This is a genomic window from Streptomyces lavendulae subsp. lavendulae (genome assembly GCF_002803845.1).
Lineage (GTDB): Bacteria > Actinomycetota > Actinomycetes > Streptomycetales > Streptomycetaceae > Streptomyces > Streptomyces lavendulae.
Window position 1 is genome coordinate 1,771,136 of the sequence record NZ_CP024985.1, and the last position, 57,671, is coordinate 1,828,806.

The 57,671-nt window shown below is 72.9% G+C and carries 42 protein-coding genes (2 of these 42 running past the window's edge); 22 read left to right on the forward strand and 20 right to left on the reverse strand.

All coding sequences use genetic code 11. The annotated features are described in order from the left end of the window. The 11 genes from SLAV_RS08045 to SLAV_RS08095 form a co-directional block, all read left to right on the forward strand. A protein-coding gene (locus tag SLAV_RS08045) for a 3-hydroxyacyl-CoA dehydrogenase family protein (RefSeq protein ID WP_030235005.1) crosses the window boundary here: on the forward strand, nt 1-846 show its 3' portion. 969 nt of this gene lie to the left of the window's left edge; 846 of the gene's 1,815 nt are visible here — the last part of the coding sequence; the start codon falls outside the window, past its left edge; it ends in the stop codon at nt 844-846. Between the two features lie 178 nt (nt 847-1,024). Continuing rightward, nucleotides 1,025-1,846 carry a TetR family transcriptional regulator gene (locus SLAV_RS08050; protein ID WP_030235008.1) on the forward strand — a complete coding sequence of 274 codons (822 nt, stop codon included), beginning with the start codon at nt 1,025-1,027 and terminating at the stop codon, nt 1,844-1,846. Between the two features lie 387 nt (nt 1,847-2,233). Continuing rightward, nucleotides 2,234-3,571 (forward strand): crotonyl-CoA carboxylase/reductase, encoded by a 1,338-nt coding sequence (gene ccrA, locus SLAV_RS08055; protein WP_030235009.1) that lies wholly within the window; start codon nt 2,234-2,236, stop codon nt 3,569-3,571. Between the two features lie 31 nt (nt 3,572-3,602). Then, entirely contained in the window at nt 3,603-5,654 is a 2,052-nt protein-coding gene (locus SLAV_RS08060; protein WP_030235012.1) for a protein meaA, read from the forward strand. Further along, nucleotides 5,651-6,625, forward strand: a complete 975-nt coding sequence (locus SLAV_RS08065; RefSeq protein WP_030235014.1) for an HpcH/HpaI aldolase/citrate lyase family protein — start codon at nt 5,651-5,653, stop codon at nt 6,623-6,625. The genes SLAV_RS08060 and SLAV_RS08065 overlap by 4 nt, the downstream gene beginning before the upstream one ends. A gap of 4 nt (nt 6,626-6,629) precedes the next feature. Next, the gene (locus tag SLAV_RS08070; RefSeq protein ID WP_030155134.1) at nt 6,630-7,142 is read left to right on the forward strand and encodes a MaoC family dehydratase; all 513 of its coding nucleotides are present in this window, start codon (nt 6,630-6,632) and stop codon (nt 7,140-7,142) included. Between the two features lie 2 nt (nt 7,143-7,144). After that, nucleotides 7,145-8,350, forward strand: a complete 1,206-nt coding sequence (locus SLAV_RS08075) for an acyl-CoA dehydrogenase family protein (protein WP_030235019.1) — start codon at nt 7,145-7,147, stop codon at nt 8,348-8,350. A gap of 186 nt (nt 8,351-8,536) precedes the next feature. Beyond that, nucleotides 8,537-9,193: a phosphatidylserine decarboxylase gene (locus SLAV_RS08080; protein WP_030235022.1), complete on the forward strand. Its 657-nt coding sequence runs from the start codon at nt 8,537-8,539 to the stop codon at nt 9,191-9,193. Next, the gene (pssA, locus tag SLAV_RS08085; RefSeq protein ID WP_199922199.1) at nt 9,180-10,040 is read left to right on the forward strand and encodes a CDP-diacylglycerol--serine O-phosphatidyltransferase; all 861 of its coding nucleotides are present in this window, start codon (nt 9,180-9,182) and stop codon (nt 10,038-10,040) included. Before SLAV_RS08080 ends, pssA begins: the two co-directional genes overlap by 14 nt. A 143-nt stretch (nt 10,041-10,183) precedes the next feature. Further along, nucleotides 10,184-11,659, forward strand: a complete 1,476-nt coding sequence (locus SLAV_RS08090; RefSeq protein ID WP_030235027.1) for an AlkA N-terminal domain-containing protein — start codon at nt 10,184-10,186, stop codon at nt 11,657-11,659. 11 nt (nt 11,660-11,670) lie between these two features. Beyond that, nucleotides 11,671-12,183, forward strand: a complete 513-nt coding sequence (locus SLAV_RS08095; protein ID WP_030235029.1) for a methylated-DNA--[protein]-cysteine S-methyltransferase — start codon at nt 11,671-11,673, stop codon at nt 12,181-12,183. An 18-nt stretch (nt 12,184-12,201) separates the two neighbouring features. On the opposite strand, the gene SLAV_RS08100 is transcribed toward SLAV_RS08095, so the two are convergent. The 3 genes from SLAV_RS08100 to SLAV_RS08110 all read right to left on the reverse strand — a co-directional run bounded on the left by SLAV_RS08100 (nt 12,202) and on the right by SLAV_RS08110 (nt 14,958). Then, nucleotides 12,202-12,630 carry a hypothetical protein gene (locus tag SLAV_RS08100; RefSeq protein ID WP_030235031.1) on the reverse strand — a complete coding sequence of 143 codons (429 nt, stop codon included), beginning with the start codon at nt 12,628-12,630 and terminating at the stop codon, nt 12,202-12,204. Nucleotides 12,631-12,691: 61 nt separating this feature from the next. Next, nucleotides 12,692-13,192, reverse strand: coding sequence for an NUDIX domain-containing protein (locus SLAV_RS08105; protein WP_030235034.1), 501 nt, complete (start codon nt 13,190-13,192; stop codon nt 12,692-12,694). Between the two features lie 50 nt (nt 13,193-13,242). Further along, nucleotides 13,243-14,958, reverse strand: a complete 1,716-nt coding sequence (locus SLAV_RS08110) for a BCCT family transporter (protein WP_030235037.1) — start codon at nt 14,956-14,958, stop codon at nt 13,243-13,245. A gap of 143 nt (nt 14,959-15,101) precedes the next feature. On the opposite strand from SLAV_RS08110, the gene SLAV_RS08115 reads away from it, so the two are divergent. Next, nucleotides 15,102-16,250, forward strand: coding sequence for a glycerate kinase (locus SLAV_RS08115; protein ID WP_030235039.1), 1,149 nt, complete (start codon nt 15,102-15,104; stop codon nt 16,248-16,250). 75 nt (nt 16,251-16,325) lie between these two features. Here SLAV_RS08115 and SLAV_RS08120 read toward each other — a convergent pair whose 3' ends face one another. Next, complete coding sequence (locus SLAV_RS08120) at nt 16,326-16,928, reverse strand: cysteine hydrolase family protein (RefSeq protein WP_037687888.1); 603 nt, start codon at nt 16,926-16,928, stop codon at nt 16,326-16,328. Between the two features lie 113 nt (nt 16,929-17,041). On the opposite strand from SLAV_RS08120, the gene SLAV_RS08125 reads away from it, so the two are divergent. Then, entirely contained in the window at nt 17,042-18,049 is a 1,008-nt protein-coding gene (locus SLAV_RS08125; protein ID WP_030235046.1) for a GlxA family transcriptional regulator, read from the forward strand. Beyond that, entirely contained in the window at nt 18,046-20,853 is a 2,808-nt protein-coding gene (locus tag SLAV_RS08130) for a SpoIIE family protein phosphatase (RefSeq protein WP_030235048.1), read from the forward strand. Before SLAV_RS08125 ends, SLAV_RS08130 begins: the two co-directional genes overlap by 4 nt. 33 nt (nt 20,854-20,886) lie before the next feature. Here the strand turns inward: SLAV_RS08130 and SLAV_RS08135 are convergent, their stop codons facing one another. The 7 genes from SLAV_RS08135 to SLAV_RS08165 form a co-directional block, all read right to left on the reverse strand. Continuing rightward, a complete protein-coding gene (locus SLAV_RS08135; protein WP_100660812.1) occupies nt 20,887-22,944 on the reverse strand; it encodes a SpoIIE family protein phosphatase in 2,058 nt (685 codons plus the stop codon). A 679-nt stretch (nt 22,945-23,623) separates the two neighbouring features. Then, entirely contained in the window at nt 23,624-24,100 is a 477-nt protein-coding gene (locus SLAV_RS08140; protein ID WP_051841197.1) for a DUF3574 domain-containing protein, read from the reverse strand. Nucleotides 24,101-24,261: 161 nt separating this feature from the next. Then, nucleotides 24,262-25,233 (reverse strand): NsdA family TPR-like regulatory protein, encoded by a 972-nt coding sequence (locus SLAV_RS08145; RefSeq protein ID WP_483027320.1) that lies wholly within the window; start codon nt 25,231-25,233, stop codon nt 24,262-24,264. Beyond that, on the reverse strand, nt 25,152-26,372 hold the full coding sequence (locus tag SLAV_RS08150) for an MAB_1171c family putative transporter (protein ID WP_030235057.1): 1,221 nt from the start codon (nt 26,370-26,372) through the stop codon (nt 25,152-25,154). The genes SLAV_RS08145 and SLAV_RS08150 overlap by 82 nt, the downstream gene beginning before the upstream one ends. Continuing rightward, complete coding sequence (locus tag SLAV_RS08155) at nt 26,369-26,734, reverse strand: BTB/POZ domain-containing protein (RefSeq protein ID WP_051841198.1); 366 nt, start codon at nt 26,732-26,734, stop codon at nt 26,369-26,371. Before SLAV_RS08155 ends, SLAV_RS08150 begins: the two co-directional genes overlap by 4 nt. 392 nt (nt 26,735-27,126) lie before the next feature. After that, nucleotides 27,127-28,314: an aromatic amino acid transaminase gene (locus SLAV_RS08160; protein WP_030235063.1), complete on the reverse strand. Its 1,188-nt coding sequence runs from the start codon at nt 28,312-28,314 to the stop codon at nt 27,127-27,129. After that, nucleotides 28,307-29,320 (reverse strand): DMT family transporter, encoded by a 1,014-nt coding sequence (locus SLAV_RS08165; protein WP_234333752.1) that lies wholly within the window; start codon nt 29,318-29,320, stop codon nt 28,307-28,309. Before SLAV_RS08165 ends, SLAV_RS08160 begins: the two co-directional genes overlap by 8 nt. Nucleotides 29,321-29,488: 168 nt before the next feature. Here SLAV_RS08165 and SLAV_RS08170 point away from each other — a divergent pair, with 168 nt between their 5' ends. Further along, on the forward strand, nt 29,489-29,971 hold the full coding sequence (locus SLAV_RS08170; protein WP_037687891.1) for an Lrp/AsnC family transcriptional regulator: 483 nt from the start codon (nt 29,489-29,491) through the stop codon (nt 29,969-29,971). Between the two features lie 16 nt (nt 29,972-29,987). Here SLAV_RS08170 and SLAV_RS08175 read toward each other — a convergent pair whose 3' ends face one another. From SLAV_RS08175 to SLAV_RS08195, 5 genes are all read right to left on the reverse strand, one after another. Beyond that, nucleotides 29,988-30,506 carry an O-acetyl-ADP-ribose deacetylase gene (locus SLAV_RS08175; RefSeq protein ID WP_030235071.1) on the reverse strand — a complete coding sequence of 173 codons (519 nt, stop codon included), beginning with the start codon at nt 30,504-30,506 and terminating at the stop codon, nt 29,988-29,990. After that, nucleotides 30,506-31,924: a phytoene desaturase family protein gene (locus SLAV_RS08180; RefSeq protein WP_030235073.1), complete on the reverse strand. Its 1,419-nt coding sequence runs from the start codon at nt 31,922-31,924 to the stop codon at nt 30,506-30,508. Before SLAV_RS08180 ends, SLAV_RS08175 begins: the two co-directional genes overlap by 1 nt. Before the next feature lie 79 nt (nt 31,925-32,003). Beyond that, entirely contained in the window at nt 32,004-32,828 is an 825-nt protein-coding gene (locus SLAV_RS08185; protein WP_030235076.1) for an inositol monophosphatase family protein, read from the reverse strand. A gap of 367 nt (nt 32,829-33,195) precedes the next feature. Next, nucleotides 33,196-34,185 (reverse strand): agmatinase, encoded by a 990-nt coding sequence (gene speB, locus SLAV_RS08190; protein ID WP_030235078.1) that lies wholly within the window; start codon nt 34,183-34,185, stop codon nt 33,196-33,198. 106 nt (nt 34,186-34,291) lie between these two features. Then, nucleotides 34,292-35,848, reverse strand: coding sequence for an acyl-CoA carboxylase subunit beta (locus SLAV_RS08195; protein WP_100660813.1), 1,557 nt, complete (start codon nt 35,846-35,848; stop codon nt 34,292-34,294). 497 nt (nt 35,849-36,345) lie between these two features. Here SLAV_RS08195 and SLAV_RS08200 point away from each other — a divergent pair, with 497 nt between their 5' ends. The 4 genes from SLAV_RS08200 (at nt 36,346) to SLAV_RS08215 (ending at nt 42,808) form a co-directional block, all read left to right on the forward strand. After that, nucleotides 36,346-39,270, forward strand: coding sequence for a helix-turn-helix transcriptional regulator (locus SLAV_RS08200; RefSeq protein WP_051841538.1), 2,925 nt, complete (start codon nt 36,346-36,348; stop codon nt 39,268-39,270). Then, the gene (locus SLAV_RS08205; protein WP_051841539.1) at nt 39,251-40,162 is read left to right on the forward strand and encodes a metallophosphoesterase family protein; all 912 of its coding nucleotides are present in this window, start codon (nt 39,251-39,253) and stop codon (nt 40,160-40,162) included. The genes SLAV_RS08200 and SLAV_RS08205 overlap by 20 nt, the downstream gene beginning before the upstream one ends. Next, nucleotides 40,159-40,932, forward strand: a complete 774-nt coding sequence (locus SLAV_RS08210; protein ID WP_030241566.1) for a 4'-phosphopantetheinyl transferase family protein — start codon at nt 40,159-40,161, stop codon at nt 40,930-40,932. The genes SLAV_RS08205 and SLAV_RS08210 overlap by 4 nt, the downstream gene beginning before the upstream one ends. A 214-nt stretch (nt 40,933-41,146) precedes the next feature. Beyond that, entirely contained in the window at nt 41,147-42,808 is a 1,662-nt protein-coding gene (locus SLAV_RS08215; protein WP_030241567.1) for a flavin monoamine oxidase family protein, read from the forward strand. Between the two features lie 100 nt (nt 42,809-42,908). Here SLAV_RS08215 and SLAV_RS08220 read toward each other — a convergent pair whose 3' ends face one another. From SLAV_RS08220 to SLAV_RS08230, 3 genes are all read right to left on the reverse strand, one after another. Next, nucleotides 42,909-44,318: a class I adenylate-forming enzyme family protein gene (locus SLAV_RS08220; RefSeq protein WP_030241570.1), complete on the reverse strand. Its 1,410-nt coding sequence runs from the start codon at nt 44,316-44,318 to the stop codon at nt 42,909-42,911. Nucleotides 44,319-44,442: 124 nt separating this feature from the next. After that, the gene (locus SLAV_RS08225; RefSeq protein ID WP_051841540.1) at nt 44,443-45,087 is read right to left on the reverse strand and encodes a thioesterase II family protein; all 645 of its coding nucleotides are present in this window, start codon (nt 45,085-45,087) and stop codon (nt 44,443-44,445) included. Nucleotides 45,088-45,168: 81 nt separating this feature from the next. Next, on the reverse strand, nt 45,169-45,759 hold the full coding sequence (locus tag SLAV_RS08230) for a sugar phosphate nucleotidyltransferase (protein WP_051841541.1): 591 nt from the start codon (nt 45,757-45,759) through the stop codon (nt 45,169-45,171). A gap of 314 nt (nt 45,760-46,073) precedes the next feature. On the opposite strand from SLAV_RS08230, the gene SLAV_RS08235 reads away from it, so the two are divergent. The 3 genes from SLAV_RS08235 to SLAV_RS08245 all read left to right on the forward strand — a co-directional run bounded on the left by SLAV_RS08235 (nt 46,074) and on the right by SLAV_RS08245 (nt 49,178). Next, the gene (locus SLAV_RS08235) at nt 46,074-47,093 is read left to right on the forward strand and encodes an ABC transporter ATP-binding protein (RefSeq protein WP_030241577.1); all 1,020 of its coding nucleotides are present in this window, start codon (nt 46,074-46,076) and stop codon (nt 47,091-47,093) included. Then, entirely contained in the window at nt 47,090-47,959 is an 870-nt protein-coding gene (locus SLAV_RS08240; RefSeq protein ID WP_234333966.1) for an ABC transporter permease, read from the forward strand. Before SLAV_RS08235 ends, SLAV_RS08240 begins: the two co-directional genes overlap by 4 nt. Before the next feature lie 277 nt (nt 47,960-48,236). After that, nucleotides 48,237-49,178: an ACP S-malonyltransferase gene (locus SLAV_RS08245; protein WP_051841542.1), complete on the forward strand. Its 942-nt coding sequence runs from the start codon at nt 48,237-48,239 to the stop codon at nt 49,176-49,178. An 83-nt stretch (nt 49,179-49,261) separates the two neighbouring features. On the opposite strand, the gene SLAV_RS08250 is transcribed toward SLAV_RS08245, so the two are convergent. Continuing rightward, nucleotides 49,262-57,671 carry the 3' portion of an SDR family NAD(P)-dependent oxidoreductase gene (locus tag SLAV_RS08250; protein ID WP_425276238.1) on the reverse strand. Its footprint extends 8,405 nt past the window's final position, so the window shows 8,410 of its 16,815 coding nt (coding positions 8,406-16,815); its start codon lies off the right edge, out of view — the gene reads right to left on this strand; the stop codon is at nt 49,262-49,264.

A 57,671-nucleotide genomic window follows, 5' to 3' on the forward strand; every position in this document is an offset into this window, starting at 1 on the left:
TCGGTGGGCGTGGCCGGTTCGGGGACCATGGCGAGCGGCATCGCCCAGGTCTTCGCGCAGGCCGGTTACGACGTGGTGCTGGCGGCCCGCAGCCAGGAGAAGGCCGAGGCCGCGAAGGCCGCGATCGGGAAGTCCTTGGGCCGTGCGGTGTCCAAGGGCCGCCTGACCGAGGAGGCCGCCGCGCAGACCCTCGGCCGGATCGCCCCGGCCGGTTCGCTGGAGGCCTTCGCCGAGGTGGACCTGGCGGTGGAGGCCGTCGCCGAGGACCTGGCCGTCAAGCAGGAGCTCTTCGCGGGCCTGGACAAGGTGTGCAAGCCGGGCGCGGTCCTGGCCACCACCACCTCCTCGCTCCCGGTGATCGCCGTCGCCCGGGCCACGGCGCGTCCCCAGGACGTGATCGGCATGCACTTCTTCAACCCGGCCCCGGCCATGAAGCTGGTCGAGGTGGTCCGGACCGTCCTGACGGCCGACGACGTGCACGCCACCGTCCGCGAGGTCTGCGCGAAGGTGCGCAAGCACCCGGTGGACTGCGGGGACCGGGCCGGCTTCATCGTGAACGCGCTGCTGTTCCCGTACCTGAACAACGCGATCAAGATGGTCGAGCAGCACTACGCCGGCATCGACGACATCGACGCGGCGATGAAGCTCGGCGGCGGGTACCCGATGGGTCCCTTCGAGCTGCTCGACGTCGTCGGCCTGGACGTGTCGCTCGCCATCGAGAAGGTCCTCCACCAGGAGTTCCGCGACCCGGGCCTGGCCCCCTCCCCGCTGCTGGAGCACCTGGTCGCGGCAGGCTGCCTGGGCCGGAAGACCGGCCGCGGATTCCGTGAGTACGCCCGCCGGTAAGGGGACTCCCCCCGATCCGGCGGTTCCCCGACAGGATGCGTGGGGAGGGCTGCTCGGGTCCGCCGGACCCTCACGGCGGACGAACCCTCCCGGGCCCAGTGCGGGCCCTCCCCCGCATCCACCCCTGTCCGACCCCCCACAGGCGCGCTCCCCTGCGCGAATGAAGTACTTTCGCTCTATGTCCCAGCCCGCCAAGACCTCACCCCGCGCCTCCTCGGCCTCCGACGCCCCGGAGAGCGCGGCCGGCACGCGGGCCGCCGCCCAGCGGCTCAAGATGCGCCGCGAGCTCGCCACGGCGGCCATGGAGCTCTTCGCGACGAAGGGGTACGAGGCCACCACGGTCGACGAGATCGCCGCGACCGCCGGGGTGGCCCGGCGGACCTTCTTCCGGCACTTCCGCTCCAAGGAAGAGGCGATCTTCCCGGACCACGACGACACCCTGATCCGCGCCGAGGCGGTCCTGGACGTGGCCCCGGCGCACGAGCACCCGCTCGACACGGTGTGCCGGGGGATCAAGGAAGTCATGAAGATGTACGCCGCCTCGCCGGCGGTGTCGGTGGAGCGCTACCGGCTGACCCGCGAGGTGCCGGCGCTGCGGGAGCGGGAGATCGCCTCGGTGGCCCGGTACGAGCGGCTGTTCACGCGCTACCTGCTGGCCCACTTCGACGAGCAGGACCACCACGACGGCAACGACGATCCGCTGCTGGCCGAGGTGGCCGCCTCGGCGGTGGTCACCGCCCACAACCACGTGCTGCGGCGCTGGCTGCGGGCCGGCGGGCAGGGGGACGTGGAGGCACAGCTGGACCACGCCTTCTCGATCGTCCGCAAGACCTTCGGTTCCGGGATCGGCGCGGGGCGCACGGCCGTCGCGGACGCCCCGGCCCCTGCTCCCCAGGCGGCCGTGCGCACCGAGGGCGAGGTGCTGGTCGCGGTGGCCCGGACCGACGCTCCGCTCGACGAGGTCATGAGGACCATCGAAGAGGCACTCAGGAACAGGTAGTCACCCTCGTCACAGTGGCCGCTCCCGATTCGGGGGCGGCCACTTTCGTTTGTCCGGCTTGCCCCTACTCGCGGGTAACTCTGATCGATCATCGCTCATCTGCGCAGGTCAATAGGCAAATGAGAGAAAGTTTTGGCACGCGGTGCCTTGCTGAGTGACACGGGGTGCCATACGTTGAATCTCGTCCGGATGTCCCCGCGGCCCACGCCCACTCGGCACGGAACGCGCCCCGGATGCCTGCGTCACCAGGCCCCGCGCACCTCACCACGGGTGCGCCAGCACCACCGCTCCGCCGGACCGACGGCACTCGCAGCACCCACCCGCTCCCACGCACGCAACGCGTACCCCTCAGCGCACCCTCATCAGCGCTCAGCCGGAGGCAACACCGTGAAGGACATCCTGGACGCGATCCAGTCGCAGGCCGCCACGCCCGCCGACTTCGCGGCCCTGCCGCTCCCCGACTCGTACCGCGCGATCACCGTGCACAAGGACGAGACGGAGATGTTCGCCGGGCTCACCACCCGTGAGAAGGACCCCCGCAAGTCCCTGCACCTCGACCAGGTCCCGGTTCCCGAACTCGGTCCGGGCGAGGCCCTCGTGGCCGTCATGGCCTCCTCGGTCAACTACAACTCCGTGTGGACCTCGATCTTCGAGCCCGTCTCCACCTTCAGCTTCCTGGAGCGCTACGGGCGCCTCTCGGAGCTCACCAAGCGCCACGACCTCCCGTACCACATCATCGGCTCCGACCTCGCGGGCGTCGTGCTGCGCACCGGCCCCGGCGTCAACGCCTGGAAGCCGGGCGACGAGGTCGTCGCGCACTGCCTCTCGGTCGAACTGGAGTCCTCCGACGGCCACAACGACACGATGCTCGACCCCGAGCAGCGCATCTGGGGCTTCGAGACCAACTTCGGCGGCCTGGCGGAGATCGCACTCGTCAAGTCCAACCAGCTGATGCCCAAGCCGGACCACCTCAGCTGGGAGGAGGCCGCGTCCCCGGGCCTGGTCAACTCGACCGCCTACCGCCAGCTGGTCTCCCGCAACGGCGCCGGGATGAAGCAGGGCGACAACGTCCTGATCTGGGGCGCGAGCGGCGGCCTCGGCTCCTACGCCACCCAGTTCGCACTCGCCGGCGGCGCCAACCCCATCTGCGTGGTCTCCTCCCCCGAGAAGGCCGACATCTGCCGGGCCATGGGCGCGACCGCGGTCATCGACCGCAACGCCGAGGGCTACAAGTTCTGGAAGGACGAGCACACCCAGGACCCCAAGGAGTGGAAGCGCTTCGGCAAGCGCATCCGCGAGCTGACCGGCGGCGAGGACATCGACATCGTCTTCGAGCACCCCGGCCGCGAGACCTTCGGCGCGAGCGTCTACGTCACCCGCAAGGGCGGCACCATCACCACCTGCGCCTCCACCTCGGGCTACATGCACGAGTACGACAACCGCTACCTGTGGATGTCGCTGAAGCGGATCGTGGGCTCGCACTTCGCGAACTACCGCGAGGCCTGGGAGGCCAACCGCCTGGTCGCCAAGGGCAAGATCCACCCCACCCTCTCCAAGGTCTACTCCCTGGAGGACACCGGGCAGGCCGCCTACGACGTCCACCGCAACCTCCACCAGGGCAAGGTCGGCGTCCTCGCCCTCGCCCCCGAGGAGGGCCTGGGCATCCGCGACCACGAGCTGCGCGCGCAGCACCTCGACGCGATCAACCGCTTCCGCAACGTCTGAGTCCACTCAAAGGCCATAAGGATCGCCTGAGATGACAGAGCGCCAGAAAGACCGTCCGTGGCTCATGCGGACGTACGCCGGCCACTCCACGGCCGAGGCGTCCAACGAGCTGTACCGCCGCAACCTCGCCAAGGGACAGACCGGCCTGTCGGTCGCGTTCGACCTCCCGACGCAGACCGGCTACGACCCCGACCACATCCTCGCCCGCGGCGAGGTGGGCCGGGTCGGGGTCCCGGTCTCCCACCTGGGCGACATGCGGCGGCTGTTCCAGGACATCCCCCTGGAACAGATGAACACCTCGATGACGATCAACGCCACCGCCATGTGGCTGCTGGCGCTCTACCAGGTGGCCGCCGAGGAGCAGGGAGCGGACGTCTCCCTGCTCCAGGGCACCACGCAGAACGACATCGTCAAGGAGTACCTCTCGCGCGGGACGCACGTCTTCCCGCCCGGGCCGTCCCTCCGGCTGACGACGGACATGATCGCGTACACGGTCAACCACATCCCGAAGTGGAACCCGATCAACATCTGCTCGTACCACCTCCAGGAGGCCGGGGCCACCCCGGTCCAGGAGATCTCGTACGCGATGTCCACCGCGATCGCCGTCCTGGACTCGGTGCGCGACTCGGGCCAGGTGCCCGAGGAGCGCTTCGGCGAGGTGGTCGCCCGTATCTCCTTCTTCGTGAACGCGGGCGTCCGCTTCATCGAGGAGATGTGCAAGATGCGCGCCTTCGGCCGGATCTGGGACCAGGTCACCCGGGAGCGCTACGGCATCGAGAACGAGAAGCAGCGCCGCTTCCGCTACGGCGTCCAGGTCAACTCCCTGGGCCTGACGGAGGCGCAGCCCGAGAACAACGTCCAGCGGATCGTCCTGGAGATGCTGGCCGTCACCCTCTCCAAGGACGCCCGGGCCCGCGCCGTGCAGCTGCCCGCCTGGAACGAGGCGCTGGGTCTGCCCCGGCCCTGGGACCAGCAGTGGTCGCTGCGCATCCAGCAGGTCCTGGCGCACGAGAGCGACCTGCTGGAGTACGAGGACATCTTCGCGGGCTCGCACGTGATCGAGGCCAAGGTCGACTCCCTGGTCGCCGACTGCCTGGCCGAGATCGACCGGATCCAGGAGATGGGCGGTGCGATGGCCGCCGTCGAGTCCGGGTACCTGAAGGGCGAGCTGGTCGCCTCGCACGCCGAGCGGCGCGCCCGGATCGAGGGCGGCCAGGACAAGATCGTCGGCGTCAACTGCTTCGAGCAGACCGAGGAGAACCCGCTGACGGCCGACCTGGACGGCGCCATCATGACGGTCGACCCGGCCACCGAGGCCCAGACCGTGGAGCGGATCGTCCGCTGGCGCGCCGAGCGGCAGGAGTCCTCGGACCGGCAGGGCGGCGGCGACCCGTTCGTCTTCCCGACGGTGATGCAGGCCCTGGACCGGCTGAAGGAGGCCGCCGCCGGTACCGAGAACCTGATGGAGGCCACCCTCGAATGCGCCCGGGCCGGTGTCACCACCGGCGAGTGGGCGAACGCCCTGCGCGAGGTGTTCGGCGAGTTCCGCGCCCCGACCGGGGTCTCCTCGGCCCCGGTGGCCGTCACCGCCGAGGAGGGCACGCCGATGGCCCTCGTCCGCGAGAAGGTCGCCCGGACCGCCGAGGACCTCGGCTCCGGCCGACTGCGCCTGCTGGTCGGCAAGCCGGGCCTGGACGGGCACTCCAACGGCGCCGAGCAGATCGCCGTACGGGCCCGCGACGCCGGGTTCGAGGTGGTCTACCAGGGCATCCGGCTGACGCCCGAGGAGATCTCCTCGGCGGCGCTGGCCGAAGACGTGCACTGCGTGGGACTGTCCATCCTGTCCGGCTCGCACAGCGCGCTCGTGCCGGACGTGCTGGAACGCCTCCGTACGGCGGGGGCGGGTGACGTGCCCGTCGTCCTCGGCGGCATCATTCCGAACGCCGACGCCATCGCGCTCAAGGCGGCCGGAGTCGCCGCCGTCTTCACACCCAAGGACTTCGGTATCACGGAGATCATCGGCCGTATCGTCGACGAGATCCGGAAAGCGAACAAGCTCGACCCTCTGGAGGTCTCCGCATGACCACGCCCACGTCTCCCGTGAACCGGCTGCGGCCGCGCCGTTCCTGCCTCGCGGTGCCGGGCTCGAACCCGCGGTTCCTGGAGAAGGCCCAGGGCCTCCCCGCGGACCAGGTCTTCCTCGACCTGGAGGACGCCTGCGCCCCGCTCGCCAAGGAAGGCGCCCGCCACACGATCGTGGACGCGCTGAACAACGGCGACTGGACCGGCAAGACCCGTGTGGTGCGCGTCAACGACTGGACCACCCACTGGACGTACCGTGACGTCATCACCGTCGTCGAGGGCGCCGGCCAGAACCTCGACTGCATCATGCTGCCGAAGGTCCAGGACGCCCAGCAGGTCGTGGCGCTCGACCTGCTGCTGACGCAGATCGAGAAGACGATGGGCTTCGAGGTCGGCAAGATCGGCATCGAGGCGCAGATCGAGAACGCCAAGGGCCTGGTGAACGTCGACGCGATCGCCGGCGCCTCGCCGCGCCTGGAGACCATCATCTTCGGCCCGGCCGACTTCATGGCCTCGATCAACATGAAGTCCCTGGTCGTGGGCATGCAGCCGCCCGGCTACCCGGCGGACGCCTACCACTACATCCTGATGCGGATCCTGATGGCGGCCCGCATGCACGACCTCCAGGCGATCGACGGCCCCTTCCTGCAGATCCGCGACGTGGACGCCTACCGCGAGGTGGCCGGCCGCGCCGCCGCCCTGGGCTTCGACGGCAAGTGGGTCCTGCACCCCGGCCAGGTCGACGCCGCCAACGAGGTCTTCTCCCCCTCCCAGGAGGACTACGACCACTCCGAGATGATCCTCGACGCGTACGACTGGTGCACCTCCGAGGCGGGCGGCAAGAAGGGCTCCGCGATGCTCGGCGACGAGATGATCGACGAGGCCAGCCGCAAGATGGCCCTGGTCATCGCGGGCAAGGGCCGGGCCGCCGGCATGCAGCGCACCAGCAAGTTCGAGATCCCGGAGGCGTAGGGCCATGCAGTTCGGACGCACGTACGAAGAGTTCGAGGTCGGCGCGGTCTACAAGCACTGGCCCGGGAAGACGGTCACCGAGTACGACGACCACCTCTTCTGTCTGCTGACCATGAACCACCACCCGCTCCACATGGACAGCAACTACGCCGAGAACACCACGGACTTCGGCAAGAACGTGGTGGTCGGCAACTACATCTACTCGCTGCTGCTGGGCATGTCCGTGCCGGACGTCTCCGGGAAGGCCATCGCCAACCTGGAGATCGAGTCCCTGCGGCACGTGGCGCCGACCTTCCACGGCGACACGATCTACGGCGAGACCACGGTCCTGGACAAGACCCCGTCGAAGTCGAAGAACGACCGCGGGATCGTCTACGTCGAGACCAAGGGCTACAAGCAGGACGGCACCCTCGTCTGCGTCTTCCGGCGCAAGGTGATGGTCCCGACCGAGACGTACATCAAGGAGCGCGGCGGCGAGCAGCCCGGCCGCCCGCAGCTGAAGGAACAGGGGAAGTAGCCATGGCCCGACTCGCCCAGACCGCCGGGCTCACGGACGTCCAGCGGGAGATCCTCAAGACCGTCCGCGAGTTCGTCGACAAGGAGATCATCCCGGTCGCGACCGAGCTGGAGCACCGCGACGAGTACCCGCAGCAGATCGTCGACGGTCTCAAGGAGCTCGGCCTGTTCGGCCTGATGATCCCCGAGGAGTACGGCGGCCTGGGTGAGTCGCTGCTCACCTACGCGCTGTGCGTCGAGGAGATAGCGCGCGGCTGGATGTCCGTCTCGGGCATCATCAACACCCACTTCATCGTGGCGTACATGCTCAAGCAGCACGGCACGCAGGAGCAGAAGGACCACTTCCTGCCGCGGATGGCGCTGGGCGAGGTCCGGGGCGCGTTCTCGATGTCCGAGCCGGGTCTGGGCTCGGACGTGTCGGCCATCACGTCCAAGGCGGTGAAGGACGGCGACGAGTACGTCCTGAACGGCCAGAAGATGTGGCTCACGAACGGCGGCACGTCCACTCTGGTGGCCGTCCTGGTCCGGAGTGACGAAGGACACCCCGAGGGCACCGCGCCCCACAAGTCGATGACCACCTTCCTCGTGGAGAAGGAGCCGGGCTTCGGAGAGGTCCGTCCGGGCCTGACGATTCCGGGCAAGATCGACAAGATGGGCTACAAGGGCGTCGACACGACCGAGCTCATCATGGACGGACTGCGCATTCCGGCCAATCGTGTCCTCGGCGGCCAGACGGGCCGAGGGTTTTACCAAATGATGGACGGGGTCGAGGTCGGCCGCGTCAACGTGGCGGCCCGTGGCTGTGGCGTCGCTCAGCGTGCGTTCGAGCTGGGTGTCTCCTATGCCCAGCAACGTCACACTTTCGGCAAGGCGATCGCCGAGCACCAGGCCATCCAGTTCAAGCTGGCCGAGATGGCTACCAAGGTCGAAGCCGCCCATGCGATGATGGTCAATGCAGCACGCAAAAAGGACTCCGGGGAACGAAACGACCTCGAAGCCGGCATGGCGAAGTACCTCGCTTCCGAATACTGCAAGGAGGTCGTGGAGGATGCCTTCCGCATCCACGGCGGCTACGGATTCTCGAAGGAGTACGAGATCGAGCGCCTCTACCGCGAGGCGCCGATGCTGCTGATCGGCGAAGGTACCGCCGAGATCCAGAAAATGATCATCGGGCGACGCCTGCTTGAGGAGTACCGGACTCAGGGCTGAAAGTCCCTTTTGCGGTGGATCGCCCAGCGATTCACCGTGAAAGAGTCACTAGCAGTCACGGCTCTGGGGCCATCGACTCGGCTTCTGGCTTGCCCAGTTGTTGCGCGCAACCGATAGCATTCCAGTAAAGCCGCCGTCCCGTCCCCCCGTTTGCGGCGCGGCAATCACCCGCTACGAAGGTCATCCATGCCCCACAGCCAAACCTCTGCACCTCGCGTCGGCCTCCTCGGTGGACGTCTCGCACGCGGAGCATCGCCGTGGCTTCTGCCGACCGTCGCCACCGCGGCGCTCAGCCTCACCCGGGCTCGCAAGTCCGGGCGCTGGGCCGCGGCGGCCGTGCCCGCCACCGCGCTCGCGGCGGGCATGCTGTGGTTCTTCCGCGACCCCGAGCGTGAGATCACCGAGGGCCGCGTCATCTCGCCCGCCGACGGTGTGGTGCAGAGCATCATGCCGTGGAAGGACGGGCGCACCCGCGTCGCGATCTTCATGAGCCCGCTGAACGTCCACGTCAACCGTGCGCCCCTCGCGGGCACCGTGACGTCCGTGGAGCACATCCCCGGCGGGTTCGTCCCGGCGTTCAACAAGGAGAGCGAGAACAACGAGCGCGTCGTCTGGCACTTCGACACCGAGCTCGGCGACATCGAGATGGTGCAGATCGCCGGCGCCGTCGCGCGTCGCATCGTCCCGTACCTGCCGGCCGGCACCAAGGTGGAGCAGGGCGAACGCATCGGTCTGATCCGCTTCGGCTCCCGCGTCGACATCTACCTCCCCGAGGGCGTCGAGGTCGCGGTCGAGGTCGGTCAGGCCACCACCGCGGGGGTGACCCGAATTGACCGTGACTGACCCCGAGACCCCTGCCACCGGCTGGGTTCCCGAGCGAGCCGAGGAGGAGTCCGCCGAAGACGACATGCCGCTCTCGCTGCGGCTGTCGATAGCGGACACCCTCACCCTCGGTAACGCGACCTGCGGATTCATGGCGGTGTACTTCACCACCACCGGAATCCTCATCCCGCACCTCACCGGCAGCGGCGAGTCGGGCATGGCCCGGCACAGCGCGGCGACCGCGGTGATACTGATGCTGCTCGCGGCGGTCTTCGACCTCTTCGACGGCATCGTCGCCCGCAAGCTGCGCAGCTCGCCGATGGGCGCGGAGCTGGACAACCTGTCCGACCTGATCAGCTTCGGGCTGGCGCCGGCGTACTTCGTGCTCGTCTACGGCATGGTCGCCGACGACGCGCACCAGAAGATGTCGGCGCTGGCGGCGATCGTGGTGCTGCTCGCGGTGGTCCTGCGGCTGGCGAGATTCAGCTGCGTGACCATGAAGGACGGCATGTTCCAGGGCATGCCGAGCCCCTTCGGAGCGCTGACCGTCGTCTCGATCGTGCTGCTGGAGCTGCCGTTCGTGCCGACGCTGCTGGCGATCATCGGGGTGGCCTGGCTGATGGTGAGCCGGGTCGAGTACCCCAAGCCGCGGGGTGTCCTCGCGGCGGCGATGCTCAGCTGGATCGTCGGGGCCATGGGGCTGCTCGCGGCCTGGGCGTTCGACGCCCCGGGCGGACAGCTCCTGCTCCAGACGGGCTGCGCGCTGCAGATCGCCCTGGCGGCGACCATCCCGCTGTTCGCGACGACCCGTCGCGCGAACACGTTCCGCCACAACCGGCGGGAGGCGCGGGCGGCGCAGCTGCCGTAACGCTGCGCCGTGCCGCTCCACGAAGGCCCCGGGTGCCCCTGGCACCCGGGGCCTTCGCCTTGCCCGGGGCCGGCGGGTGGCCGCGTAGGCTTGATGTCGGAAAACTGCCAGCCCGGGGCCGGTCCGGACGGAAAGCTGGGGGCATGTACACCGATACCGACCGCTGCGTCAGGGCCGTGCAGTCGAAGGACGCCCGTTTCGACGGGTGGTTCTTCACCGCGGTCCGGACCACCGGGATCTACTGCCGGCCCAGCTGCCCGGCCGTGCCCCCCAAGGTCGAGAACATGAGCTTCCTGCCCAGCGCCGCGGCCTGCCAGCAGGCCGGGTACCGGGCCTGCAAGCGGTGCCGCCCGGACACGAGCCCCGGCTCGCCCGAGTGGAACGCCCGCGCCGACGCCGTGGCCCGGGCCATGCGGCTGATCCAGGACGGGGTGGTCGACCGCGAGGGGGTCACCGGCCTGGCGACCCGGCTCGGGTACTCCACCCGCCAGGTCGAGCGGCAGCTCGGCGCCGAGCTGGGGGCCGGCCCGCTCGCGCTCGCCCGCGCACAGCGTGCGCAGACCGCCCGGCTGCTGATCGAGACCTCCGAGCTGCCGATGGGCGACGTGGCCTTCGCCGCCGGGTTCGCCTCCATCCGCAACTTCAACGAGACGGTGCGCGAGGTCTTCGCCCTCACCCCCGGCGAACTGCGGGCGAGGGCCGCGAGGGCCGGGCGCAGTGAGCCCCGGGTGCCGGGGACGATCACTCTGCGGCTGCCGTACCGGGCCCCGCTGAACCCCGACAACCTCTTCGGGCACCTGGCCGCCACGGCCGTGCCCGGGGTGGAGGAGTGGCGGGACGGGGCCTACCGCCGGACGCTGCGGCTCCCGTACGGCACCGGGGTGGTCGCGCTCACCCCGGGGCCCGAGCACATCGGCTGCCGGCTGGCCCTGACCGACCTGCGGGACCTGACCATCGCCATCAGCCGCTGCCGCTGGATGCTGGACCTGGACGCCGACCCGGAGGCCGTGGACGGCCAGCTCCGCACCGATCCGCTGCTGGCCCCGCTGGTGGACAAGGCCCCGGGGCGGCGGGTGCCGCGCACCGTGGACGCCGCGGAGTTCGCCGTGCGGGCGGTGCTGGGCCAGCAGGTGTCGACGGCGGCCGCGCGCACGCACGCGGCCCGCCTGGTGACCGCGTACGGGGAGCCGGTGGAAGATCCCCAGGGCGGGCTGACGCACCTCTTCCCGGGCCCGGAGGCGCTGGCCGGCCTGGACCCGGAGACCCTGTCGATGCCGCGCAGCCGCCGCACGACGCTCACCACCCTGGTCGGGGCGCTGGCGGACGGCTCGCTGCCGCTGGGCATCGACAGCGACTGGGAGGCGGCCCGCGCCGCGCTGAACGCCCTGCCCGGTTTCGGGCCGTGGACCACGGAGATCATCGCGATGCGGGCGCTGGGCGACCCGGACGCGTTCCTGCCGTCCGACCTGGGGGTCCGGCGGGCGGCCCAGGGGCTGGGGCTGCCGTCCACCCCGGCCGCCCTGACCGCCCGGGCGGCCGGGTGGCGGCCCTGGCGGGCGTACGCCGTGCAGTACCTGTGGGCCACCGAGGACCACGCCATCAACCACCTCCCCGTATGAGGAGCGGAGCAATGAACCGGACGACGAGCAGTGCCGTGGACAGCGGGAAGACCTACACCGAGGTGGAGAGCCCGCTGGGGACCCTCACCCTGGTGGCGACCGACGGGGTGCTCAGTGCCCTGTACATGACCGGGCACCGGCACCGGCCAGGTGAGGAGACCTTCGGGGAGCGGGTGCCGGCCGGGGAGGCGCCCTTCCCCGAGGTGGTGCGGGAGCTGACGGCGTACTTCGCCGGGGAGCTGACGGAGTTCACCGTCCCGGTCCGCCTGGAGGGCACCCCGTTCCAGCGCAGCGTGTGGGAGCAGCTGCTGCGGATCCCGTACGGCGAGACCTGGTCCTACGGGAAGCTCGCGGCGGAGCTCGGCAAGCCGAACGCCTCGCGGGCGGTGGGTCTGGCCAACGGGAAGAACCCGGTCAGCATCATCGTGCCGTGCCACCGCGTCATCGGCGCCTCGGGCGCGATGACGGGCTACGGCGGCGGCTTGGACCGCAAGGTGCGGCTGCTGGAGCTGGAGGGGCGGTAGGGACGGCTACCGCCGGGGTCAGATCACGGCCAGGGGGACGAGGAGGGCGAAGCCGGCTCCGGCCTCCACCGCGTAGGCGTAGAGGGACGGGTGCTGGACGGGGGCGGCGAGCAGGACGATGCTCTGCTGGGTGGCGGCCGCCGTCACCCAGTCCCCGTCGGCGCCGAGGCGGCCCTGGTACCAGCCCTCACAGGCGCCGGGACCGGTGACGGCGAGCAGGTCGTCCTCGCGGCGGTAGAAGGCCTGCCAGCCCTCGGCGGGGGCCGACCAGCCCTCGAAGTCCTCGAAGGGGGCCCAGCCCCCCTCGCGTATCGCGGTATCGAACAGCCAGACCGGGGTGCCCTCTTCGGTGACCTCGCCCCCCGACTGCTCTTCGGTGGTGAAGTGGACCATGGGGAGGGCGTCGGGACCGTCGGCCGTGCTGGGCCAGGCGTACATCGTGATCATCTGCTGATTCTGTCCTGCTCGCAGTGGGCTCCGTGTTCAACACCCCGGCCGGGCCGGGGTCTTACGCGGATTCGGGCCGGCGGCCGTTCTCCAGTTCCACGGTGCCGCCGCCAGATTCCAGGACGCGGCAGGCCTCCTGGGCTCGCAGGCCGACCGCTCCGGGGAGGTACTCGGTGAGCCGCTCGGGCTCGACGAGCTTCCAGGAGAGGAGTTCCTCCTCCTGGAGCACGACGGCGTCGAGCCGGTCGGCGTCGAGCACCCCGCCGTCGTAGAGGTAGGCCACGAGGGGCGGGCGGCCGGGTCCCAGGCTCCAGTCGACGGCGAGGAGCCGCCCGAGCGGGACGTCGATGCCGATCTCCTCCGCGCTCTCGCGCCGGGCGGCGGTGCGGGGGGACTCGTTCCGGTCGGACTCGACGGTGCCGCCCGGCAGGGCCCAGCCCTCGCGGTAGTTGGGCTCGACCAGCAGGACCCGGCCCCGCGCGTCGCGGTAGAGGGCGGCGGCCCCGGCCAGCACCCTCGGCAGGCTCGCGATGTAGGCGGCGTAGTCATCGGTGGTGGTCACGCGGCCACCCTAACCGGCCCGCCCGGCACGGGTGCCGGGCGGCCCCGCGATCACCCCTGTGGGGGGCCGCCCTCGCGGTCGCGGGCCTTGGACCCGGCGGCGCGGCGCAGCCGGGGGTGGCCGGCCCGGCCCTGTTCGGTGAGGGCGTCGCCGACCATCGCCTTCACGGCGTCCCGCATCCCGTGGAGGGGGTGGTGGCGGGCGGGTCCCGCGCCGGGGTCGGTGCGGAGTTCCTTCACCAGCGCCCAGCACAGCAGCATCATGACGATCACGAAGGGCAGCGCGACCAGGATGGTCGCGGTCTGAAGGGACTTCAGACCGCCCGCGACGAGCAGGACGGCGGCCACGCCGGCCATCAGGACGCCCCAGGTGACGACGAGCCAGGTCGGCGGGTGCAGGGAGCCGCGGCTGGTGAGCGAGCCCATGACCAGGGAGGCGGAGTCGGCGCTGGTGACGAAGTACGTCATGACGAGGGCCATCGCCACCCACGAGGTGACCGTGCCGAGCGGGAGGGCGTCGAGCATGGCGAACAGCGAGGCCTCCGTACCGTCCTTGACCTTGGCGGCGAAGTCGACGACGCCGGTGGAGTCGAGGCGGATGGCGGTGCCGCCCATGACGCAGAACCAGACGACGGTGGCCCCGCTGGGCACCAGGAGCACGCCGATGAGGAACTCGCGGATGGTGCGGCCGCGGGAGATGCGGGCGATGAAGGTGCCGACGAACGGGGCCCAGGAGAGCCACCACGCCCAGTAGAAAATGGTCCAGGCGCCGAGCCACTGGGCGTCGGTGAAGGCGCCCGTGCGGGTGGCCATGGGCAGGAGCTGGTACAGGTAGCCGCCGATGCTGGCGGGGATCACGTCCAGGACGTAGACGGTGGGGCCGAGCACGAAGACGAAGAGCATCAGGACCGCGGCGAGCACGATGTTGATCGTGCTCAGCCACTTCACGCCCTTGTGCAGGCCGGAGAAGGCGGAGAGCACGAAGGCCGCCGACAGCGAACCGATGATGATCAGTTCGACGCCGGTGGAGTCCTCGATCCCCGTGGTGATGCTGAGCCCCTTGGAGACCTGGAGCGCGCCGAGGCCGAGGCTGGTCGCGGTGCCGAAGACGGTGGCGAAGACGGCCAGGAGGTCGACGGCCTTACCGGCCCACCCGTTGGCCCGCTCCTCGCCCATCAGCGGCACGAAGGCGGAGCTGAGCCGGTTGCCGCGGCCCTTGCGGAAGGTCGCGTAGGCCAGGGCGAGGCCGGCGATGCCGTAGATCGCCCAGGGGGTGAGGGTCCAGTGGAAGAAGCTGTACTCCATGGCCGCCAGCGCCGAGGCTCCGCTCCTCGGGGCGGCTCCGGAGGCCGGGGGCGGGATCAGGTAGTGGGTGAGCGGCTCGCCCACCCCGTAGAACATCAGGCCGATGCCCATGCCCGCGCTGAACATCATCGCGATCCACGCGAGGTTGGTGAACTCGGGCTCGGAGTCGTCGGCGCCGAGCCGGATCCGGCCGAAGCGGCTGATGGCGAGGACCACGCACATGACGAGGAACACATCGGCGGCGACCACGAAGAGCCAGGCGAAGTTGTTCAGCACCCAGGCCAGGGCCGTGCCGGAGGCCGTGTCGAAGGAGCTCCCGCCCAGGGCCGCCCAGGCGACGACGGCCAGCACGGCAACCACCCCGACGATCACGACGGTGCGGTCGGGTGCTCCGTCCGCCGGGGCCCCGACCCCCTCCCCCCGGGGATCCGGAGGTTGCTGTTCCATCGATTCCGTGCTCATGCGGCCACACTATGCAGGCGTATATCCGTATTTACGCGCATGGCGCGCCGCATGTGGCCCAGGCCACTCATGGGCATAGGAGGATCCTCCGGATAAGCTCGGGGTGGCGCGACTGCACTGTTCGATAGCAAGGGATTAGCAAGGTGACGGACGGAGCAGTAACTGAGGCCGCGCGCGTGCTCATCGCCGCGGACAAATTCAAGGGTTCGCTCACGGCCGTTCAGGTCGCGGAGCGGGTGACGGCGGGGCTCCGCAGGGCCGTACCGGACGTGGAGATCGAGACCCTCCCCGTCGCGGACGGCGGCGACGGCACCGTCGCGGCCGCTGTCGCGGCCGGGTTCGAACGCCGGGAGGTACGGGTCACCGGCCCCCTCGGCGACCAGGTCACGGCCGCGTTCGCGTTGCGCGGGGACACGGCGGTGGTCGAGATGGCGGAGGCCTCCGGCCTCCAGCTGCTGCCCGCGGGCACCTTCGCGGCGCTGACGGCGACCACGTACGGTTCCGGCGAGCTGCTCAAGGCCGCGCTGGACGCGGGCGCGCGCTCGATCGTCTTCGGTGTGGGCGGCAGTGCCACCACCGACGGCGGCGCGGGCATGCTGGCCGCGCTGGGCGCGGTGTTCCTGGACGCGAACGGCGAACCGGTCGGTCCGGGCGGCGGCGCGCTGGCCGGCCTGGCCTCCGCGGACCTGTCCGGGATCGACCCCCGCTTCGCGGAGGTGGACTTCGTCCTGGCCAGCGACGTGGACAACCCGCTGACCGGCCCGAAGGGCTGCGCGGCGGTCTACGGCCCGCAGAAGGGCGCCTCGCCCGAGGACGTGGCGACGCTCGACGCGGCGCTGGCGCACTTCGCGCTGGTACTGGAGAAGGCGATCGGCCCGAAGGCCGCCGAGTGCGCGGTGCTGCCGGGCGCGGGCGGGGCCGGCGGCATCGGCTACGGCGCGCTGCTGCTCGGCGCCACGTTCCGCCCCGGCATCGAGCTGATGCTGGAGGTGCTGGGCTTCGCCCCGGCGCTGGAGCGCGCCACACTGGTGATCACCGGTGAGGGCTCGCTGGACGAGCAGACCCTGCACGGCAAGGCCCCGGCGGGCGTCGCCGCCGCGGCGCGGGCCGCCGGCAAGCCGGTCGTGGCCGTCTGCGGGCGCCTGCTGCTGACCCAGGCAGCCCTGGAGGGCGCCGGCATCCGCCGGGCCTACCCGCTGACGGACCTGGAGCCCGACCCGGCCAAGTCCATCCCGAACGCCGGTCCCCTGCTGGAGCGGGTCGCGGAGAACATCGCCGCCGACGTGCTCTGAGTTCCTCCCGGAGCACGGCCCGGCCCCGAGGCCCGGCATCCCCTCAACGGGGGGGTGCCGGGCCTCGGGCGTGCCCTACGCGCCGACCGCGGTGCCGGCCGCGGAGAGCAGCCCGGCCGTGGTCACGACCCGGGCGAAGCCGCCGCCCTGGAGGTTGACGGCGGTGGCGGTGGCCAGCTCGTCGGCGGTCAGGGACAGGCCGGCCGGGCCCGCGAGGTCGAAGGTGTGGGTGGCGTCGAGCGGCACGAGCACGTCGTAGCCGAGGTTCCCGGCCATGCGGGCGGTGGTCTCGACGCACATGTTGGTCTGGATGCCGACGACGACCAGCTGGCCGATGCCCCGGGCGGTCAGCCAGGCCGCCAGGTCGGGGGTCCCGTAGAAGGCCGAGTTGACGGTCTTGGTGATCAGCGGGGCGTCGTGGCGGCGCTCCTCGACGAAGTCCTTGAGGGCGTACCCGGGCCGGTCCGGGGCCAGGACGGAGCCGGTGCGCAGCGAGGCGTGCTGCACGAGGACGACGGGGCGGCCCGACTCCCGCCAGGCGTCCATCAGCGCGGCGATGTTCTCCTCGGCGGCCGGGTTGTTGCGCGGGCCCCAGAAGGAGGCGTCGTCGAAGCCCTTCTGGACGTCGATGACGATCAGGGCACTGTCGGGGGCGATCTCGATCGCGGTCTCGGTCATGGCTCCATCGTGGCCGCCGGGCGGGGCCCGCCCCAGCGGCTCCGGGGACCGTGAACGATGGGATCCTGCCAGACTGGCAGTTCTGTCGGGCCCGGCTCTGGCAGAGTTGCCGCATGCACCGCGTCGCGATCGTCGCCCAGCCCGGGATCCGCAGCTTCGACCTCGCCGTCATCACCGAGGTCTGGGGCCCGGACCGGGCCCGGGTCGGGGTGCCGCCCTTCGAGCTGCGCCGCTGCGCGCTGCGGACCGGTCCGATCGAGCTGCCCGGCGGGCTCACCCTCACCCCCGACCGGGGCCTCGACTGGCTCAGCGCCGCCGACCTGGTCGTCGTACCGGCGCTGGCCGAGCCCGCCGACCCGACGCCCGAGCCGGTGCTGGCGGCCCTGCGGGCGGCGCACGCCCGGGGCGTCCCGGTGGCCGCCCTGTGCGCGGGGGCCTTCGTCCTGGCCGAGGCCGGGCTGCTCGACGGGCGCCGCGCGGTGACCCACTGGTGGCTCGCCCCGCAGCTCGCCGCCCGCTACCCCGCGGTGCTGGTCGAGGAGGCACCGCTGTTCGTGGAGGACGACGGGCTGTGGACCTCCGCCGGGGTGGCATCCGGGATCGACCTCTGCCTGCACCTGGTGCGCGAGGCCCACGGGTCCGAGGCCGCCGCCGCGATCGCCCGCTCGATGGTGACCGGCCCCTTCCGCACCGGGGACCACGCCCAGTACCTGGACCGGCCCACCCCGTCGGCCGACCGGACGGCCGAGGCGCTGGCCGCCGTACGGGAACGGGCCCTGCGCCGGCTGCACGAGCCGCTGGACGTGGCCACCCTGGCCCGGTGGGCCGGGATGTCGCCCCGCTCCTTCGCCCGGCACTTCGCCGCCGCCACCGGCACCACGCCCCACAAGTGGCTGCTGCGGCACCGCCTGGACGAGGCCCGCAAGCTGCTGGAACGCACCGACCACCCGGTCCCCGAGGTGGCCCGGCGGGCCGGGTTCGCCAGCGAGGTCACCTTCCGCCAGCACTTCGGCGCCCACGTCGGTCTGAGCCCGCGGGCCTACCGTGCGGCGGCGGCCGCCACCTCCGCCGCGTCCGCCGCCGCACCCCCGGGCGGCGACAGTGTTAGAAATGGCTCATGACCGGACGTTCGGGTCGGGACGGTGAAGCGCGGCCGGAGAGCCTGCCCGCGCGCCGTTCCCTGGGCCGCCGCAGCCTCTCCGGTGAGGTCTTCGCGCTCCAGGCGGTCATCGTGCTGGTGCTGATCACCGCGGCCACGCTCGCCCTGGTCTTCCAGGCCCGCTACGACAGCCGGCAGGACGCCCGCAACCGCTCCCTGGCCGCCGCCGAGGCCTTCGCCCACGCCCCCGGCCTGCCCGCCGCCCTCGCCTCCGCCGACCCGACGACCTCGCTGGAGCCCCTGGCGGAGGGCGCCCGCCGGGGCTCCGGCCTCGACTTCGTCGCCGTCATGACCAAGGACGGCGTCCGCTACACCGACTCCCGGCCCGAGCTGATCGGCAAGCGCGCCACGGGCGACCTCTCCCGCGCGGCGGCCGGACAGTCGTTCACGGAGGTGTTCTCGGGCCAGCCCAGCGACGCCGTCCGCGCCGTGGTCCCCGTACGCGACGCGCAGGGGAAGGTCGTCGGACTGGTCGCCACCGGCATCGAGGTGCGCAACGTCGGCCAGGCCCTGAGCGGGCAGCTGCCGCTGCTGCTCGGCTCGGCCGCCGGGGCCCTGCTCCTGGGGACCGCGGGCGCCGCGCTGGTCAGCCGGCGGCTGCGGCGCCAGACCCGGGGCCTGGGCGCGGCCGACATGGCCCGGATGAACGAGCACCACGAGGCGGTGCTGCACGCGGTGCGCGAGGGCGTGCTCATCGTCGACGCCGACCACCGGCTGCTGCTGGCCAACGACGAGGCCCGGCGGCTGCTGGACCTGCCCCCCGACGCCGAACGGCGGCACGTGGCCGACCTCGGCCTCGATCCGCGCACCACCGAACTGCTGGTCTCCGGCCGGGTCGCCACCGACGAGGTCCACCTGGCGGGCGACCGGCTCCTGGCCGTCAACGTACGGCCCACCCAGCCCTCCGGCGGGCGCCCCTCCGGCAGCGTCATGACCCTGCGCGACACCACCGAGCTCTCGGCGCTCTCCGGGCGCGCCGAGGTGGCCCGGCAGCGGCTCCAGCTGCTCTACGACGCCGGGGTGCGCATCGGGACCACCCTGGACGTGGTGCGCACGGCCGAGGAGCTGTCGGAGGTGGCCGTGCCGCGCTTCGCCGACTTCGTCACCGTCGAGCTGCTGGAGCCGGTGCTGCGCGGGGACGAGCCCTCCGCGGCCTCCGGGGTGCACACCGAGATGCGGCGCGCGGCCATGAGCGGCGTCCGCACCGACCAGCCGCTCCAGCCGGTCGGGGACGTCATCCGCTTCGTGGTGCCGACCGCCCCGATGGCGGCGGCCCTGGACGCCGGGCACGCGGTGCTCGCCGCCGATCTGCACGCCGCCATGGGCTGGCGGGCGCAGGATGCCGCCGGGACCCGGATCGCCCTCGACTACGGACTCCACTCGCTGATCTCCGTACCGCTCCAGGCCCGGGGTGTGGTCCTCGGCATGGCCAACTTCTGGCGGGCCGCCGACACGCCCGAGGCCTTCGACGAGGAGGACCTGTCCTTCGCCGAGGAGCTGGGGGCGCGGGCCGCCGTGTCCATCGACAACGCCCGCCGCTTCACCCGCGAGCACGCCACCGCGGTGACCCTCCAGCGCAGTCTGCTGCCCCGGGTGCTGCCGGACCTGAGCGCGGTGGACGTGGCCTTCCGGTACCTGCCCGCGAAGGCGGGGGTGGGCGGGGACTGGTTCGACGTGATCCCGCTGCCGGGGGCCCGGGTGGCGCTGGTGGTGGGCGACGTGGTGGGGCACGGGGTGCACGCCGCGGCCACGATGGGCCGGCTGCGGACCGCCGTGCACAACTTCTCCACCCTCGACATCCCGCCCGACGAGCTGCTGGGCCACCTGGACGAGCTGATCGACCGGATCGACCAGCTGGAGAACGGCAAGCCGGCCGCGGGCGACGGCGTGGACCGGGGCGCGGACGACGGCCCGGAGGTGGAGGAGACCGCCGGGATCACCGGCGCCACCTGCCTCTACGCGGTCTACGACCCGGTCTCCGGGCGGTGCACCATCGCCAGCGCCGGCCACCCCGGGCCCGCCCTGGTGCACGCGGACGGGCGGGTGGAGTTCCCCGAGCTGCCGGCCGGGCTGCCCCTCGGGGTGGGCGGCATGCCCTTCGAGACGACGGAGCTGGTGCTGCCCGAGGGGAGCCGGCTGGTGCTGTTCACCGACGGGCTGCTGGAGGACCGCGACCGGGACTTCGACACCGGTCTGGCCGTGCTCCGGGAGACCCTGGCGCAGCCGGGCCGCAGCCCCGAGCAGGCCTGCGCGGACGTCCTGGCGGCGCTGCTGTTCCCGGCGCCGAGCGACGACATCGCGCTGCTGATCGCCGACACCCGGCGGCTGGATCACGGCCGGATCGCGGAGTGGGAGGTACCCGGCGACCCGGTGGCCGTCTCGCGGGTGCGCCGGGAGGCCTCGGAGCAGCTGGCGGCGTGGGGGATGGAGGAGGTCTCCTTCCCGGCCGAGCTGGTGCTCAGCGAGCTGATCACCAATGCCATCCGGTACGGGAACGAGCCGATCCGGGTCCGGCTGCTGCGGGACCGCAACCTGATCTGCGAGGTGTCCGACGGCAGCAGCACCTCCCCGCACCTGCGGTACGCGGCCACCACCGACGAGGGCGGGCGCGGGCTGTTCCTGGTCGCCCAGTACGCCGACCGGTGGGGCACCCGGTACGCGGAGCGCGGCAAGGTCATCTGGGCGGAGCTGTCCCCGTCGGACGGCGGCGGGGCGGCGCTGCCGGGGGCGCTGGACCTGGACGCGCTGGAGGACCTGGCCTGGTGACGGGGGGCGGGGGCCGGGGGCGGGCGGGTCGCCTCAGAGCGGGCGGGGGCGGGCCAGCAGCACCGCCACGTCGTCCTGGGGCGCCGCGGGCAGCAGCCCGGCCAGAATGCCCTCGCACAGCGCCTCCAGGGGCTGTGCGGCCCCCCGCAGCGCCCGCGCGAGCCGTTCCATGCCCTCGTCGAGGTCCCGGTCGCGGGCTTCGATCAGCCCGTCGGTGTAGAGGGCGAGCAGCGTCCCCGGGGGCAGCGGGACCTCCTGGAGGGGAAAGTTGCGGCCGCCGGTGCCCAGCGGGGTCCCGGGCGGGCCCTGGAGGAAGGAGACGGTGCCGTCGGCGGCCGCCACGGCGGGCGGCGGGTGGCCGGCGCGGGCCATGACGCAGCCGCCTGCCGCCGGGTCGTGGACGGCGTACACGCAGGTGGCCATCTCGTCCTCGCCGAGGTCCGCGACGGCGGCGTCCAGGGAGCGGAGCATCCGGTCGGGCGGCACGTCGTGGCGGGCGAGGGTGCGCACGGCGGTGCGCAGCTGGCCCATGACGGCGGCTGCGTGGATGCCGTGGCCCATCACGTCGCCGATGACCAGGCCGGTGCGGCCGCCGGGCAGCTGGATGACGTCGAACCAGTCCCCGCCCACGTCGTGGTCGCTGGCGGGCAGGTAGCGGCCGGTGAGTTCCAGGCCGGGGACCTCGGGCAGGGCGCTGTTGGTGAGGCTGCGCTGGAGGGTCAGGGCGGCCCTGCGCTGGGTGGTGTACATGCGGGCGTTGTCGATGTTGAGGGCGGCGCGGGCGACGAGTTCGTCGACGAGGACGCAGTCCTGTTCGTCGAAGGGCTCGCGTCCGCGCAGCCGGGTCACGGCGACGGCGCCGAGGACCTTGCCGCGGGCGACCAGGGGGACCATGCGGGCGCAGCCCAGGGAGGCGAGGTAGGAGCGCAGCTCGCCGGCCCGGGGGTCGGTGATCAGGGCGGGGACGTCGGCGCTGTAGAGGTTCATCGGGATGCCGTCCTCGATGACCCGTTCGTACGCCGTGCCAGCCGGGATCCGGAAGGTCTGGCCGGGCTTGAGCCGGGCGGTCGGCGCGAAGGGGTCGGGGAAGACCGCCGCGAGCCTGCGCAGGAGCCCCTGGGTGGAGGCGCCGGCCTCGTCCGGTTCGAGCACCGATTCGAGGAGCTGTACGTCGGCCGAGTCGGCGAGCTCCGGCACCAGCAGGTCGACGATCTCCTGGGCGGTCTGGCGCAGGTCCAGGGTGGTGCCGATGCGGGTGCCGGCCTCGGCGAGGCGGGCGAAGCGGGAGCGGGCGCGTTCGGCCTCCAGCTGGGCCCGCTGGCCCTCGGTGATGTCGATGAGGGAGGCGATCACGCCGAGGGGGCGGCCGGAGCCGTCGAGCAGCGGGGCGTAGGAGCAGGACCAGGTGTGGTCGTGGTCGGGGTCGGCGGGGGTGCGGCCGGTGCGGCGGACGTCGACGACGGCGGTGCCGGACTCCAGCACCCGGCGCATGGTGGCCTCCAGGGCGACGGCGTTGACCCCGGGCACGACCTCGGTGAGGCGTCTGCCGAGGTGCTCGGCGGCGGAGGCGCCGTTCATCCGGGCGAGGGCGTCGTTGACGCGCAGGAAGCGCAGGTCGGTGCCGAGGGTGGCGAGGCCGATCGGCGACTGGGTGAACAGGCTCTGCAGGGCGGCGAGGGAGTCCCGCATGTGCAGGACCTCGGAGGTCTCGACGGCGATGAGCATGGCACCCGTACGGCCCTGCGGGTCGGCTGCGGGCACGATCCACATCTCCATCGTCACCCGGTGGCCGTCACGGTGGCGCACGGGCAGGGTGCCGACGACGGTCTCCCCGGCCTGGACCCGGCGGGTCAGTTCCCGGGCGAGTTCGCGGTTGGCCTCCGGTACGAGGACGGCGTTGCCGGGCCGGCCGAGGATGTCCTCGGGGCGGTGGCCGAGCAGGTCCTGGGCGGCCAGCGACCACTCGACGACGCGGCCGTCCGCGTCCTCCCGCCACAGGGCGATCGGCAGCAGCTCGCGCAGTACGCCCGCGTACCCGACGGCCGCCGTCGGCGGATCGGGCACCTCGCTCGTCGACTGGTACGTGTCCAATGCACCGACCTCACCCCGGGGGGTCCGATTCCTACCGATTCACCCTATCCGAGGGTTCTGCCCGGGGCGCTGCGTCCGGAGAGAGCCAGGGCAGGACGAAGGTGATCCACAGGAGGACGGGGTACAGGGCCGGCGCGGCCCAGGGCCAGGACCAGGGGCGGCAGGGCCAGGGCCACCGCCCCGGCGGCGAGCACGGCGGGCAGCGGCCACCGGGGCCGCAGCCGCGCGACGGCCGCCCCGAGGGCGGTCATGGCGAAGGCGCAGAGCGGGACGTGGGCCGGGAGCGACGTCGATGTCCACGTCCCGGTAGCCGCAGCGTTCGAGCACGCCCCGGTAGACGGCCGTGCCGGGGCTCCCGGGGCACGGTGGCCCCTCGGCGGGGCCGGGCGCCGCCGCACGCAGCCGGGCCATCTCACAGCAGGCCCCGCCCATCCAGACGGCGAGGCCGCCCCGCCCCGCATGGCGACGGCCAGCCGGAGCTCGGCGCTGCGCGGGGAGCCCGCGGCCGTCCTCACGCCTCCACGCCGACCCCGATCAGACCCCGCGCATGCCGGGGCGTGCGGGGCGGGATCCGGGGGACGGAGGGAACCGCCGGGGCCGGCCCGCCGGTTCCGCGCCGCCCGTACCGGGCCGTCCCGCCACGCTCCGCGCGGCTCCGGTCAGCCGGCCGGCCGGCCGGTCAGAAGTCCACCTGCGCGCGCACGTCGGCGCGGCCGACCGACTCCAGCTCCCAGGTCTTGCAGTACAGGCCCCGGATGTACTCGATGTCGGCGTTGCGGGCGTGGGCCTCGCGCACCGGGTACATCACGGTCAGCTCGTACGATCTCTCGCGGTTGATGTCGCCCTCCTTGTCCCGCCACTGTCCCCGGGCCTCCTGGAGGGTGAGCCCGGAGGGGAAGCGCGGGGTGATCACGTCGGCGACGAACTTCATGAACTCCTCTTCGGTGATGGGCGGGTTGCCGTTGTGGCGGCCGGTGCCGAAGTAGAGGTGCGTCGAGATGTACGGGCTGCCCTCCTCGGCGACGTTCTGCTCGCTCGCCGCCGAGGCCTCGTGCGTACCGAAGGCGGCCTCCGAGGCGGGGCCGCCCAGTGCGAAGAGGAGGGCCGCCGCCGCCAGGAAGGCGGCCGCGGGCGTCGAGATCCGGATGGATCGCATGTCGTCGTCCTGTCTGTCGTGTCGGATCGGGTCGTGCCCGGTCGTGTCGGATCGGATCGGGTCAGGTGGGATCGGGTCGGGGCAGGTGGGATCGGGTCGCGTCGGGGCCGGTCCGGCCGGGCCGGGTCCGGCCGGGGTGCTCCCCCGGCCCGGCCGGGGGCTCAGGCCGGCAGCGACTCCAGCAGGAAGTCCGCCGCGTCCCGTACGCCGCCCGGCGCGCCCGCGCACCCGCGCAGGCCCGCCGCCGTCCGGCCGAGGGTCTCGGTCGTGCGGACCGACCCGATGCCCGCCGCGCGCGGGGCCACCTGCGCGATCAGGTCCTCGGCCTCCCGCCAGGCCCCGGCCCCCGCCAGGGCGGAGAGCAGCTCCGCCGTGAACAGGTGCCGGTACGCGGGTCCGGGGGCGGTGGCCGCCTGGTGCAGCAGGGGGATGGCCCGGTCCCAGCGCCGCAGTCTGGCCTGGACCCAGCCGTGGTGACCGAGCAGCTCTGCCTCGTCGATCCACCAGGCCCAGTGCGGGTCGCGGCGCGAGACGCCGTCCAGGAACCGGCTCCGGGCGCGTGCGATCAGCTCCAGCGCCTCGGTGCGCGCGCCGAGCAGGGCCGTCGCGTGCGCCCGGCGGACCAGGACCAGGGCGGCGACGCGGGCGGGCAGCGGGCGGGGCCCGCACACCCGGTCCGCGCTCAGCAGTGCGGCGCGCGGGTGGCCCGTGTGGGTCGTGAGCATGCTGTCGTTGAGCAGGACCAGCCGCGCCGTCCAGCGGTCGCCGCACAGCCGGGCGAGGGCGAGCGCCCGCGCGTTCATCCGGTGGGCCGGGCGGTAGCGGCCGGCGTCGAAGAGGATCCAGCCGATCACCCCGGACAGTTCGGCGAGGGCCGCGAGCCGGTCGGCGTCCCCGTCGCGCAGGGCGCCGGGGGCGGCCGACAGCTCCGGGACGCGCCGCACGGTCTCCCGTACGGCGGGCAGGGCGGCGCTCGCCCCCCGCTCGGTGTCGAGGGCCACGAGGCGCCGGACGGCCGCCAGGGCCACGGCCGCGGACACGGCGGGCGGCGTCATGACAGCAGGCCGGCGCCGACCGGACCGGGACGGCTCTGGCCGAGGGCGTTGAAGGAGTCGGCGACCCTGGTCAGCCATTCCACCTCGTCGCGGAAGTCCTCGTAGGGCGGCCGTGCCGGGATGTCGGACTCGGCGTCGGCCCGCTCCGCCCGCTCGGCGCGTTCCTCGGCGGGACGGCTCAGGACGGCGCGCACCTGGAGGGCCTCACCCAGCGGGGAGGTGGGGTCCTCGGGGAGGTCCAGTGAGCGCGCGACGCGGGAGAACTCGGCCATCGAGAGCGCGGTGCGCAGGATCAGCTGACCGTCCCGTATCTCGATCACCCGCCGGTAGAGGCTGTACTGGGGGTCGCGGGGCGGGACCAGGTCGCCCAGCCAGGACCGCGGCGGGTCGAGGGCGATGTCGGGCGACGCCTGGTACAGCGCCCACCACAGGGGCCGCAGCCGCAGGTACGAGCGGTAGCTGCGGATCCAGCCGCGGGCGCGCGTGATGCGGATGCCCCAGGAGGGAATGGTCCAGCCGGCGATCTGCAGCAGGGCGCCGACGCTGCCGCTGGTCCACTGGATGGGGTCGAGGGCGGCCGCGTCGAAGCCCAGGCGCGTGCCCGCGATCTGGATGCCCCGGGTGACGCAGTAGACCAGGATCAGGCTGGCGCCGACGGTGACCGTGCGCATGCCGACCTTGAGCCACTGGCGGTTGACCATCCCGGTGAAGCGCAGCGACAGCCGTACCGTCTCGAACTGCCCGACGGCGCACACCAGCAGGTAGAACGACATGTAGAGGGCGTATCCGCCGTGCTGGATGCTGAGCAGGATCGTGGAGGTGGCGGTCTCCGAGTGGGCCACGGGGCCGACGACGAAGGAGGAGACCACCAGCACGGTGAGGGCCGCGCCGAAGACGAGTACGCGGCGGCGCGCCATGCGCGGGGCCTCGGCGGGCGGCGCCGACCAGTAGACGAGGACGACCTGTTGGGCCGCGGTGAGCACGACCACCGCCGCCTGGGTGATCAGGGAGGTGATGTTCGGCAGTCCGAAGAAGCCGGAGATGTGCAGCCGCAGCTGGTCCAGGTCGACGAGGAAGCTGATCCCGGAGCAGAGGAAGTAGGTGCACAGGGCCCACAGGGCGACGTCGCGCCGGCGGCGCAGCAGGTCGGGGAGGCGGTAGCCGAAGGCCGCGAGGCCCACGAAGGCGCAGACCCACGCGAGGATCGTGTAGATCACGCGGGCCCCTGGTCGGGTCGGCCGAGTCCGCTCTCGATGCGGGCCACGATCTCCGCGGCCTCGTCCGGGACACCCCAGGCCGGTTCCGTCCAGCGCTTGGCGGCGCGGGCCAGGATCAGGGAGGCCATGGTCTCGGCCTCCTGCTCCTCGTCGTCGCTGTAGCGGGAGCGCATGAGCATGCTCCGCACGGCTTCGGGCTCGACGTCGGGCAGGAGCAGGCTCGGATCGGCCGGGTCGTCGCGGTCGAGTCGCACCGAGCCGCTGTGGTCGAAGGCGATGTGGGCGAGTTCGTGCGCGATGATGTGTTCTTTGTGCGAAGGCGTTGCCGCCTGCTCGAACACGATGACGTCGAAGTCATCCATTTTCAGCCAGATTCCGAACAAGTGCCGTTCGGGGAAGGGCGTGGCCAGCAAATGGATGGGGCGTTGGCGGCGCTCGCTGAGACGGTGCAGGAGTTCGTCGATTCCGCAGCCGTGTTCCATGCCCCACTCCGCGAGCAGGGCTTCACACGTATGACGGACCTTCTTGAGGCGGCGCCTGAGCCGCCTGTCCTCCGACGCCGGTAAGCCGGTGCCAGGTAACTTCATCCCTCAGTCCTCCGGCGAACCCAGCGGTCGGACAACGCGGCCATGATGCCACACGCCCAACTCCCGGCTGTTCGACGTACGTTCTATCCGGCCATTCCCCCCGGCAATCCGGCCGCAGCCCCTGTGAACTGCGGCCGGATCGCGGTGGTGGCGCGGTGCGGAGACCCTCAGCGCGTGCCGAGGACCGCCGCTATGCCGCGCGCGAGACACGGGATCCGGTCGGCCGGAATGCCCGCGATGTTGATCCGGCCGGCGGTGGTTCCGTAGATCGCGTGCTCCCTGCGCAGCCGGAGCATCTCCTGCGAGGTGAGCGGCAGCATCGAGAACATGCCCCGCTGGCGCGCGAGCGACCGGGCCGGCCCCTCGTGGCCGTGGGCGCCCAGCAGGGCGGTCAGCTCGGACCGGTTGGCCTCGATCCGGCCCCGCATGGCGTCCAGTTCGGCCCGCCACAGCGCCGTCAGGCCCTCGTCCTCCAGGACGGTCGTCACGACGGCGGCCCCGTGCTCGGGCGGCATCGAGTACAGGGTGCGGGCGGCGTTCTGCAGGGCCGTCTCGGCGTGCCGCACCGAACGGTCCGACGCGCCGAGGACGATGGCGCAGCCGGTGCGGTCGCTGTAGAGGCCGAAATTCTTCGAGCAGCTCACGGCGATCAGCATCTCCGGGACCCGCGCGGCCAGGTGGCGCGTGGCCCACAGGTCGGCCTCCAGGCCGTCGCCGAGCCCGTGGTAGGCGAGGTCGACGAACGGCACCCAGCCGTGGCGCACCGCCAGTTCGGCCAGCGCCGCCCAGTCCTCGCGGGAGGGGTCGGCCCCGGTGGGGTTGTGGCAGCACCCCTGGAGCAGGACCACGTCGTCGCGCCCCGCCCGCGCCAGATCCGCGAGGACGCCCGCGGAGTCGAAGCCGCCCTCGTCGTCGCACCAGCCGTACGTGCGCACCCGGAGCCCGGCGGCCTCCAGGATCGGCCGGTGGTTCACGTACGCCGGGTCGCTGATCCACACCGTGGTCCCCGGGCGGGTCCGGCAGATCAGGTCGGCCAGCAGCCGCAGCGCGCCGGAGCCGGCGACGGTCTGGACGGCCGCGGCCCGGTCGGCTTCCGCGCCGGGCCCCAGCACCATGGCGAGCAGGGCGCGGTTGAAGGCGGCGTTGCCGGAGAGCCCCCGGTACTCCTTGGACTCCGAGCGCTCCGCGAGGCGGATCTCGGCCTCCCGCACGGCGGCCATGACGGGGGTGCGGCCGGAGGGGTCGCGGTAGACGCCGAGGACCAGGTTGAGCCGCTCGGCGCGCTCGTCGGAGCCGAACTCGTACGTCAGGTCCCACAGCGGGTCGGTGGGCGGCGGCGGGAGGAGCTCAAGCATCTGCGGGGACCTCGGGGCGGGGGCGGGGGCGGGCGGTGGCGGAACGGGCACCGGCGGAACGGCGGTTGGCGAGCACGACGCCGACGGTGATCAGGGGGACGCCGATCAGCACGGCGGTGGTCGGGGACTCGCCGAGCAGCGGGATGGCGAGGAGGACGACGGCCACGGGGCTGAGGCTGCCGACGACGGAGCTGCGCTCCGCGCCGAGCCGGCGGATGGCGAAGGCGTAGAGCAGGCCGGCGCACAGTCCGACGCCGATCCCCTGCACCACGAGGAACAGCGCGATGTCGCCGCGTGCCGCGTGGGCGAGGCCGGTCGGGAGCACCCCGGTCAGCACCAGCAGCCCGATCACCGCGAAGGAGGGCAGGCACAGGAGCCCGATCGAGCCGACGGGATCGAGGTCCACGTCGCGCAGGCCCACCGTGTACAGGGCCCACAGGCCGCTGGCCACCAGCAGGGTGCCGGCGCCCTCCAGGACGTCGGCGTCGACCGGGACCACGTAGCGCCAGACGAGGGCGGCCACACCGAGCGCGATCAGCGCGAGCCCGGCGATCTGGGTCCCCCGGGGCAGGCCGCGGCCGCGGGCGGCCATCAGGGCGGCGACGAAGAGCGGGACCATCCCGGGGACGATCGAGCCGACGAAGGCCGCGGAGGTGAGGGCACCGCCGTGCATGGCGGCCAGGAAGAAGGGCACCCCGGCCCCGCAGATGATCTTGGCGGCCGCGCCCGGCCGCACGGCGGCGATGCGCCGGCGCCGACGCCACAGGGCGGGCGCCAGGACGAGCAGCGGGACCCCGAAGCGCAGCAGCGCCGCGTCGGCGGGGCGCAGTGTGGAGGCGCTCAGGGCGCGGGCGCTGAGGGCGAAGGCGGCCCAGATGGCCACCGTGACCAGCAGCGCCGCCATGCCCCGGGCCTGGGGGGAGAGACCGAGCCGGCCGGGGTGTCCGGCCGGCGCGCTCACCGTGTGGGGAGGCTCGGCCGCTCGGGTGGTGTTCGTCGCGACCAAGGGAAGTGACTCCAGCCTCTGCTACACGGACCGGTCCGGTCCGCTCCCTGGCAACGCTAGGGCCTGGGGCGGGGCAGCCGATTGCCAGTTCTGCCGCTCGGACATACGTTTGGGGCAGAATCTGCCAAGGAGTGGCGAAGAACAGCCGAGGAGCGCCGGAAAGTGGCCATGGACGCGGTCGATCTGCAGATCATCCGGGAATTGCAGGCCGACGGCCGGCTGTCGAACCAGGACCTCGCCGACCGGGTGCGGCTCTCCCCCTCGCCCTGTCTGCGCCGCGTCCGGCGGCTGGAGGAGGCGGGCCTGATCCGCGGCTACACGGCCATGGTCGACCAGGTCGCCTTCGGGCTGCCGATCACCGTCTTCGTCCGCATCCGCCTGGAGCGGCACACCGCGGATGCGGTCCGCCTCTTCGAGGAGCACGTCGCCGTCATCGAGCACATCCAGGACTGCTACCTGATGGCGGGCAGCAGCGACTACCTGTTGCGGGTGGTCATCGAGGACCTGGAGGCGTACGAGTCCCTGGTGCGCCACCGGATCCACGCCATCCCGGGGATCGCCTCGATCGAGTCGAGCTTCGCGTACGGCAGCGTGAAGCAGTCCCGCACCTACCCCCGTCCCACCCCGGGCAGCTCGGCGCGCCGCCTCTGACGGGCGGCGGCCGGGCCTACGGCGCCGCCGCGACCGCCGCCGCGAAGGCGGCGTGGGCCTTCGCGTCGAAGAGCACGAAGCGGACCTCCTCCACCCGGGTCCGGGCCGCCCGGACGGTCTCCACCGCGATCCGGGCCCCGTCGTCCATCGGCCAGCCGTAGATCCCGGTGGAGATCGCGGGGAACGCGACCGTACGCGCGCCCAGCTCGTCGGCGACCCGCAGCGACTCCCGGTAGCAGGAGGCCAGCAGTTCCGAGCGGTCCTCGTCCCGCGACCAGACCGGGCCGACGGTGTGGATGACGTGCTCCGCCGGGAGGCGGCCCGCCGTGGTGGCGACCGCGCGGCCGGTCGGCAGGCCCTTGCCGTAGTGGGAGCGCCGCAGGTCCTCGCAGGCGGCGAGGATCTCCGGGCCGCCGCGCCGGTGGATGGCGCCGTCGACTCCCCCGCCGCCGAGCAGCGAGGAGTTCGCGGCGTTGACGACCGCGTCCGCCTCCTCGGCGGTGATGTCCCCCTGGACGAGGGTGATGCGCACCATCACGAGGCCTTTCGCAGGTGCCGCCAGACCGCTTTGGCGGCGTTGTGGCCGGACATCCCGTGGACGCCCGGGCCCGGCGGGGTCGCCGAGGAACAGAGGAAGACGGCCGGGTGGGCCGTGGCGTACGGGAACAGGGTGGGCTTCGGCCGGAGCAGGAGCTGGAGGCCGGAGGCGGCGCCGCAGGCGATGTCCCCGCCGACGTAGTTGGGGTTGCGGGCGGCGAGCTGCGGCGGTCCGGCCGTGGCGCGGGCCAGCACCAGGTCGCGGAAGCCCGGGGCGAAACGCTCCAGCTGCCGCTCGACGGCGTCGGTGAGGTCGCCGTCCCAGCCCGCGGGGACGTGCCCGTAGGCCCAGAAGACGTGCTTGCCGCTCGGGGCCCGGCCGGGGTCGACCAGGCTGGGCTGGGCGGTGATGAGGAAGGGGCTGCGGGGTGCCCGGCCCCCCGCGACCAGCTGGAGGGCGGCGTCGATGTCCCGGCTGCCGGGGCCGACCTGTACGGTGCCGGCCCGGCGGGGGGCCTCGGCGGTCCAGGGCACCGGGCCGTCGAGGGCGTAGTCGATCTTGAACGCGGAGGCGCCGTAGCGGTAGCCGTCGTACGCGCGGCCCAGGCGGGCGATCCGGGCCAGGGCGGTCGGCGAGGTGTCGAAGACGTACGCGCGGGCCGGCGGCAGGTCGTCGAGCCGCTTGACCTCGAAGCCGGTGTGCACGCTGCCGCCGAGGTCCGCCAGGTACCCGGCGAGCGCGTCGGAGATCGACTGCGAGCCGCCGCGCGCCATCGGCCAGCCGCCCGCGTGCGCGGCCAGCGCGAAGACCAGGGCGACCGCGCCGGTCCCGATCCCGTTCAGCGGGGCGATGACGTGCGCCACGAGCCCGGCGAACAGGGCCCGCCCACGGTCGTCGCGGAAGCGGCGCAGCAGCCAGGTGGAGGGCGGCAGGCCGGCCAGGCCGAAGCGGGCCAGGGTCAGCGGGTCCCGGGGCAGGGCGGTGCTGGGCAGGGACATGAAGTCCCGGGCGAGGGTGTCCCATTTGCCGAGGTAGGGCTGGACGAGACGGCGGTACGCGCCCGCGTCGCGGGGCCCCAGGGAGGCCGCGGTCTCGGCGACGGAGCGGGAGAGCACGGCGGCCGTTCCGTCGTCGAAGGGGTGCGCCATGGGCAGCGGGGGGTGCAGCCACTCCAGCCCGTAGCGCCCCAGCGGCATCGTCGCGAAGACGGGGGAACCGGCGCCCAGCGCGTGCACCGCCGAACAGGGGTCGTGACGGAAGCCGGGGAGGGTGAGCTCCTCGGTGCGGGCACCGCCCCCGATGCCGTCCGCCGCCTCGAACACGGCAACGGAGCAGCCCCGGCGGGCCAGTTCGACCGCGGCCGTCAGGCCGTTGGGCCCCGCCCCCACCACGACTGCGTCGAGAATCGACGGCACTGACAGCTCCTTCGTCCGGCGGCGGCCTGCGCTGCCAGGATATTCCGCCCGTCCATACGGGTTCTGCCCGGCCGGGTGGCTACGCGCCCCGCAGCAGCTCGCGGATCCGTACGGCGGTGGCCTCGTCGCGCCCCACCGCGAAGGGCAGGGCGTTGTCCCGGTCCACCCGGAAGGGGACGCCGTCGACGGTGGACTGGGCGCCGCCCGCCTCGGCGACCAGCAGCAGCCCGGCCGCGTGGTCCCAGGCCGAGGGCCAGGTGAACGCCAGGCCGTCCATCTCGCCCCGGGCCACCTTCAGGTACTCCAGGCCGGCCGAGCCGCAGGGCCGGGCGGCGACGCCGGGCACGTCGAGCCGGGCCAGGGTCCACTTGTCCTCCTCGGAGGTGTAGAGGGGGTGGGCCATCGCCACCCGCAGCGCCTCCCCGGGTCGCGGCGAACCGGCGTGGATCCGCTCGCCGTTGACGTACGCACCTTCCCCGCGGACGGCGGTGGCCAGCTCGTCGAGCGCCGGGGCGAAGGTCCAGGAGGCGAGTATCTCGCCGTGGTGGGCCAGCGCGACCAGGGTGCAGAAGGCGGGATCACCGTTCACGAACTGCCGCGTCCCGTCGACGGGATCGACGATCCAGACGGGCGCGTCGCCGCGCAGGGCGCCGTACACGTGGGGGTCGGCGTGCACTGCTTCCTCGCCGACCACGGCCGAGCCGGGCAGCAGCTTCGTCAGCGAGGCAGTCAGGTGTTCCTCGGCGAGCCGGTCGGCGATGGTCACCAGGTCGTGCGGGCCGCTCTTCTGGTCGACCTCGTGCGCGGCGAGCTGCCGGAACCTCGGCATGATCTCCACCGCCACCGCCTCGCGGACGGCCTCCTCGACTGCGGACAGGTCCTGGGCCGAAAAATCATCGATCATGGCCCCAGCAAAGCACGGCGGGGGGACGAACCCCACCCCCGGCCCCGTCCGTCCGTCATCCACGAGATGACGGACGGGTGAACAGGCCTCCGGTCCGGCACGCACCCGCTTGACTCTGTAAGTAAAGTTTCCTAACTTGATGCCGCGCCGCCCCGGCGCCCGCGCACGCCTCCCGTGAACTCTATGAACACAATGATGTGGCGCGCCCCGGAGTGGGATATTTCTGGGACTCCCACACCCTCCGGGGTGCGATGCCGTATGCGCTTCAACAATTCCGGCACCCTCGGATATCCCGCTTTTGTCCAGGCGAAAGCGAAGAACACAAGGCAGCGGCCGGCGCATGATGCACCGGCCGCTCTTCCCGCCTTTACTTCGACATTCCCCAGCGGACCGGAGCTATCTGCTTCGACATGATCGTGATGAGCTCGTACGCGGCGTGCGACGCGGCGACCGAGGTAATCCCGGCGTGGTCGTACGCCGGCGCGACCTCCACGATGTCGGCGGAGACCAGGTGGCAGTCGGCGAGGCCGCGCAGGATCTCCAGCAGCTCGCGGGAGGTCATACCGCCGGCCTCCGGGGTCCCGGTGCCGGGGGCGTGCGCGGGGTCCAGGACGTCGATGTCGATGGAGATGTACAGCGGACGGTCGCCGACCCGCTCGCGCAGCTGCTGGGCGATCTCGTCCACCCCGCGCCGCATGACGTCCGCCGAGGTCACGATGCCGAAGCCGAGCTTGGCGTCGTCGTCGAGGTCCTTCTTGCCGTAGATCGGGCCACGCGTGCCCACGTGGCAGAGGGCGGAGGTGTCGATGACGCCCTCCTCCACGGCCCGGCGGAAGGGCATCCCGTGGGTGTACTGCTGGCCGAAGTACTCGTCCCAGGTGTCCAGGTGGGCGTCGAAGTGCAGGACGGCGACCGGCCCGTGCTTCTTGGCCACCGAACGCAGCAGCGGCAGCGCGATGGTGTGGTCGCCGCCGAGCGTCATCAGCCGGGAACCGCCGGCCAGCAGCTCGTCGGCGGCGGCCTCGATCGTCTCCACCGCCTCGTTCGCGTCGAACGGGTTGGCGCTGATGTCACCGGCGTCGGCGACCTGGCTGTAGTGGAAGGGGTAGACGTCCTGTGCCGGGTTGTAGGGGCGCAGGGTGCGGGAGGCCTCGCGGATGGCGTTGCCGCCGAACCGGGCTCCGGGCCGGTAGCTGACACCGCCGTCGAACGGGACGCCGACCACGGCGATGTCCGCCTTCTCCACCTGGTCGATGCGGGGGATGCGGCCGAACGTGGCCTGACCGGCGAAGTGCAGCGTCCGGTCGGTCTCGGTCGGCGGCAGCGGCGGGGTCGGTCCGTTGGGCTGGGCGGTCATGGTGCGGTCTGTGCCTTTCCGGGTACGGCGGCCTGGCGCCCGGTCACCGGGCCAGGTGGGGGGAGGGAGGAGCGGGGGCGCCGGGCGCGCGCCCGGTCCGCGCTCGTTACTGCGGCGGGTTGCCGTGCTTGCGGGACGGCAGATCGGCGTGCTTCGTGCGGAGCATCGCGAGGGCGCTCACGAGCACCTCGCGGGTCTCGGCGGGGTCGATGACGTCGTCCACGAGGCCGCGCTCGGCCGCGTAGTACGGGTGCATCAGCTCGGCCTTGTATTCCTTGACCATCCGGGCGCGCATCGCCTCGGGGTCCTCGGCGTCCGCGATCTGCTTGCGGAAGATGACGTTGGCCGCGCCCTCGGCGCCCATGACGGCGATCTCGTTGGTCGGCCAGGCGTAGGTGAGGTCGGCGCCGATGGACTGGGAGTCCATGACGATGTACGCGCCGCCGTAGGCCTTGCGCAGGATCAGCGAGATCCGCGGCACGGTGGCGTTGCAGTACGCGTACAGCAGCTTGGCGCCGTGGCGGATGATGCCGCCGTGCTCCTGGTCGACGCCCGGCAGGAAGCCGGGGACGTCCAGCAGTGTGACGATCGGGATGTTGAAGGCGTCGCAGAGCTGGACGAACCGCGCGGCCTTCTCGGAGGCGTGGATGTCCAGGACGCCGGCGAGGTGGCCGGGCTGGTTGGCGACGATGCCGACGACCTGGCCGTCCAGCCGCGCGAGGGCGCAGATGATGTTGCGGGCCCAGCGCTCGTGGATCTCCAGGACGTCGCCGTCGTCGACGAGCTCCTCGATCACCTTGAGCATGTCGTACGGGCGGTTGCCGTCCACGGGCACGAGCGTGAGGAGGGCCTCCGACCTGCGGTCGGCCGGGTCGGTGGCCGCGAAGTGCGGCGGGTTCTCGCGGTTGTTGGAGGGGAGCATCGTGATGAGGTAGCGGACCTCGGAGATGCAGGTCTCCTCGTCGTCGTACGCGAAGTGCGCAACGCCCGAGGTCTCGGCGTGCACGTCCGCGCCGCCGAGGCCGTTCTGGGTGATCTCCTCGCCGGTCACCGCGCGGACCACGTCCGGGCCGGTGATGAACATCTGCGAGGTGTCGCGGACCATGAAGACGAAGTCCGTGAGCGCCGGGGAGTACGCGGCGCCGCCGGCGCAGGGGCCGAGCATGACCGAGATCTGCGGGATGACGCCCGAGGCCTTGGTGTTGCGCTGGAAGATGCCGCCGTACCCGGCGAGCGCCGAGACGCCCTCCTGGATGCGGGCGCCCGCGCCGTCGTTGAGGGAGACCAGCGGGGCACCGGCCGCGATGGCCATGTCCATGATCTTGTGGATCTTCGTGGCGTGGGCCTCGCCCAGCGCGCCGCCGAAGATCCGGAAGTCGTGCGCGTAGACGAAGACCGTACGGCCCTCGACGGTGCCCCAGCCGGTGATGACACCGTCGGTGTAGGGCTTCTTGGCCTCCAGGCCGAAGCCGGTGGCCCGGTGCCTGCGGAGCTGCTCGACCTCCTTGAAGGAACCCTCGTCGAGCAGGAGCGCGATGCGCTCACGCGCGGTCAGCTTGCCCTTGGCGTGCTGCGCTTCGGTCGCCCGGTCACTCGGCCCGCGCCGCGCCCGCTCGCGCAGATCGTGCAGCTCGGTCACTTTCCCGGTGAGGTTCGTCGTCATGTGCCCTCTCCACCCCGGCCCCGCGAGGCGGGCGGCTCATCGCTTCCCGCGGACCGCAGAAGGCCCGCGCCCCGCCATTAAACGAGTCACCGTCACAGGACCTCCACCTCCTCCGACCCCTAATCTGCGTGCGGCCACCCCTAGAGCAGAAGAGGCCGAATAGGCACCATTTGAGGTTCCCTTGAGGTTTCCGGAAGGTTATCGAACGTGCCCCCGAGAAGAACATGTCGATTCCGCGAACCAACCGGGCCCAGACTGCGTTTCATTGAAAGTGGAAGCCCGATCGGCGGTCGCTCAAGAAGCCATCGAAAGTTGCTAGAGTTCGATCGGGACCTGCCGAACGGGAAGAACCGGCCTGCCGTTTGACCAACGGTGAGCGCAGAATTCCATGCGCTCCTCGGGCACCGTCCTCCTCGTGCGGCCTCCACGGAATAGCCATGCCATGCGACAGGACCGAGATGTGTCGCTCCGAATCCCAGGGGGAGGCTTCCACAGCCATGTTGGTCGAGCGGGATGAACAGATCGCCAAGCTGACCGCCTGGGTGACCGGCGTCGCCCGGACCCACACCGCCACGTACTCCGCCGGACACGCAGCCGCGCGCCGCAACGCTCCCGACGACCCCGTCAGACCGGGCCGGACGGCCGTGGTCAGCGGGCCCGTCGCGGCGGGCAAGACCGCCCTGCTGCACCGGGTCCTGGAACTGACCGCCGACAGCGGTGTCCGGATCCTGAGCGCCGTGACCTCCGCCTCCGAACAGCACATCCCCTTCGGCGTGGTGGAGGAACTGCTGCGGGACACCGCCGACACAGCCGGGCCCCTCCCGCTCCACGGGTCCGCGGGCAACGGCGAACTCGTCCCCGCGCAGACCCTCATGGCCTTCCACGCCCGGCTCGCCGGCCTCGTGGCGCGCGGGCCGGTACTGATCGCCATCGACGACGTGCAGTACGCCGACCCCCAGTCCCTGCACTGCCTGCTCTACACCCTGGGGCGGGCCCGCTCGACGGCGGGCGGCCCCGCACTGGTCGTCACGCGCGGCCCCGACGCGGGCTCCCCGGCCCCGCGCGTCCTCGACGAGCTGCTCCGCCAGGCGGAAGGGCCGCACCTGCGGCTGGGCCCGCTGAGCGCGCGGGGAGTGGAGGAACTCCTCGCCCACCGGACCGGGGAGAGCCCGCTGCCGGCGGGCGCCGCGCCCGGCTCCTCGCGCACCGCCCGGGCCGCCGCGTCCCTGCACACGGCCACCGGCGGCAACCCGCTGCTGGTCCACAGCCTGCTGGACGACCGCGTACCCCGCCTGCGTGCCGGGGAGGCGGTCGACGGATCGTTCCCCGCGGGCGAACAGTTCGTGCAGAACGCGCTGATCTGCGTGCACCGGACCGGGTCCGAGGGCCTGCGGGTCGCCCAGGGCGTCGCGCTGCTCGGCGGCGCGACGCCGCGCCCGCTGCTGGCCCGCCTCGTGGAGACCGACGAGCGGACGGTGGCGGAGGTGGTGGACGCCCTCGACGGCACGGGCATCCTCCAGGGCGAGCGCTTCCGGCACGGCGCGGTACGGAGGGCGGTGCTGGAGAGCCTCGCCGACGACGCCGTGGCCGTACTGCGCCGGCGGGCGGCGAGGCTGTCGTACGAGGCCGGAGCGGCGCCGATGGTGGTCGCCGCGCACCTGCTGGGCCAGGAGCCGGGCCTGCCCGACGAGGACTGGGTGCCGGGCGTCCTCGCGGCCGCCGCGCACACGGCGCTGGCCTCCCAGCGGGTCGAGTTCGCGGTGCGCTGCCTGCGGCTGGCCGAGGAGTGCTCCCACGACGAAAGAGAGCGCTTTCAGCTCCGGGCCGACATGGCCAAATTCATCTGGCGGACGAAGCCGTCCGCCTGGGCACAGGAACTTCAGCCGCTCAACGCCGCACTGCGCCAGGGGACGCTGCCGGTCGGCGACTCGCTGCGGCTGGTCGGCGGTCTGCTGTGGAACGGCTGGATCGACGATGCGGCGAGCGCGATCCAGCACGCCCTCGACGGCATGCCGCAGCCGCCGGACCCCACGACGACCGCGCAACTGTCGCACGTACGAATACTGTTGGCCTCGACGTACCCCACGCTGCTCGGCCTGCTGGACGGCGCGCTGGGCCCGGACGGCGGCGCGGCCGCACGGCACACCGCGGAGGACGGGGCCATGGCCGGCATCCGGGTGCTGCACGGGGTGCTGAGCGCGGGCACCGCGGCCCCGGGCCACCGGGAGCGGGCCGCCCTGGACGAGGAGTCCGCCCTCGCCGCCGAGCGGATCCTGGCCGGGATCCGGCTCACGGACGAGACCCACTTCACGATCCGGGCCTGCCTGCTGGCCCTGTTGTATACGGAACGGCTGGGCGAGGCGGCGCTGTGGACGGACCGGCTGCTGGACGAGGCCGCCGCGCACGACGCCCCCGGCTGGACCGCCGTCATGCAGGCGATGCGCGCGCACATGGCGCTGCGCCGCGGCGAGCCGGCCCAGGCGCGGCTGCTGGCCGAGCAGGCGCTGGAACAACTCACCCCGCACGCCTGGGGCGTGGGCATCGGCATGCCGCTGTCCGCCCTCATCGAGGCGCGGACCGCAATGGGCGACCACGAGGCGGCGGCGGCCCTGCTGGACCATCCGGTACCCGAGAAGATGCTGCTGACGCGCTACGGACTCCACTACCTCTACGCGCGTGGAGGGCACCGGCTCGCCACCGGGCGACACCACGCGGCGCTGACGGACTTCATGGCCTGCGGACGGCTGATGCGCGAGTGGAACATGGACCGCGAGGGGCTGGTGCCCTGGCGCATCGGGGTCGCGGAGGCCTCGCTCGCCCTCGGCGCCCGCGACCAGGCGGAACGCTTCGCCCGGGAGCAGCTCGCCCGGGGGGCCGGACCCCGCGTGCGCGGCCTGGCCCTGCGCGTCCTGGCGGCCGCCCGGCCGCTGGCCGACCGGCCCGCGCTGCTGGACCGGGCCGTGACCCTGCTCCAGGAGGAGGGCGACGCGCACGAGCTGGCCCGTACGCTGACCGATCTCGGCACGGCGTACGAGCGGCTCGGCGACGCGGCGCAGGGCAGGAGCTGCACCCGCCGTGCCTGGCGGATCGCCGAGGTGCGGGGCTCCCGGGAGGGCGCGCCGCGACCCCGGACGGAGCCGTCCGAGACCGGCATCACGCTGCCGCGGGCGATGCCCGCGCCGGTGCCGGGCGCCGCCGTGCGGACGACGCGGCCGAGCACGGCGTCCGCCCTGACGGACGCCGAGCGGCGGGTGGCCTCGCTGGCCGCCCACGGCTACACGAACCGGGAGATCGGGGCGAAGCTGTTCATCACCGTCAGCACCGTGGAACAGCACCTGACCCGCGTCTACCGCAAGATCAACATCACGCGCCGGCAAGACCTGCCCGTCAGTTGGGAATCCGATGTCGCACACACTGCCTGACCCCGCCGCCCGGACCGGCGGCGCGGGCGGATCCATGCCCGCCCCCGGACCCCGGCTGCTCGCGGTCAGCGACCTGCACATCGGGATGGCCGACAACCGGCCCATCACCGAGTCCCTGCGCCCCGCCCACCCGGACGACTGGCTGATCGTCGCAGGTGACGTCGGCGAGCTCACCGAGGACATCGAGTGGGCGTTGCGCCTGCTGTCGGGGCGGTTCGCCAAGGTGGTGTGGGCTCCGGGCAACCACGAGCTGTGGACCCCGCGCGAGGACACGGTCCAGGCCCGCGGCGAGAAGCGCTACGCGCACCTGGTGGACCTGTGCCGCACGCTGGGCGTGGTCACCCCCGAGGACCCCTGGCCGGTGTGGCGGGGCCCCGGCGGCCCGGTGGCGGTCGCCCCGCTGTTCCTGCTGTACGACTACACCTTCCGGGTGGCGGGGACGCGGACCAAGGAGGAGTCGCTGGCGCGGGCGCACGAGGCGGGGGTCGTCTGCACCGACGAGTACCTGCTGCACCCCGACCCGCACCCGAGCCGGGACGCCTGGTGCCGGGAGCGGGTCGCGCTGACCCTGCGCCGGCTGGAGGAGCACGACCCGTCGCTGCCGCTGGTCCTCGTCAACCACTTCCCGCTGGTCCGCGAGCCCACGGACGTGCTGTGGCACCCGGAGTTCGCGCAGTGGTGCGGCACCGTGCTCACCGCCGACTGGCACCGCAGGTTCCGTACGGCCGCCGTGGTCTACGGGCACCTGCACATCCCCCGGACCACCTGGTACGACGGGGTGCGCTTCGAGGAGGTGTCGATCGGCTACCCGCGCGAGTGGCGCCGGCGCGGCCACCCCAAGGGTCTGCTGCGGCAGATCCTCCCCTACACCGGTGGAGAGGACACGGCGTGATAGAGACCCTGCTGCCCGAAGGGGTGGCCGCGGGCGAGGCCTTCGGACCGGACGGCGCGGCCGTGCTCTACCCCGAGGAGGCGGCCCTGGTCGCCACCTCGACGGACCGCCGCCGCGAGGAGTTCACCACCGTACGGGGCTGCGCCCGCCGCGCGCTGGACGCGCTCGGGCTCCCGCCGGCACCGGTCCTGCCGGGCAAGCGGAACGTGCCGCAGTGGCCGACCGGGGTGGTCGGCAGCATGACCCACTGCGCCGGCTACGCGGCCGCCGTCCTCGCCCGGGACACCGACCTGGTGGCGATCGGCATCGACGCCGAGCCGGACCGGCCGCTGCCCCGGGGGGTGCTGGACTCGATCGCCCTGCCCCGGGAACTGGCCTGGGCCCGTACGCCGGTGACGGGGGCGGGCCGGCTGTGCCGGGACCGGCTGCTGTTCAGCGCCAAGGAGGCCGTGTACAAGACCTGGTACCCACTGGTGGGCACCGAGCTGGACTTCGATGACGCCGACATCTCCTTCCGCACGGACGCCGAGGGCCCGGCGGGCGCCGGCGCGGTCGGGCTCGCGGGGGAACCCGCGGGGGGACCCGCCGTCAGCGCCGCCGAGGGCCTGCGCCAGGGTTCCTTCCGGGCCCGTGTGCTGCGCCCGGGCACCGGCCGCGACGGCCGCCCGGTGACGGCGTTCACCGGCCGCTGGCTCGCCCGGCGCGGGCTCGTCGTCACCGTGATCACCGTCCCGGCCCGGCGGAGCGCCGCCGGGGACGCCAACCCGTAGGGCGGCCCGGGCACCGCCGGACGCCCGGGTCGGTAGGGGTTGTCCGGCTCCGGGGCCGCTGCGTAGCGTGCGAGGACCGGACCGAGTGCGCACGGCGTACGACACGTGCCCCTCCCGCCGTCCGGGCCCGCTGCGATGCCGCGACCTCCGGCCGCGCCCGGCTCGCTCCGGTTCCCCTGGAAGCGATGTCGCACCGGCCCGAGAGGTACTCCAGATGACATCAGCAAGCCCGGCTCCCACCACCATGCTCGTGCCGGACTTCCCGTTCTCCTACGACGGCTGGCTCCGCCATCCGGCGGGCCTGGGCTCTCTGCCGCCCGACCGGGCCGGCACGCCGGTGGCGGTCATCGGCGGCGGGATGGCGGGACTGACCGCCGCCTACGAACTGATGCGGCTGGGCCTGCGCCCGGTCGTCTACGAGGCCGACCAACTGGGCGGCCGGATGCGCTCGGTGGCCTTCCCGGAACGGCCGGACTGCGTGGCGGAGATGGGCGCGATGCGCTTCCCGCTGTCGGCCCGCTCGCTGTTCCACTACATCGACCTGCTGGGGCTGCGCACCAGCCCCTTCCCCAACCCGCTGGCACCGCACACCCCCAGCACCCTCATCGACCTGGGCGGCGTACGGCACACGGTGCGCGGCGCCGGCGAACTCCCCGACGTCTACCAGGAGGTGGCCGCCGCCTGGGAGAAGGCCCTCCAGGAGCGGGCGGAACTGGCCACGATGCGCGACGCCGTCCGGCGGCGCGACGTCGAGACGCTCAAGCACGTCTGGGACCGGCTGGTGCGGGAGTTCGACGACCAGTCCTTCCACGGCTTCCTCGCCACCAGCTCGGCGTTCCGCTCCTTCCGGCACCGGGAGGTCTTCGGGCAGGTGGGCTTCGGTACGGGCGGATGGGACACCGACTTCCCGAACTCGCTGCTGGAGATCCTGCGCGTGGTCTACACGGAGGCCGACGACCACCAGATGGCCATCGCCGGCGGCTCCCAGCAGGTGCCGCGCGGGCTGTGGGAACACCGGCCCCACCAGTGCGCGCACTGGCCGGCGGGCACCTCGCTGGCCTCCCTGCACGGCGGCTCGCCGCGGCCCGGGGCACGCGCGGTCGCCCGCGCGGGGGCGGAGTTCACCGTCACCGACACCGAGGGCCGCGTCGACCGGTTCCCGGCCGTGGTCTACACCCCGCACGTGTGGACGTTGCTGAACCGGGTGGAGGCCGATCCGGCGCTGCTGAGCGCGCCGCTGTGGACGGCGGTGGAGCGCACCCACTACATGGGCTCCTCCAAGCTGTTCGTGCTGACCGACCGCCCGTTCTGGCGTGACGTGGACCCGGACACGGGCCTGCCGGTGATGAGCATGACGCTCACCGACCGGATGCCGCGCGGGGTCTACCTCTTCGACGACGGCCCGGACCGGCCGGGCGTGATGTGCCTGTCGTACACCTGGAACGACGACTCCCTGAAGATGGCCACGCTCGGCCCGCGGGAGCGGCTGGACGCGCTGCTGGGCAAGCTCGCGGCGATCTATCCCGGGGTGGACGTCCGCTCCCACGTGATCGGTGATCCGCTCACCATCACCTGGGAGACGGAACCGCACTTCATGGGCGCCTTCAAGGCGAACCTGCCGGGCCAGTACCGCTACCAGCGGCGGCTGTTCACCCAGTTCATGCAGCGCGGGCTGACGGCCGGGGAGCGCGGTTTCTTCCTGTGCGGCGACGACGTCTCGTGGACGGGCGGGTTCGCGGAGGGGGCCGTCACCACGGCGCTGAACGCGGTGTGGGGGGTCGTGGACCACCTCGGGGGGGCGAGCCACCCCGACAACCCCGGCCCCGGCGACCTCTTCGACGCGCTGGCGCCCGTCGAGCTCCCCTACGAGGAGTGACCCGGGGCGCCCGTCCGGCGCACCGGCCGTACACAGGACGAAGGCGCCCCCGCGATGCCGCGGGGGCGCCTTCACCGCTCCGCCCCTGGAGGCGCGGTCCTCACGCCTCGGCGGCGAGCACCGCCAGCGCCTTCTTGTCGGGCTTGCCGTTGCGGTTCAGCGGGAACTGCTCCAGCACGACGACCTTGTTGGGCTGTTCGTAGACCGGCAGCAGCCCGCACAGGCGCTCGCGCCAGTGGGCCGCGTCCCGCAGCTCCTCGTCCTCGACGAAGAACACCAGCTGGGAGCCGCGCAGTTCGTCGGGCAGGGGTACGATCCGGGTGGGGCAGCCTTCGGCGGCCACCTTGCGCTCGATGAGTTCGGGGTAGAGGGTGTACCCCATCCGGTGGACGGCGAACTTGCGTCCGAGGACGTGCAGGTTGGCGTCCGCGTCGAGGTGGCCGAGGTCGCCGGTGGCCTGCCAGCCGGTGGCGTGCGCGGGGGCGATGGTGCCGTCCTCCTCCACCTGGCCCTCCAGGGCGTCCGGGGTGTCGACCTCGATCTCGCCCGTCTCCCCCGCCGGCAGTTCGCGGCCGTCCTCGTCGACGATCCGCAGCCGGATCCCCTCCATGGCCCGGCCGCAGGCGACCGGGTTGTCGAGGGTGGCGAAGGAGATGTTGCCCAGTTCGGTGGAGCCGTAGCTGTCGAGCAGCGGCAGGCCGAACTCGGCGACGTACCGGCCGACCAGCGGCGCGTCGAGCGGGGCCGCGCCGACGCAGAACATGCGGGTGTCGGCGAGGTGGGCGCGCAGCGCGGGCTTGCGGGTGACCAGGCTGAGGATGCTGCGGTAGCTGGAGGGGGTCGCGTCGATGACGGTCACCCCGGCGTCGCGGGCCATGCGCAGGGCGCGGTCCAGCCGGCGGTAGGGGGCGATCACCAGGGAGCAGCGGGTGAGCCAGGCGATGAGCACCATCGACAGGCCGTACTGGTGGGCGAAGGGCAGCAGCGGCATCAGCACGTCGTCGGGGCGGTGCCCTACCTGGTCGGCGTTGCGCTGCAGGTTGCGCAGGAACGAGGCACCGGACTTCACCACGCCCTTGGGGGATCCGGTGGAGCCCGAGGTCCACATGATGAGGCCGTCGGGCAGTTCGCCCCAGGCCCCGAAGTCCAGGGCGGGTTCGGTGGGTTCGTGGTCGGTGACGGCGACCATCAGCTCGTAGAGGTGGACGGGGTCGGCGTCCTGGTAGATGGGGGTGTCGTCGTCGACGAAGGTGACCTTCACGCCGGTGCGTACGGCGATGCGGCGGGTCTCCTCCTGGTGTTCCTGCTGGTCGACGAGGACGATCGAGGCGCCGACGTGCATCAGCGCGTACAGCACGCACACGTAGCTCGCCGAGTTGCCGGCCTTCAGCATGACGCGGTCTCCGAGGCCGACGCCCCGTTCGCGGATGGCACCGGCCACCCGGAGGGCGTCCTGTTCGAACTCCTCGATGGTCCGTACCGAGTCTGCTGCGCATATCTTCGCGGTCATCGGTCGCACAATGTCCTTCCTCTGGGCCTGCCACGGCCGGGCGGCGTGCGGTCCGCCGGGCCGGGGCCGGGGCCGTTCATGGGGTGGATCGCCGGATCAGCGAGCGTCACCGGTGATGGGGTGGTCAGTCCGGGTCGGGTTCACCGAGCGAGATCAGCTGGTCGTGCACGATGTTGACCACCTCCCGGCGGTAGGTCTTCAGGTAGCCCTGGGCGCCGGGAAAGATCTCCAGGTCGAAGCGGCCCGAGGTGCTGCGCCGCCAGGACCGCACGGCCGACACCGTGGCGCGCGGGTCGTGCCGGGCCGCCAGGGCGACGACCCGGCAGTCCAGCGGCGGCGGGCCGAGGCTGCCGCGGTGGCCGGGTGCGGCCTGCCCGGAGACGAAGAGGGTCAGGGGTGCCGTGTACGTCTCGCGTTCGAGCCGGCAGCCCACCGCGTAGGCGAGATCCGCCCCGTGCCGGTGCCCGAACAGGGCGAACGGGCGGTCGGCCCAGCCCCGTACGGCCTCGAAGACCTTGTCGGCGAGTCCCGTGCCCGCTCCCTGATCGGGGTCCTCGTCGCAGAGCGTGGACGGGTACTGGACGATGAGCAGCTCGACGGTGGGGAGCAGGAGGTCGGCCATCGCCAGGTAGCAGAGCGGTGAGTTCCGCGAGCTCGGGAAGCAGATCATCCGGTAGCTGCTGGGCACCGCGGGCTGCCTGATCTGGATCAGGCTGACCCCGTCGGGGGTGGTCTCCCCGGCGGCGGGCCGGTCGTGCGCATGCGTCATGCTCCCTGAAACTCCGCATCGGGTGGTGCCCTGACGACTCGTGGTCGGGCGTACGAACGGCGCCTCCCGTGCGGAGGGCCTTCATGGACGGATCTGTGGCCCGCCGCGGCCTGCGGCACCGGCGGTGGGGAGGCCGCCGTCGGGGACGACCTCCAGGCCCTGGCCGGCCAGCCACCGCAGGACGTCCGGCAGGCCGCTCTCGCCGGGGAGCGCGTCGGGGGTGGCGTCGGCGGCCCGGTGGACGGCTTCCGTGAAGAAGTACACGCCGGGCCGGTCCGCCGCCGCCTGCGCGGCGGGGCGCCGGGTGCGGAAATCCTCCACCTGCTCGCCGATCCCGCCCGGGACGAAGGTGTCGGCGGAGAGCGTCACGAAGTCGTCCTCGCCCAGCCAGTCCCGCGCGCAGCGCAGGGCGTGGGCCGGGCCCAGCGGCCGGTGCTGGGGCAGGTAGGTGATGCTGACGCCGAAGCGGGCGCCGTCGCCGACGGCCGCCCGGACCTCGTCGGCGCCCTCTCCGAGGACGATGCCGACGTCGAGGATGCCGGCGTCGGCGATCCCCTCCAGGACGTCGAAGAGCACCGGCTTGCCGGCGTCCGGGCCCGGCCGGCCCTCGGCCACGGCGGGCAGGGGGCGCGGGCTGGTGCCGGATCTCCCCGACAGGACGAGTGCTTTCACGGGGGTCTCCTCGCGGGAAAGGTGAGGCGAACGGAGATGTCCGGCGCGGTCACGCGGTGGCGTCGTGAGCATATTTCCCGGCGGCAATCCGCGATCACCCCTATTCCCCCCTAACCAATTGGGCATCGCCCCTAGCCGTGCCCCCGCAGGGGCGGTCGGCCCACCCCGCATGCTAGACAGGAAGCGATCAGTTCCGTGTCCTATTCAGTCGGCGCCCGACGCGCGGCCGGTCACGCGATATTCCCCCCGCGAAGCCCAGGCCGCCGTTGCGCGTCCCGCTTGATTCGCAGGAATAAATGAAACCTGAAAGACCCGTGGAATCCACTGTCGTGGTCGACGGACTCGTCAAGAAGTACCGGGACCGGGACCAGCCGGCAGTGAACGACCTGAGCTTCTCGGTACGCCGGGGCGAGGTCTTCGGCTTCCTGGGACCCAACGGAGCCGGCAAGACCACCACCATCGGCATCCTGACCACCCGCGTGGCCCCCACCGCGGGGCGCGCGTTCGTCCAGGGCGTGGACGTCGTGGCCCATCCCGCCCAGGCCCGCCGGGCTTTCGCCGTCGTGCCGCAGCGCAACAACCTCGACCAGTCGCTCACCCTGCGGCAGAACCTCACCTTCCACGCCGGCTACCACGGCATGGGCCGCGCCGAACGGCGCCGGCTCGCCGACGAGTGCCTGGAGTGGGTGGGACTCGGCGACCGCGGCAAGGACCGCGGCGACCAGCTCTCCGGCGGCCAGGCGCAGCGCGTGATGATCGCCCGGGCGCTGATGCACCGGCCCGACGTCCTCTTCCTCGACGAGCCCGCCAACGGACTCGACCCGCAGGCGAGGCTGTTCATCCACGAGCGGGTGGCCGAGCTGAGCGGGCGCGGTGTGACCACCGTCCTCACCACCCACGACATGGACGAGGCCGCCCGGCTGTGCGACCGCGTCGGCATCGTGGACCACGGCCGGCTGCTCGCCCTGGACACCCCGCAGGCGCTCATGGAGAGCCTGAGCGGCACGGCCTGCACCCTCACCGTGCGGCCCGGCGAGTCCGGTGCCGTCGAGGTCGTCCGCCTGCTGGAGAAGATCGAGGCGGTGACGGGGGTTGAGCGCGTCGAGCCGCCCCGCGGCGAGGAGGGGGGGCAGGGCCCGGACGCCGCGGCGGACGCGGCCGACGCGGACGCCCCCGTACGGCTGCGCCTGTACAGCGACGCGCCGACCGGCGCGCTGCTCCCGGCCGCGATCACCACCCTCGCGGCGGCGAACTGCGACATCAAGGACATCAAAGTGGGCACCGCCACGCTGGAGGACGTCTTCATCTCGCTGACCGGCAGGGAGCTGCGATGAGCACCGCCACTGCCACCACCGCCGCCACCGGCGCGCCCGATCCGGTCGCCGGTTTCCCCCGCGAGCTGCGGCCGGCGCCCGCGGGCGTCCGCTCGGTGACCCGTACGTTCTTCTTCATCCTGTGGCGGGACGTCTTCGTCACGGGCCGCGAGCTGCCGACGTTCCTCGCCCAGGTGCTCGTGGAGCCGTTCTTCATCCTGTTCGTCTTCGGCAAGGTCCTCGGCGAGCTCGGCTTCACCGGCGGCGGCTTCCAGCAGGTGCTGCTGCCCGGTGTGGTGGCGCTCAACGCCTTCCTGGTGAGCCTCCAGAACACGGCGCTCCCGCTGATCATCGACTTCTCCTGGAGCAAGGAGATCGAGGACCGCCTGCTGGCCCCGATCCCCACCTTCCTGGTGGCCGTCGAGAAGCTGGTCTTCGGCATGCTGCGCGGTATCGTCGCCTCGCTGCTGATGATCCCGATGGGCTTCCTGGTCCTCGACCACGCCTCATGGCCCATGGACCGCTTCCCGGCCACGGTGGGCGTGCTCCTGATGGGCGCGCTGGCCGGCAGCACGGTGGGGCTGACCATCGGCACGCTGGCCCCGCCGCGGCACATCAGCATCGTCTTCGCGGTCACGCTGACCCCGCTGATGTTCACCGGCTGCACCCAGTTCCCGTGGCACGGACTGGCGGAGGTCCGCTGGTTCCAGGTGCTGTGCACGCTCAACCCGCTGACCTACGTCACCGAGGGCATCCGCTCGCTGCTGCTGCCGCCCGGCGGCCCCGGCTCGATCCCGCTGTGGGTGTGCGTCTCGGCGCTCACCGCGGCGATCCTGATCTTCGGGGCGATCGGCATCAAGGGCTTCCACCGCAGGGCCCAGGACTGACCCCCGCCCCCTCCTCCCGGCCTCGTGCCCGGACCGGCGCACCGCGCGCCGGCCGGGTGCGGGGCCTTCTCGCTGCCCGTCCCCATCCCCTTCCCGGAAGCAAAGGTATTCACGGATCATGACTCGTTCCGCCGCGATCGCTGCCGAAATTCCCGCCGATTCGCCTACCGATTCGCCTACCGATTCCCCTGTCGCCATTACTGCCGGCAACACGGTCGGCTCCCCCGCCGTGGAATCTCCGGAACCGCGCTCCGGAACCGCGATCGTATTCCCCGGAATGGGACCCGCCTCTTTCGCCGAAGTCGGCAAGTTCCTGCTGCTCGACCCGTATGCGCGGGTTCGTCTGGCGGAGGCGGACGAGGCACTCGGATACTCGGTGTTCGATCGCTTCCGGGACGCGGAGGAGGATTATTCGGTCGATTTCCAGATCGCCTTCCTGGTGAACTCGATGGCGCTGGCGGACCGGGCCGTGGACACCCTCGGTGCCGTCCCCACCGTCTGCGCCGGGCCGAGCTTCGGCCAGAAGGCCACCGCCGCCTTCGTCGGCTCGCTGTCCTTCCCCGAGGTCGTACGGCTGACCGCCGAGCTGGCCCGCTGCGAGGAGGAGTACTTCGCGGACGCCTACGAGGACGTGGTCACGCACTGCTTCGTCCGCACCCCGCAGGACCGGCTGGACGAGATCCTCGCCGGGTTCGACGACCGGGGCGCCTGGTACGACTCCTCCGGCCGGCTCGACGCGGGCTTCCACATGCTCTCCGTTCGCGAGGGGGACCTCGACGCCCTGAACGCCGGCATCAGCGCGGCCGGCGGCTACTCCATGTACTCGATGCGGCCGCCCGTGCACGCGGCGGCCTTCTCGGCGCTGCGCAAGAAGGCGGAGGAAGAGGTCTTCGGGGCGTACGAGTTCGCCGACCCCTCCCTCCCCGTGGTCGTCGACCACGACGGCAGCGTCATCCGGGACGCCGCCGGAATGCGCACCATGATGCTGGACACCTTCGACCGGCCCATCCACTGGCCGCGCATGGTGGAGTCCCTCAAGGGGCTCGGTGTGGGCACCCTGTACATGACCGGCCCCGACAGCCTCTTCCACCGGCTCGACGTCACCAAGGACAACTTCGAGGTGCACGCGGTGGGCCTGCCCAAGAAGCGGGCCCGCGAGCGCGAGCGACAGCAGGCTCTCCAGCGCTCCCGGGCGGCGCGGGTCCGGCGCGGCGCCTGAGGCGCCCGCACCGCCGTGCACGGGGCAGGGCCCCACCCCCAGGGGGGTGGGGCCCTGCTCTCGTATATCCGTCCGGGCCGTGCTCAGGACCGGGCGTCCAGCCACTGCCCGACCGCTCCCGCGGTCTCCTGCGCGTGCTGCTCCATCATCGTGAAGTGGTTGCCGGGGGCATCCACGGCCGTGTGCTCCAGGTCCCAGTAGGAACGCCAGTCGCCGGTCGCCGCGCGCTTCCAGTCGAAGAACCGCTCCTCGGCCCGGACCAGCAGCGTGGGCGACTTCACCGCCTGCGGCTTCCAGCCGCCGAAGAGCCGGAAGTAGGCGCCCATCGCCAGCAGGCGGCTGTCGTCCACCGGGACGTAGCTGCCCTGACGCTCGTCGACGCCTTCCGACAGCCCCGGCTGGATGCCGAGGATGGCGTCGTCGTCGTGCGAGTAGATGTCGATCAGGACGACCGCCTCGGGGAAGACCCCGGCATCCTCCAGCCGCCCGGCGACCGCGTGGGCGAGCATGCCGCCCGAGGAGTGTCCGAGGAGCACGAACGGCGCCCCGTCCGTGTGCCGCAGGACGGCCTCGGCCTGGGCCTCGATCACCGCTCCGGCCGTCGAGGGCAGCTGCTCGCCCCGCAGGAAGCCGGGGGCCGCCATGGCGTGGACGTCGCGCCGGCCGCGGAAGGCGGAGGCGAACCGGGCGTACTGGTGCGGCCCGGAGATCGACAGGATCGAGGAGAAGCAGACCAGCCCCGGACCCTCCTCACCGCGCGCCAGCCGCACCAGGGCGGGCGCCCGGCGCAGCTCGGCCGCCGAGGAGAACGAGGGCCTGAACCGCGAGGCCTGCATCAGCAGTTCCATGAACTGGCCGGACGCGCCCTGCGTCCCCGCCTCCTGGAGCATCGCGCCGAAGACCCCGGCGTCCTCCTCCGCGTCCCGCTCCGCCGTCCCGGCGGCCCCGGCGGGCACGCCCGGACCCTCGGCGAGCTCGGCGCGCAGCCGCTGCGCGACCAGCAGCGGGGTCGGGTGGTCGAACAGCAGGGTGGCGGGCAGCCGCAGGCCGGTGGCCGCGTTCAGCTGGTTGCGCAGCTCGACGGCGGTCAGCGAGTCCAGGCCGAGCTCCAGGAACTCCTGGGACTCCCCCACCGCCTCGGGCGAGGGGTAGGCCAGCACCGCGGCGGCCTGCGCCCGCACCACGTCGAGCAGGACGCGCTCCTGCTCCTCCTCCGGCAGCGCCGACAGCCCCGCGAGGAGCTGCGCGGCGGCGGAGGCCGCCGCCGTCCCGGCGCCGTGCGCGGCGGCCTTGCGCAGACCACCCCGGACCAGCCCCCGGAAGACCGCCGGCAGGGCTCCGGACTCGGCCTGGGCCCGCAGCGGGGCGGTGTCCAGGCGGATGGCGAGGAAGACGCTGCCCGCGGCCGGACCGCACGCCGTGTCGAAGAGGGCCAGGCCCTGCTCGGAGGTGAGCGGGGCCAGACCGGCCCGCGCCATCCGCTGCACGTCGGCGTCGGTGAGCTCGCCGGTCATCTCGCTGCGCTGCTCCCACAGTCCCCAGGCCAGGGACACGGCGGGCAGCCCCTCGGCGCGCCGGCTGTGCGCCAGGGCGTCGAGGAAGGCGTTGGCCGCCGCGTAGTTGGCCTGGCCGGGGCTGCCGAGGGTGCCCGCGGCCGAGGAGAACAGGACGAACGCGGCCAGGTCCAGGTCCCGGGTCAGCTCGTGCAGGTGCAGCGCCGCGTCCACCTTGGGCCGCAGGACCGAGTCGATCCGCTCGGGCGTCAGGGACGGGACGAGCCCGTCGTCGAGGTGCCCCGCGGTGTGGACGACGGCCGTGAGCGGGTGCTCGGCCGGGATCCCGGCCAGCAGGGCCGCCAGTGCCTCCCGGTCGGACGCGTCGCAGGCGACGACGGCCGCCTCGGCGCCCAGCGCGGCGAGTTCCGCGACGAGTTCCGCCGCGCCGGCCGCACGCGGTCCGCGCCGGCTGGTGAGCAGCAGGCGCCGGGCCCCGTGCTCGGTCACCAGGTGCCGGGCCAGGAGGCTGCCGAGCACGCCGGTGCCGCCGGTGATCAGGACGGTACCGTCCGGGTCCGGTACGGGGACCGGTACCGGTACCGGCCGCGCGGCCTCGGCGGCGGCGCCTTCCTCGGCGGCCTCCTGCGGCTCGGGGCGCTCCGCCCGGACCCTGGCCAGCCGGGCGGCGTGCAGCGCTCCCCCGCGCAGGGCGAGCTGCGGTTCGCCACTGGCCACGGCGGCCGCCAGCAGCGCGGGGTGTTCCGCCCGCGCGGCGTCGGCTCCGGCGTCCAGGTCGATCAGCAGGAACCGGCCGGGGTTCTCCGACTGCGCCGAGCGCAGCAGGCCCCAGACCGAGGCGTGCGCCAGGTCCGCCACGCCCTCGCCCGGCAGCGCCTCGACGGCGCCCCGGGTGAGCACCGCGAGGCGGGAGCCGGCGAACGCTTCCTCGGCCAGCCAGGCCTGTACGAGCGCGAGGGCGTCGCGGGTCGCCTGCCGGGCGGCCCCGGCCGTGTCCTGCGGACCCTCGGCGGCGCCGGCTCCGGGCATGGCGTACGTGACGAGCACGGTGTCCGGCGCCGGCTGTCCGGCGGTCACCACGGCGCCGAGGGCGTCGAGGTCTCCGTAGACGTCGGCGGTGGCGTCCGCGCCGCGCAGCGCGGCCTCCAGACCGAGGGTGTCGGGCCCGACCAGGGCCCAACGGCCGGCCGTGGCCGCGGGGTCGGCGGCCGCGGCGGGAACGACGGGCCACTCCAGGCGGAACAGCGACTCGTGGAACGCGGACCGGGCCGACGTCAGCGCGGCCGGGTCGAGCGTGCGCAGCAGCAGCGACTCCACCGACACGACGGGCTCGCCCTGCTCGTCGAAGGCCGTGAGGGACACGGCCCCCGATCCGGCCGGGGCCAGCCGCACCCGCAGCGCGTCCGCCCCGACGGCGTGCAGGCCTACGCCGGTGAAGGCGAAGGGCAGCCGCATCCGGGCCTCCGCGCCGGGCTCCTCGTCGTCGGCGGTGAGGAAGGAGCCGAGGGCGAGGCCGTGCAGGCCCGCGTCCAGCAGCGCCGGGTGCACGCCGAAGTGCGCGGCATCGGCCTGCGGGCCTTCGGCGAGGGAGAGTTCGGCGAAGAGCTCGTCGCCGAGCCGCCAGGCCGCCCGCAGGTTGCGGAAGGCCGGTCCGTACGCGTATCCGCCGGCGGCGAACAGCTCGTACAGGTCGTCCACTTCGAGCTCGTCGGCGCCCGCCGGGGGCCAGGTCCGCGGAGCCGGGGCCGGCGCCGCGGCCGGGGTGTCCGCCGCACCGAGCACACCGGCGGCGTGCCGCGTCCACGGCTCGCTCTCGGAGCCTCGGCCGTCCTCGCCGTGCCGGGCCTCGGGGCGCGAGTACACGTGCAGTGCCCGCCTCCCGTCCGCGTCCGGGGCCGCCACCGACAGCCGGAGCTGGAGTGCCCCGCGCTCGGGGAGCACCAGCGGGGCTTCCAGGGTCAGTTCCTCCAGGACGGTGCTGCCGGCCCGCTGGGCGGCGTGCAGCGCGAGTTCCACGAAGGCCGTCCCGGGCAGCAGCACGGCACCGGCGGCGCGGTGGTCGGCCAGCCAGGGGTGGGTCGTGAGGGACAGGCGGCCCGTGAAGAGGAACCCGTCCGAATCCGGCAGTTCGACGGCCGCGCCCAGCAGCGGGTGCTCGGCCTTGCCGAGTCCGGCGGAGGCCACGTCGCCGACGGCGGAGACCGGTACGTCGATCCAGAAGCGGTCGCGCTGGAAGGCGTAGGTGGGCAGGTCCACGCGTTGCGCGCCCGTTCCGGCGAACACGGCGTCCCAGTCCACCGTCACACCGCGTACGTAGGCCTCGCCCAGGGAGAGCCAGAACCGCTCCAGACCACCTTCACCACGCCGCAGGGAACCCAGGACAGCGGCCTCCCGGCCCGCGTCCTCGACCGTCTCCTGCAGACCGACCGTCAGCACCGGATGCGGGCTGGACTCGATGAACACACCGAACCCCTGATCGAGCAGCGTCCGCGTGGCCCGCTCCAGCTCCACCGTCCGACGCAGATTACGGAACCAGTACCCACCGTCCAGTTCGGGGCCTTCGACCCACTCACCGGTGACGGTCGACAGGAACGGAACCCCCGCAGCCCGCGGCGCGATCGGCGCGAGCAGCGTGTCCAGTTCCTCCCGCAGCAGCTCGACCTGCGCCGAGTGGGAGGCGTAGTCCACCGCGATCCGCTTCGCACGGACCCCGTCCGTCTCGCACGCGGCCAGGAACTCCTCCAGCGCCTGGACCTCGCCCGAGACCACGACCGACGACGGGCCGTTCACGGCGGCGACGGAGATCCGCTCCTCACCCCACGGGGCGATCCGCTCACGCACCTCGGCAGCGGCCAGCGGCACCGACACCATGCCACCCAGCCCCGCCAGCACCCGGCCGATCGCCTGCGACCGCAGGGCCACCACACGGGCCGCATCCTCCAACGACAAGATCCCCGCCACACACGCGGCCGCGATCTCACCCTGGGAATGCCCGATCACCGCACCCGGCCGGACACCCGCCGCGCGCCACACCTCGGCCAGCGACACCATCACCGCGAACAGCGCCGGCTGCACCACATCCACCCGGTCGAGGGAGGGCGCGCCGTCGGCGGCCCGCAGCACATCCACCAACGACCAGTCGGTGAAAGGCTCCAGCGCCTTCGCACACTCCCCGATCCGCGCCGCGAACACCGGCGAGGACTCCAACAGCCCAGCCGCCATCCCCAACCACTGCGAACCCTGACCCGGGAACACGAACACCGTCTTCCCGGTGCTCACGGCGCCGCGCGTCACTCCGGCGGCCGCGGTCCCGTCCTCCAGCGCGGTCAGACCACGCAGCAGTTCCTTCCGGTCCCCGGCAACGACCACCGCGCGGTGGTCGAAGACGGCCCGGGTCGTGGCCAGGGAGAGCGCCACATCGGCGGGCCTGAGCCCGGCCGCGCCCTCCAGGTGCCTGCGCAGGCGGGCCGCCTGGTCGCGCACGGCGTCCGCCGACTTCGCGGACACCACGTACGGCAGCACCGGTGCGGTACCCGTCTCGGCCGCGGTCACCACGGCCTCGTCCGGGGCCTGCTCGATGATCGTGTGCGCGTTGGTGCCGCCGATGCCGAACGAGGACACGGCCGCCCGGCGCGGGCGCCCGGTCTCCGGCCAGGGGGTGGCCGACTCCAGGAGCGAGACCGCTCCCGCCGACCAGTCCACGTGCGGGGTGGGCTCGTCCACGTGCAGGGACTTCGGCAGGACTCCGTGCCGTATCGCCTGGACCATCTTGATGACGCCCGCCACACCGGCGGCGGCCTGCGTGTGGCCGATGTTGGACTTGATCGAGCCGAGCAGCAGCGGCTGCTCGGCCGGCCGGTCCTGGCCGTAGGTGGCCAGGAGGGCCTGGGCCTCGATCGGGTCGCCGAGCGTCGTGCCCGTGCCGTGCGCCTCGACGGCGTCCACCTCGGCGGCGGACAGACCGGCGTTGGCCAGGGCCTGGCGGATGACGCGCTGCTGGGAGGGGCCGTTGGGGGCCGTGAGGCCGTTGGAGGCGCCGTCCTGGTTGACCGCCGAGCCGCGGACCACCGCGAGGACCGGGTGGCCCTTGGCACGGGCGTCCGAGAGCCGCTCGACCAGCAGCATGCCGACGCCCTCGCCCCAGGCGGTGCCGTCGGCGGCGGCCGCGAAGGGCTTGCAGCGCCCGTCGGAGGCCAGGCCGCGCTGGATGCTGAACGCGATGAAGGTGCCGGGCGTGGCCATCACGGTCACACCGCCCGCGAGGGCCATGTCGCATTCGCCGTTGCGCAGGGCCTGGACGGCGAGGTGGAGGGTGACGAGCGAGGAGGAGCAGGCCGTGTCGACGGTGACCGCCGGGCCCTCCAGGCCGAACGTGTACGAGACGCGGCCCGAGGCGACACTGCCCGAGCTGGACGTCCCCATGTACCCCTCCAGGCCCTCCGGGGCCCGGTGCAGGAGCGTGCCGTAGTCGTTGTACATGACACCCGCGAACACGCCGGTCCGGCTGCCGCGCATCGAGGCCGGGTCGATGCCGGCCCGCTCGAAGGCCTCCCAGGAGGTCTCCAGCAGCAGCCGCTGCTGCGGGTCGGTCGCCAGGGCCTCGCGCGGCGAGATCCCGAAGAACGTCGGGTCGAAGTGGTGCGCGTCGTGCAGGAACCCGCCGGTCGGGCTGTAGTCGGCGCCCGGCTGGCCGGGGTCGAGGATTCCGGCGAGGTCCCAGCCGCGGTCGTCCGGCATGGCGGAAATGGCGTCCCGCCCGTCCGCGACGAGTCGCCACAGGTCCTCGGGCGAGCGGACGTCACCGGGGAAGCGGCAGGCCATCGCCACGATGGCGATCGGCTCGTCGTCGTGCACGGAGGCCGCGACCGCGGCCACGTCCGTGCCCTGGCCGCCGAGCAGCTCGGCGTGCAGGTACTCCCCCAGAACGGCAGGCGTCGGGTAGTCGAAGACGAGGGTGGCCGGCAGGCGCACACCCGTCGCCGCCGCGAGGCGGTTGCGCAGTTCGACGGCGGTCAGCGAGTCGAAGCCGACCTCGCTGAACGACCGCGCCGGATCCACCGCCTCCGGCCCCGCGAAGCCGAGTACGGCCGCGACCTGTCCTCGGACCAGCTCCAGCACGGCTCCCGGCCGCTGGTCCTGCGGCAGGGCCGTGAGCTGCCGGGCGAAGGCACCGCCCGCGGCCGTGCCGCCCCGGGCCGCACGCCGCGAGGGCATGCGGACGAGGCCGGAGAGCAGCGGCGGGAGCATCCCGCCGCGAGCGGCGGCGCGCAGGGCGGCCAGATCCAGCCGGACCGGCACCAGCAGTGCCTGTCCGGACGCGCAGGCGCTGTCGAACAGGGCCACGCCTTCGGCGGCGCTCAGGGCGATCACGCCACCGCGGCCCATGCGTGAGACGTCGCCGGCGTCCAGGGTGTCCCCCATGCCGCCGGCCTCGGCCCACAGGCCCCAGGCGAGGGAGGTCGCGGCCAGGCCCTGGGCCCGGCGGTGCGCGGCGAGGGCGTCCAGGAAGGTGTTGGCCGCCGCATAGTTGGCCTGGCCCGCACCACCGAACACACCAGCGGCCGAGGAGAACAGGACGAAAGCGGACAGGTCGAGACCGGCGGTCAGCTCGTGCAGGTTCCACGCCGCGTCCACCTTCGGACGCAACACCGCCGACAACCGCTCAGCCGTCAGAGAGCCCACGACACCGTCGTCCAGAACACCGGCCGTGTGCACGACCGCCGACAACGGACGCTCCTCCGGAATCCCCGCCAGGACAGCAGCCAGCGCGTCGCGGTCGGCGACGTCACAGGCCGCCCACGCCACCTCCGCACCCAGCTCGGCCAGCTCCGCCGACAACTCGGCAGCACCCGAAGCCGCCTCACCACGACGACTCACCAGCAACAGATTCCGTACCCCGTGCTCGGCCACCAGGTGCCGGGCGAACAGACCACCCAGCGAACCACTCGCACCCGTCACCAGCACCGTGCCACCGGCATCCCACTCCGGATCCAAGCCGGCGACCGACGCGCGCGCCAGGCGCGGCACGAGCAGCACGCCCCCGCGCACCGCCACCTCGGACTCACCCGAGGCCAGGGCCGCCGAGAGCGCCTGCTCCGCATCGCCGTCGGCGTCGACGTCCACCAGGACGATCCGGCCCGGGTTCTCCGACTGCGCGGAGCGCACCAGGCCCCACACCGCGGCGTGCACCAGGTCCGCAGGACCGTCGCCCGGGGCGACGGTCACGGCGCCGCGGGTCAGGAACGCCAGCCGCGCATCGGCGAAACGGTCGTCGGACAGCCACCGCTGGAGCAGCGCCAGCACCCGGGCCGCCTCGGCGTGCACCGCGTCGGCCACGTCCGGGCCGTCGGGCGCCGGGCACGACAGCACCAGCGCACCCGGCACCGCGTCGAGGTCGTCGAGGGCCTGCGCGTCGGCCTCGTCCCGCATGATCCAGTCGCCGAACAGTGCGTCGGAAGGCATCAGTTCGCGCCACTCGACGCGGAACAGCGCATCGCCGTGGCCGGCGACCTGCCGGCCGAGCTGCTCCGGCGAGAAGGCGCGCAGAGCGAGGCTGTCCACCGAGGCGACCGGGACACCGTCGGTGTCGGCGATCTCCAGACGCACCGCCTCGCGTCCGGCCCGGGAGAGCCGTACGCGCAGGGTGTCCGCTCCCGTGGAGTGGACCGCGACCCCGGACCAGGCGAACGGCAGCCGCGGCAGACCGGTGTCCTCCACGAGGGAGCCGAGGCCGATGGCGTGCAGAACGGAGTCGAGGAGCGCCGGGTGGATCGTGAACTGCTCGGCGTCCGGGCCCTGCTCGTCGCCGAGGCCGACCTCGGCGAACACCTCGTCGCCCTTGCGCCAGGCGGCCCGCAGGCCCTGGAACACCGGCCCGTAGCCGAAGCCGGACTCGGCGAAGCCCTCGTACAGATCCTCGACGTCGACGGGCTCCGCGCCGGCCGGGGGCCAGGCCGCGAGGTCGAACACCGGAGGCTCC

Coding starts and splice junctions, on each gene's coding strand:
- SLAV_RS08050 (WP_030235008.1), top strand. CDS start 1,025: ATGTCCCAGCCCGCCAAGACCTCACCCCGCGCCTCCTCGGCCTCCGAC.
- SLAV_RS08060 (WP_030235012.1), top strand. CDS start 3,603: ATGACAGAGCGCCAGAAAGACCGTCCGTGGCTCATGCGGACGTACGCC.
- SLAV_RS08065 (WP_030235014.1), top strand. CDS start 5,651: ATGACCACGCCCACGTCTCCCGTGAACCGGCTGCGGCCGCGCCGTTCC.
- SLAV_RS08070 (WP_030155134.1), top strand. CDS start 6,630: ATGCAGTTCGGACGCACGTACGAAGAGTTCGAGGTCGGCGCGGTCTAC.
- SLAV_RS08075 (WP_030235019.1), top strand. CDS start 7,145: ATGGCCCGACTCGCCCAGACCGCCGGGCTCACGGACGTCCAGCGGGAG.
- SLAV_RS08080 (WP_030235022.1), top strand. CDS start 8,537: ATGCCCCACAGCCAAACCTCTGCACCTCGCGTCGGCCTCCTCGGTGGA.
- SLAV_RS08090 (WP_030235027.1), top strand. CDS start 10,184: ATGTACACCGATACCGACCGCTGCGTCAGGGCCGTGCAGTCGAAGGAC.
- SLAV_RS08095 (WP_030235029.1), top strand. CDS start 11,671: ATGAACCGGACGACGAGCAGTGCCGTGGACAGCGGGAAGACCTACACC.
- SLAV_RS08100 (WP_030235031.1), bottom strand. CDS start 12,630: ATGATCACGATGTACGCCTGGCCCAGCACGGCCGACGGTCCCGACGCC.
- SLAV_RS08110 (WP_030235037.1), bottom strand. CDS start 14,958: ATGAGCACGGAATCGATGGAACAGCAACCTCCGGATCCCCGGGGGGAG.
- SLAV_RS08120 (WP_037687888.1), bottom strand. CDS start 16,928: ATGACCGAGACCGCGATCGAGATCGCCCCCGACAGTGCCCTGATCGTC.
- SLAV_RS08125 (WP_030235046.1), top strand. CDS start 17,042: ATGCACCGCGTCGCGATCGTCGCCCAGCCCGGGATCCGCAGCTTCGAC.
- SLAV_RS08130 (WP_030235048.1), top strand. CDS start 18,046: ATGACCGGACGTTCGGGTCGGGACGGTGAAGCGCGGCCGGAGAGCCTG.
- SLAV_RS08140 (WP_051841197.1), bottom strand. CDS start 24,100: ATGCGATCCATCCGGATCTCGACGCCCGCGGCCGCCTTCCTGGCGGCG.
- SLAV_RS08145 (WP_483027320.1), bottom strand. CDS start 25,233: ATGGCTGACCAGGGTCGCCGACTCCTTCAACGCCCTCGGCCAGAGCCG.
- SLAV_RS08155 (WP_051841198.1), bottom strand. CDS start 26,734: ATGGATGACTTCGACGTCATCGTGTTCGAGCAGGCGGCAACGCCTTCG.
- SLAV_RS08160 (WP_030235063.1), bottom strand. CDS start 28,314: ATGCTTGAGCTCCTCCCGCCGCCGCCCACCGACCCGCTGTGGGACCTG.
- SLAV_RS08170 (WP_037687891.1), top strand. CDS start 29,489: ATGGACGCGGTCGATCTGCAGATCATCCGGGAATTGCAGGCCGACGGC.
- SLAV_RS08175 (WP_030235071.1), bottom strand. CDS start 30,506: ATGGTGCGCATCACCCTCGTCCAGGGGGACATCACCGCCGAGGAGGCG.
- SLAV_RS08185 (WP_030235076.1), bottom strand. CDS start 32,828: ATGATCGATGATTTTTCGGCCCAGGACCTGTCCGCAGTCGAGGAGGCC.
- speB (WP_030235078.1), bottom strand. CDS start 34,185: ATGACCGCCCAGCCCAACGGACCGACCCCGCCGCTGCCGCCGACCGAG.
- SLAV_RS08195 (WP_100660813.1), bottom strand. CDS start 35,848: ATGACGACGAACCTCACCGGGAAAGTGACCGAGCTGCACGATCTGCGC.
- SLAV_RS08200 (WP_051841538.1), top strand. CDS start 36,346: ATGTTGGTCGAGCGGGATGAACAGATCGCCAAGCTGACCGCCTGGGTG.
- SLAV_RS08205 (WP_051841539.1), top strand. CDS start 39,251: ATGTCGCACACACTGCCTGACCCCGCCGCCCGGACCGGCGGCGCGGGC.
- SLAV_RS08215 (WP_030241567.1), top strand. CDS start 41,147: ATGACATCAGCAAGCCCGGCTCCCACCACCATGCTCGTGCCGGACTTC.
- SLAV_RS08220 (WP_030241570.1), bottom strand. CDS start 44,318: ATGACCGCGAAGATATGCGCAGCAGACTCGGTACGGACCATCGAGGAG.
- SLAV_RS08225 (WP_051841540.1), bottom strand. CDS start 45,087: ATGACGCATGCGCACGACCGGCCCGCCGCCGGGGAGACCACCCCCGAC.
- SLAV_RS08240 (WP_234333966.1), top strand. CDS start 47,090: ATGAGCACCGCCACTGCCACCACCGCCGCCACCGGCGCGCCCGATCCG.
- SLAV_RS08245 (WP_051841542.1), top strand. CDS start 48,237: ATGGGACCCGCCTCTTTCGCCGAAGTCGGCAAGTTCCTGCTGCTCGAC.